The 57,671-nt window shown below is 70.4% G+C and carries 54 protein-coding genes (2 of these 54 running past the window's edge); 30 read left to right on the forward strand and 24 right to left on the reverse strand.

Annotation, left to right across the window (positions count from 1 at the left end; all coding sequences use genetic code 11):
* The 7 genes from ACQB60_RS38005 to ACQB60_RS38035 form a co-directional block, all read left to right on the forward strand.
* Nucleotides 1-497, forward strand: the 3' portion of a protein-coding gene (locus ACQB60_RS38005) for an SCO family protein (protein ID WP_496930655.1). 196 nt of this gene lie to the left of the window's left edge; the window shows 497 of its 693 coding nt (coding positions 197-693); its start codon lies beyond the left edge, outside the window; it ends in the stop codon at nt 495-497.
* Nucleotides 494-1,018, forward strand: a complete 525-nt coding sequence (locus ACQB60_RS38010) for a copper chaperone PCu(A)C (RefSeq protein WP_496930656.1) — start codon at nt 494-496, stop codon at nt 1,016-1,018. Before ACQB60_RS38005 ends, ACQB60_RS38010 begins: the two co-directional genes overlap by 4 nt.
* Before the next feature lie 13 nt (nt 1,019-1,031).
* Entirely contained in the window at nt 1,032-3,137 is a 2,106-nt protein-coding gene (locus ACQB60_RS38015; RefSeq protein ID WP_496930657.1) for a copper resistance CopC/CopD family protein, read from the forward strand.
* 6 nt (nt 3,138-3,143) lie between these two features.
* Nucleotides 3,144-4,478, forward strand: coding sequence for an iron uptake transporter deferrochelatase/peroxidase subunit (efeB, locus tag ACQB60_RS38020; RefSeq protein ID WP_496930658.1), 1,335 nt, complete (start codon nt 3,144-3,146; stop codon nt 4,476-4,478).
* Nucleotides 4,479-4,644: 166 nt separating this feature from the next.
* Nucleotides 4,645-5,580, forward strand: coding sequence for a prephenate dehydratase (gene pheA, locus ACQB60_RS38025; RefSeq protein WP_496930659.1), 936 nt, complete (start codon nt 4,645-4,647; stop codon nt 5,578-5,580).
* 749 nt (nt 5,581-6,329) lie between these two features.
* Nucleotides 6,330-7,607, forward strand: a complete 1,278-nt coding sequence (gene serS, locus ACQB60_RS38030) for a serine--tRNA ligase (RefSeq protein WP_496930660.1) — start codon at nt 6,330-6,332, stop codon at nt 7,605-7,607.
* Nucleotides 7,604-8,428: an HAD family hydrolase gene (locus ACQB60_RS38035; RefSeq protein WP_496930661.1), complete on the forward strand. Its 825-nt coding sequence runs from the start codon at nt 7,604-7,606 to the stop codon at nt 8,426-8,428. Before serS ends, ACQB60_RS38035 begins: the two co-directional genes overlap by 4 nt.
* 382 nt (nt 8,429-8,810) lie before the next feature.
* Here ACQB60_RS38035 and ACQB60_RS38040 read toward each other — a convergent pair whose 3' ends face one another.
* The 6 genes from ACQB60_RS38040 to ACQB60_RS38065 all read right to left on the reverse strand — a co-directional run bounded on the left by ACQB60_RS38040 (nt 8,811) and on the right by ACQB60_RS38065 (nt 13,200).
* Nucleotides 8,811-9,089 (reverse strand): SGM_3592 family protein, encoded by a 279-nt coding sequence (locus ACQB60_RS38040; RefSeq protein WP_496930662.1) that lies wholly within the window; start codon nt 9,087-9,089, stop codon nt 8,811-8,813.
* An 86-nt stretch (nt 9,090-9,175) separates the two neighbouring features.
* Complete coding sequence (locus ACQB60_RS38045) at nt 9,176-9,895, reverse strand: ABC transporter permease subunit (protein ID WP_384829078.1); 720 nt, start codon at nt 9,893-9,895, stop codon at nt 9,176-9,178.
* Nucleotides 9,896-9,913: 18 nt separating this feature from the next.
* Nucleotides 9,914-10,825, reverse strand: coding sequence for an ABC transporter ATP-binding protein (locus tag ACQB60_RS38050; protein ID WP_496930663.1), 912 nt, complete (start codon nt 10,823-10,825; stop codon nt 9,914-9,916).
* Nucleotides 10,822-11,703: an ABC transporter permease gene (locus ACQB60_RS38055; RefSeq protein ID WP_496930664.1), complete on the reverse strand. Its 882-nt coding sequence runs from the start codon at nt 11,701-11,703 to the stop codon at nt 10,822-10,824. Before ACQB60_RS38055 ends, ACQB60_RS38050 begins: the two co-directional genes overlap by 4 nt.
* Nucleotides 11,693-12,727, reverse strand: coding sequence for an ABC transporter ATP-binding protein (locus tag ACQB60_RS38060; protein WP_496930733.1), 1,035 nt, complete (start codon nt 12,725-12,727; stop codon nt 11,693-11,695). Before ACQB60_RS38060 ends, ACQB60_RS38055 begins: the two co-directional genes overlap by 11 nt.
* A gap of 173 nt (nt 12,728-12,900) precedes the next feature.
* Nucleotides 12,901-13,200 carry a hypothetical protein gene (locus ACQB60_RS38065; RefSeq protein WP_496930665.1) on the reverse strand — a complete coding sequence of 100 codons (300 nt, stop codon included), beginning with the start codon at nt 13,198-13,200 and terminating at the stop codon, nt 12,901-12,903.
* A 377-nt stretch (nt 13,201-13,577) separates the two neighbouring features.
* Between ACQB60_RS38065 and ACQB60_RS38070 the strand changes: the two genes are divergently transcribed.
* From ACQB60_RS38070 to ACQB60_RS38105, 8 genes are all read left to right on the forward strand, one after another.
* Nucleotides 13,578-14,429 (forward strand): M24 family metallopeptidase, encoded by an 852-nt coding sequence (locus ACQB60_RS38070; protein WP_496930666.1) that lies wholly within the window; start codon nt 13,578-13,580, stop codon nt 14,427-14,429.
* Nucleotides 14,426-16,222, forward strand: coding sequence for an SDR family oxidoreductase (locus ACQB60_RS38075; RefSeq protein WP_496930667.1), 1,797 nt, complete (start codon nt 14,426-14,428; stop codon nt 16,220-16,222). The genes ACQB60_RS38070 and ACQB60_RS38075 overlap by 4 nt, the downstream gene beginning before the upstream one ends.
* The gene (locus ACQB60_RS38080) at nt 16,219-17,124 is read left to right on the forward strand and encodes a metal-dependent hydrolase (protein WP_496930668.1); all 906 of its coding nucleotides are present in this window, start codon (nt 16,219-16,221) and stop codon (nt 17,122-17,124) included. The genes ACQB60_RS38075 and ACQB60_RS38080 overlap by 4 nt, the downstream gene beginning before the upstream one ends.
* Before the next feature lie 40 nt (nt 17,125-17,164).
* Nucleotides 17,165-18,130: a MerR family transcriptional regulator gene (locus ACQB60_RS38085; RefSeq protein ID WP_496930669.1), complete on the forward strand. Its 966-nt coding sequence runs from the start codon at nt 17,165-17,167 to the stop codon at nt 18,128-18,130.
* Nucleotides 18,131-18,382: 252 nt separating this feature from the next.
* Entirely contained in the window at nt 18,383-18,964 is a 582-nt protein-coding gene (locus ACQB60_RS38090; protein ID WP_496930670.1) for an RNA 2'-phosphotransferase, read from the forward strand.
* A 42-nt stretch (nt 18,965-19,006) separates the two neighbouring features.
* Entirely contained in the window at nt 19,007-19,456 is a 450-nt protein-coding gene (locus ACQB60_RS38095) for a hypothetical protein (RefSeq protein WP_496930671.1), read from the forward strand.
* Nucleotides 19,457-19,571: 115 nt separating this feature from the next.
* Nucleotides 19,572-20,489, forward strand: coding sequence for an LLM class flavin-dependent oxidoreductase (locus ACQB60_RS38100; RefSeq protein ID WP_496930672.1), 918 nt, complete (start codon nt 19,572-19,574; stop codon nt 20,487-20,489).
* 255 nt (nt 20,490-20,744) lie between these two features.
* On the forward strand, nt 20,745-21,623 hold the full coding sequence (locus tag ACQB60_RS38105) for a Cof-type HAD-IIB family hydrolase (protein ID WP_496930673.1): 879 nt from the start codon (nt 20,745-20,747) through the stop codon (nt 21,621-21,623).
* Nucleotides 21,624-21,653: 30 nt separating this feature from the next.
* Here ACQB60_RS38105 and ACQB60_RS38110 read toward each other — a convergent pair whose 3' ends face one another.
* The 5 genes from ACQB60_RS38110 to ACQB60_RS38130 form a co-directional block, all read right to left on the reverse strand.
* Nucleotides 21,654-22,727, reverse strand: coding sequence for a murein hydrolase activator EnvC family protein (locus ACQB60_RS38110; RefSeq protein WP_496930674.1), 1,074 nt, complete (start codon nt 22,725-22,727; stop codon nt 21,654-21,656).
* Between the two features lie 223 nt (nt 22,728-22,950).
* Entirely contained in the window at nt 22,951-24,687 is a 1,737-nt protein-coding gene (locus tag ACQB60_RS38115; protein ID WP_496930675.1) for a sensor histidine kinase, read from the reverse strand.
* A gap of 208 nt (nt 24,688-24,895) precedes the next feature.
* Entirely contained in the window at nt 24,896-28,585 is a 3,690-nt protein-coding gene (cydD, locus tag ACQB60_RS38120) for a thiol reductant ABC exporter subunit CydD (RefSeq protein ID WP_496930676.1), read from the reverse strand.
* Between the two features lie 94 nt (nt 28,586-28,679).
* A complete protein-coding gene (gene cydB / locus ACQB60_RS38125; RefSeq protein WP_496930677.1) occupies nt 28,680-29,687 on the reverse strand; it encodes a cytochrome d ubiquinol oxidase subunit II in 1,008 nt (335 codons plus the stop codon).
* 21 nt (nt 29,688-29,708) lie between these two features.
* The gene (locus ACQB60_RS38130) at nt 29,709-31,244 is read right to left on the reverse strand and encodes a cytochrome ubiquinol oxidase subunit I (protein WP_496930678.1); all 1,536 of its coding nucleotides are present in this window, start codon (nt 31,242-31,244) and stop codon (nt 29,709-29,711) included.
* Between the two features lie 210 nt (nt 31,245-31,454).
* On the opposite strand from ACQB60_RS38130, the gene ACQB60_RS38135 reads away from it, so the two are divergent.
* Nucleotides 31,455-31,826: a cyclophilin-like fold protein gene (locus ACQB60_RS38135; protein WP_496930679.1), complete on the forward strand. Its 372-nt coding sequence runs from the start codon at nt 31,455-31,457 to the stop codon at nt 31,824-31,826.
* A gap of 71 nt (nt 31,827-31,897) precedes the next feature.
* Here ACQB60_RS38135 and hisC read toward each other — a convergent pair whose 3' ends face one another.
* On the reverse strand, nt 31,898-32,980 hold the full coding sequence (hisC, locus tag ACQB60_RS38140; RefSeq protein ID WP_496930680.1) for a histidinol-phosphate transaminase: 1,083 nt from the start codon (nt 32,978-32,980) through the stop codon (nt 31,898-31,900).
* Nucleotides 32,981-33,417: 437 nt separating this feature from the next.
* On the opposite strand from hisC, the gene ACQB60_RS38145 reads away from it, so the two are divergent.
* From ACQB60_RS38145 to ACQB60_RS38155, 3 genes are all read left to right on the forward strand, one after another.
* Nucleotides 33,418-34,539, forward strand: coding sequence for a LacI family DNA-binding transcriptional regulator (locus ACQB60_RS38145; RefSeq protein WP_384829115.1), 1,122 nt, complete (start codon nt 33,418-33,420; stop codon nt 34,537-34,539).
* A gap of 219 nt (nt 34,540-34,758) precedes the next feature.
* Complete coding sequence (locus tag ACQB60_RS38150) at nt 34,759-35,823, forward strand: metallophosphoesterase (protein ID WP_496930681.1); 1,065 nt, start codon at nt 34,759-34,761, stop codon at nt 35,821-35,823.
* Between the two features lie 183 nt (nt 35,824-36,006).
* Nucleotides 36,007-36,882, forward strand: coding sequence for a hypothetical protein (locus ACQB60_RS38155; RefSeq protein ID WP_496930682.1), 876 nt, complete (start codon nt 36,007-36,009; stop codon nt 36,880-36,882).
* A gap of 35 nt (nt 36,883-36,917) precedes the next feature.
* Here ACQB60_RS38155 and ACQB60_RS38160 read toward each other — a convergent pair whose 3' ends face one another.
* The 3 genes from ACQB60_RS38160 to thiC all read right to left on the reverse strand — a co-directional run bounded on the left by ACQB60_RS38160 (nt 36,918) and on the right by thiC (nt 40,766).
* Nucleotides 36,918-38,012, reverse strand: a complete 1,095-nt coding sequence (locus tag ACQB60_RS38160) for a hypothetical protein (protein WP_496930683.1) — start codon at nt 38,010-38,012, stop codon at nt 36,918-36,920.
* Between the two features lie 86 nt (nt 38,013-38,098).
* A complete protein-coding gene (locus tag ACQB60_RS38165) occupies nt 38,099-38,803 on the reverse strand; it encodes a hypothetical protein (protein ID WP_496930684.1) in 705 nt (234 codons plus the stop codon).
* A gap of 166 nt (nt 38,804-38,969) precedes the next feature.
* Nucleotides 38,970-40,766: a phosphomethylpyrimidine synthase ThiC gene (gene thiC / locus ACQB60_RS38170; protein ID WP_496930685.1), complete on the reverse strand. Its 1,797-nt coding sequence runs from the start codon at nt 40,764-40,766 to the stop codon at nt 38,970-38,972.
* Nucleotides 40,767-40,976: 210 nt separating this feature from the next.
* On the opposite strand from thiC, the gene ACQB60_RS38175 reads away from it, so the two are divergent.
* Nucleotides 40,977-42,371: a YibE/F family protein gene (locus ACQB60_RS38175; RefSeq protein WP_496930686.1), complete on the forward strand. Its 1,395-nt coding sequence runs from the start codon at nt 40,977-40,979 to the stop codon at nt 42,369-42,371.
* 77 nt (nt 42,372-42,448) lie between these two features.
* On the opposite strand, the gene ACQB60_RS38180 is transcribed toward ACQB60_RS38175, so the two are convergent.
* The 4 genes from ACQB60_RS38180 to ACQB60_RS38195 all read right to left on the reverse strand — a co-directional run bounded on the left by ACQB60_RS38180 (nt 42,449) and on the right by ACQB60_RS38195 (nt 44,747).
* Complete coding sequence (locus tag ACQB60_RS38180; protein WP_384829129.1) at nt 42,449-42,883, reverse strand: SsgA family sporulation/cell division regulator; 435 nt, start codon at nt 42,881-42,883, stop codon at nt 42,449-42,451.
* A gap of 98 nt (nt 42,884-42,981) precedes the next feature.
* A complete protein-coding gene (locus ACQB60_RS38185) occupies nt 42,982-43,707 on the reverse strand; it encodes an IclR family transcriptional regulator (RefSeq protein ID WP_496930734.1) in 726 nt (241 codons plus the stop codon).
* A 289-nt stretch (nt 43,708-43,996) separates the two neighbouring features.
* Nucleotides 43,997-44,212: a DUF5326 family protein gene (locus ACQB60_RS38190; RefSeq protein ID WP_496930735.1), complete on the reverse strand. Its 216-nt coding sequence runs from the start codon at nt 44,210-44,212 to the stop codon at nt 43,997-43,999.
* Between the two features lie 217 nt (nt 44,213-44,429).
* A complete protein-coding gene (locus tag ACQB60_RS38195) occupies nt 44,430-44,747 on the reverse strand; it encodes a cupin domain-containing protein (protein WP_496930687.1) in 318 nt (105 codons plus the stop codon).
* 72 nt (nt 44,748-44,819) lie between these two features.
* Here ACQB60_RS38195 and ACQB60_RS38200 point away from each other — a divergent pair, with 72 nt between their 5' ends.
* The 5 genes from ACQB60_RS38200 (at nt 44,820) to ACQB60_RS38220 (ending at nt 48,618) form a co-directional block, all read left to right on the forward strand.
* Nucleotides 44,820-45,200, forward strand: a complete 381-nt coding sequence (locus ACQB60_RS38200) for a phage holin family protein (RefSeq protein WP_496930688.1) — start codon at nt 44,820-44,822, stop codon at nt 45,198-45,200.
* 6 nt (nt 45,201-45,206) lie between these two features.
* Nucleotides 45,207-45,710, forward strand: coding sequence for a low molecular weight protein-tyrosine-phosphatase (locus ACQB60_RS38205; RefSeq protein ID WP_496930689.1), 504 nt, complete (start codon nt 45,207-45,209; stop codon nt 45,708-45,710).
* Nucleotides 45,707-46,921 (forward strand): cystathionine gamma-lyase, encoded by a 1,215-nt coding sequence (locus ACQB60_RS38210; protein ID WP_496930690.1) that lies wholly within the window; start codon nt 45,707-45,709, stop codon nt 46,919-46,921. Before ACQB60_RS38205 ends, ACQB60_RS38210 begins: the two co-directional genes overlap by 4 nt.
* A gap of 250 nt (nt 46,922-47,171) precedes the next feature.
* Nucleotides 47,172-48,077, forward strand: a complete 906-nt coding sequence (locus tag ACQB60_RS38215; RefSeq protein ID WP_496930691.1) for a LysR family transcriptional regulator — start codon at nt 47,172-47,174, stop codon at nt 48,075-48,077.
* A 58-nt stretch (nt 48,078-48,135) separates the two neighbouring features.
* Entirely contained in the window at nt 48,136-48,618 is a 483-nt protein-coding gene (locus ACQB60_RS38220) for an NUDIX domain-containing protein (RefSeq protein WP_496930692.1), read from the forward strand.
* A gap of 33 nt (nt 48,619-48,651) precedes the next feature.
* On the opposite strand, the gene ACQB60_RS38225 is transcribed toward ACQB60_RS38220, so the two are convergent.
* Both ACQB60_RS38225 and ACQB60_RS38230 read right to left on the reverse strand, forming a co-directional pair.
* Entirely contained in the window at nt 48,652-50,175 is a 1,524-nt protein-coding gene (locus tag ACQB60_RS38225; protein WP_496930693.1) for a globin domain-containing protein, read from the reverse strand.
* 379 nt (nt 50,176-50,554) lie between these two features.
* A complete protein-coding gene (locus ACQB60_RS38230; protein WP_496930694.1) occupies nt 50,555-51,199 on the reverse strand; it encodes an HAD family hydrolase in 645 nt (214 codons plus the stop codon).
* Between the two features lie 76 nt (nt 51,200-51,275).
* Between ACQB60_RS38230 and ACQB60_RS38235 the strand changes: the two genes are divergently transcribed.
* Nucleotides 51,276-51,812: a DUF2269 domain-containing protein gene (locus tag ACQB60_RS38235; RefSeq protein WP_496930736.1), complete on the forward strand. Its 537-nt coding sequence runs from the start codon at nt 51,276-51,278 to the stop codon at nt 51,810-51,812.
* Between the two features lie 5 nt (nt 51,813-51,817).
* On the forward strand, nt 51,818-52,684 hold the full coding sequence (locus ACQB60_RS38240) for a GNAT family N-acetyltransferase (protein WP_496930695.1): 867 nt from the start codon (nt 51,818-51,820) through the stop codon (nt 52,682-52,684).
* Between the two features lie 112 nt (nt 52,685-52,796).
* Here the strand turns inward: ACQB60_RS38240 and ACQB60_RS38245 are convergent, their stop codons facing one another.
* The gene (locus ACQB60_RS38245; protein WP_496930696.1) at nt 52,797-54,008 is read right to left on the reverse strand and encodes an MFS transporter; all 1,212 of its coding nucleotides are present in this window, start codon (nt 54,006-54,008) and stop codon (nt 52,797-52,799) included.
* A gap of 141 nt (nt 54,009-54,149) precedes the next feature.
* On the opposite strand from ACQB60_RS38245, the gene ACQB60_RS38250 reads away from it, so the two are divergent.
* Nucleotides 54,150-54,608, forward strand: coding sequence for a MarR family winged helix-turn-helix transcriptional regulator (locus ACQB60_RS38250; protein ID WP_496930697.1), 459 nt, complete (start codon nt 54,150-54,152; stop codon nt 54,606-54,608).
* Nucleotides 54,609-54,636: 28 nt separating this feature from the next.
* A complete protein-coding gene (locus ACQB60_RS38255; RefSeq protein WP_496930698.1) occupies nt 54,637-55,089 on the forward strand; it encodes a GNAT family N-acetyltransferase in 453 nt (150 codons plus the stop codon).
* A gap of 58 nt (nt 55,090-55,147) precedes the next feature.
* Here the strand turns inward: ACQB60_RS38255 and ACQB60_RS38260 are convergent, their stop codons facing one another.
* Nucleotides 55,148-56,527, reverse strand: a complete 1,380-nt coding sequence (locus ACQB60_RS38260) for a serine hydrolase domain-containing protein (RefSeq protein ID WP_496930699.1) — start codon at nt 56,525-56,527, stop codon at nt 55,148-55,150.
* A gap of 66 nt (nt 56,528-56,593) precedes the next feature.
* A complete protein-coding gene (locus tag ACQB60_RS38265; protein ID WP_496930700.1) occupies nt 56,594-57,172 on the reverse strand; it encodes an ArsR family transcriptional regulator in 579 nt (192 codons plus the stop codon).
* A gap of 70 nt (nt 57,173-57,242) precedes the next feature.
* Between ACQB60_RS38265 and def the strand changes: the two genes are divergently transcribed.
* A protein-coding gene (gene def / locus ACQB60_RS38270; protein WP_496930701.1) for a peptide deformylase crosses the window boundary here: on the forward strand, nt 57,243-57,671 show its 5' portion. It continues 234 nt past the right edge of the window; 429 of the gene's 663 nt are visible here — the first part of the coding sequence; the start codon lies at nt 57,243-57,245; the stop codon falls past the right edge of the window.

Below are 57,671 nucleotides of genomic sequence, written 5' to 3' on the forward strand. Positions count from 1 at the left end.
ACGGCAAGAAGTACGACCTGCGCGAGCAGACCAAGGGCAAGCCGACGCTCCTGTACTTCGGCTACACCAACTGCCCGGACGTCTGCCCCCTGACGATGAGCAACATCGCCGTCGCCAAGAAGCAGCTCGCCACGAAGCTGCCGAAGTCCGAGCTCGACAAGCTCCAGGTCGTCTTCGTCACCACCGACCCCAAGCGCGACACCCCCGAGGTGCTCGGCAAGTGGCTCAAGGCCCAGGACCCGGACTTCATCGGCCTCACCGGTGACTTCGCCACCATCCAGGCCAGCGCCCGCACGGTCGGCATCAGCATCGAGCCCTCGAAGGTCGAGAAGGGCAAGGACGGCAAGAAGGACAAGGTCGTCTCGATGCATGGCACCCAGGTCATCGCGTTCTCCCCGAAGAACGACGCCGGTTACGTGGTCTACAACGGCCAGGACACCCGCGTCGAGGAGTACGAGAAGGACCTCCCCAAGATTCTCAAGGGACAGAACCCGTGAAGCACCACCCGTACCACCGCACGAACCGCCGCGCCCTCGCCTGCGGCGCCATAGCCCTGACGGGCGCGCTCGCCCTCACCGGCTGCTCGGACTCCGACTCCGGCTCCAAGGACACGAAGACGAAGGCGGCCGAGAAGGCCGGCGCGAAGCCTGCCATCAAGGTCAGCGACGCCTTCATGCCCGCGCCCTCGATGCCGTCGATGGCTTCCGGCTTCTTCACCCTGAAGAACACCGGCGGCGCCGACAAGCTCACCTCGGTCACCAGCGACATCGCGGCCGCCGTGACGCTGCACAGCACCAAGAACAACGCGATGAAGGAGGAGAAGTCCTTCGACGTCCCGGCGGGCGGTGAGCTCGACTTCGCCCGCGGCGGCAACCACCTCATGTTCGAAAAGCTGAAGCACAAGCCGAAGCAGGGCGACAAGGTCGAGGTGACGCTGCACTTCCAGAAGTCGGACCCGATCACCGTCACGGTCCCGGTGAAGGAAGCCACGTACAACCCGAAGCCCCACCAGCACTGAGGGATTGACGTAGATGCAGACCATTGCTCCCCGCTTCGGAAGGTCCCGGTCCGGAGCACCCCGCTGCGCGGCGCCCGGCCTCGGCCGGCTGCTGTTGCTCGCCACCGTGCTCATCGGCGCCCTGTTCGCCACCGCGGCGCCCGCCTCGGCGCACGCCGCGCTGACCGGGAGCGACCCCAAGCAGGGAGCGGTGGTCGACAAGGCACCCGAGCGGGTGTCGCTCACCTTCTCCGAGAAGGTCGCCATGTCGGACGGGTCGGTGCGCGTGCTCGACCCGGCCGGCAAGCGCGCCGACACCGGCAAGACCAGTGACCTCGGCAACCACACCTACGGCGTGACGCTCAAGCCGGGGCTGCCCGACGGCACCTTCACCGTCGCCTACCAGGTCGTCTCCGCCGACAGCCACCCCGTCGCCGGGGCCTTCACCTTCTCCATCGGCGCCCCGTCGAAGACCAAGGCCACCCTGCCCGACCAGGAGGTCGGCGGCGGACTCGTCGGCGCGCTCTATGACACCGCGCGCTACATCTCGTACGCCGGATTCGTCCTCGTCGTCGGCGGTGCCGCCTTCGTCCTCGCCTGCTGGCAGCGCGGCGCGGGCGCCCGGCCCGTGCAGCGGCTCATCACCTCCGGCTGGATCGCGCTCACCGCCGCCACCCTCGCGCTGCTCCTGCTGCGCGCGCCCTACACCGGCTCCGGAAAGCTCGGGGACGCCTTCGACATGGGCGAGCTCGGCCAGGTCCTGCAGTCCAAGTCGGGCGCGGCCCTGGTCTCCCGGCTGCTGCTGCTCGCGGCGGCCGCCCTGTTCATCGCGGTGCTCTTCGGGGCGTACGTGAAGCGGGACGAGGAGAGCACCGCCACCGGCGGGGACGGCTCCGACGGGGACGACTCCGACGGGGCCGCGGCCAAGACGGCAGAAGCCGCGGCGGCCGCGGCTGCCTCCAAGAAGGACCTCACCTTCGGCCTCGCCATCGGCGGCACCGTCGTCGCCATCGGCCTCGCCGCGACCTGGGCGATGGCCGAGCACGCCTCGACCGGCATCCAGGCGGGGCTCGCGATGCCCGTGGACGTGCTGCACCTGCTGGCCGTCGCCGCCTGGCTCGGCGGTCTCGCCACGCTCCTCGTCGCGCTCTACCGCACGCCCGACATCGAGGCCGCCGCCGTCAGCCGCTTCTCCCGCCTCGCCTTCGGCAGCGTCATCGCCCTGGTCGCCACCGGGCTCTACCAGTCCTGGCGCCAGGTCGGCTCGTGGTCGGCGCTCACCGGCACGTCGTACGGGCAGCTGCTCCTCGTCAAGGTCGGCCTGGTCGTCGTCCTGGTCGGCATCGCGTGGATCTCGCGCCGCTGGACGGGCCGGATCCTGGGCTCGGCCGGGGGCATGGCGCCCGAGGCGGCGGCCGCGACGGTGGTCGAGCAGCGCACCCGCGCCGAGGAGCCGGTGACGGTCCCGGCCTCCGCCGACACCGAGGCCGACACCGGCCGGGGCAAGGAAGGCACCGGCCAGGGCAAGGAAGGCGGCAAGGAAGGCACCGGCAAGCCCGCCGACACCCGGCGCGCCGCCCAACTCGCCCGCCAGCAGGCCGCCATGGCCACCGCCCGCGAGAAGCGCATCCGCGACGCCGACCCGCACCGCACGGGCCTGCGCCGCTCGGTCCTCGCCGAGGCGGGCGTCGCCGTCGTCCTGCTCGCCGTCACGACGATCCTCACCACCACGGAACCGGGGCGCACCGAGGAGGAGGCCGCGCAGTCGGGCGCCGCAGCCTCCGCCCCCAAGGAGGCCGGACCCCTCACCCTCAAGGTCCCCTTCGACACCGGCGGCAGCGACGGCAAGGGCACCGTCCAGCTCGACCTGGACCCGGGCCGCACCGGCAGCAACGACCTGCACGTCTATGTGAAGCGCCCGAACGGCAGCGCCTTCGACATCCCCGAGGTCAAGGTCTCCTTCACCCTCAAGGAGAAGGACGTCGGCCCGCTGCCCGTCTCGCCCGACCACATCACCACGGGACACTGGAGCGCGAGCGGCGTGCAGATCCCGATGGCAGGCAAGTGGAAGGTCGCGGTGACCGTGCGCACCTCCGACATCGACCAAGTGACCGTGAACAAGTACGCGCAGATCGGCTGAACCACCATGGCGGACAACGGGACGGGACGAGCGGGCAGCGGGACGGGACGCCCCGAGACGGTCTCCCGGACGGACTCCCCGGCCACCGACACGGCCAACTCCCGGACGGACCGCACCATTTCGCGGCGGCGCCTCCTCGGCACCGCGGGTGCGACCGGCCTCGCCCTCGGCGCGGCGGGCGGCGCCGTCGGCTACGCGGCGGCGCCCTCGGACCCCGCCGACGCCAAGGGCTCCCACGCCCCGCTGACCTCGCTCGGCGCCGACACCGTCATGTTTCACGGGAAACATCAGCCCGGCATCACCACCCCGATGCAGGCCAACGGTCACCTGATCGCCTTCGACCTGGCGGCGGGCGCGGGCCGCAAGGAGGCGGCGGCCCTGCTGCGCCGCTGGTCCTCGACCGCCGCCCGCCTCATGTCCGGTGAGCCGGTCAGCGGCGACACCGACATCGCCCGGGACGCGGGTCCGTCGTCCCTCACCGTCACCTTCGGCTTCGGGCACAGCTTCTTCGCCCGCACCGGCCTGGAGAAGCAGCGTCCCGTCGCCCTCGACCCGCTGCCCGACTTCTCCTCCGACCACCTCGACAAGGCGCGCAGCAACGGCGACCTGTGGGTCCAGATCGGCGCCAACGACTCCCTCGTCGCCTTCCATGCCCTGCGCACCCTCCAGCAGGACGCGGGCAAGGCGGCGAGGATCCGCTGGCAGATGAGTGGCTTCAACCGCTCCCCCGGAGCCACCGCCCACCCCATGACCACCCGCAACCTCATGGGCCAGATCGACGGCACCAACAACCCGAAGCCCGCCGACAAGGACTTCGACCAGCGCATCTTCGTCCCGGCGAAGAGCGACCCGACCTGGATGGCGGGCGGCTCCTATGCCGTCGTACGCCGCATCCGCATGCTCCTCGACGACTGGGAGAAGCTCGCCCCGCGCGACCAGGAGAACGTCATCGGCCGCCACAAGTCCGACGGCTCCCCGCTGACCGGCGGCACCGAGACGACCGAGCCGGACCTGCAGAAGGCCGGCAAGGACGGCCAGTACGTCATCCCGCTCAACGCCCACGCCCGCATCACCCGGCCCGACCAGAACGGCGGCGCCGCGATGCTGCGCCGCCCCTTCTCCTTCCACGACGGCTTCGACGCCCATGGAGCCCCGGACGCGGGCCTGCTCTTCATCTGCTGGCAGGCCGACCCACTGCGCGGCTTCGTCCCGGTGCAGCGCAAGCTCGACCGGGGCGACGCCCTCTCGGAGTTCATCCGCCACGAGGCGAGCGGCCTCTTCGCGGTGCCGGGCGGCGCGGCCGAGGGCGGCTACGTGGGCCAGGCGCTCCTGGAGGGCTAGAGCCTGGCCTGGCCTGGTGTGGTGTGGTGTGGTGTGGTCTGGCCTGTGGATCAGGTCCTGGGGTGCTCTCCGGCCCGGAGAACGGGGGCCCGGCGGGCTCGTCGGGCCCCGGGTCGCTCTCTGAGACGCGTGAGCCGGGCCACGTCCGGCCCATTAGGGTGACCGTATGTCGGCGACGCGCTACACCTATCTCGGCCCCGAGGGCACCTTCACCGAGGCCGCTCTCCGCACGCTCCCCGAAGCCGCCACCCGGGAGCTCGTCCCCATGGTGTCCGTGCCGGCCGCCCTGGACGCGGTGCGGGGCGGAGAGGCCGCGGCGGCGCTGGTGCCGATCGAGAACTCCGTCGAGGGCGGCGTCACCACGACCGTCGACGAGCTCGCCAAGGGCCAGCCGCTGATGATCTACCGCGAGGTGCTCCTGCCGATCGCCTTCGCGCTCCTCGTGCGCCCCGGCACCCAGCTCAAGGACATCAAGACGGTCACCGGGCACCCGGTGGCCCAGCCCCAGGTGCGCAACTGGCTCGCCGCGCACCTCCCGGACGCCCTGTGGGAGTCGGCGGCGTCCAACGCCGACGGCGCCCGCCTGGTACAGGAGGGCCGCTTCGACGCCGCGTTCGCGGGCGAGTTCGCCGCGGCGACGTACGGCCTGGAGCCGCTGGTCACCGACATCCACGACGCCGCGAACGCCGCGACCCGCTTCGTCCTGGTCGGCCGCCCGGCCCGCCCGGCCGCCCCGACCGGCGCCGACAAGACCTCCCTCGTCGTCTGGCAGCGCGACGACCACCCGGGCGCCCTGCTCGAGCTCCTCCAGGAGTTCGCGGTGCGCGGGGTCAACCTGATGCTGCTCCAGTCCCGGCCCACCGGCGAGGGCATCGGCAACTACTGCTTCGCCATCGACGCCGAGGGCCATGTCGCCGACCGGCGCGTGGGGGAGGCCCTGATGGGGCTCAAGCGGATCTGCCCCCAGGTGCGCTTCCTCGGCTCGTACCCGCGTGCGGGCGTCAGCCCCGCCGACGTACGGGAGCCGCGGATCGGGACCTCCGACACCGAGTTCCTGGCCGCCTCGGACTGGCTGGTGCGCTGCCAGGACGGCCGGTTCTAACGGCTGGTTCTCGCCGTTTGGGCCCCGTCGTGACGGGGCCGACCACCATTCCTACCTGCAGATTTGCGTCATCCACAGAAGTTATCCACAGGTCCCCAACTCGACCTGGGGACAAGTCGACAACGAACCACGACATGGTCGACAAATCGGCCTACAGGCCCCAAGTCCATCCACAGCCCCGCACGTCACCCGTCGTCCACCCTTTTCCATTGATCAACTCTTTGGAGCGAAGCATTTCCACTCGAAAGTGGGTGTGAGGGTGGTTTGACCCGGGAATCCTCAGCCGGGCATGCGGCTTTCGGAACGATCTCTTCCGGCATCCACAGATCTTTCGCACACCCTGTGGATAACTCATCCGCAACGCACATTCCTGTGGACAACCGCGGGCCCACAGAGTCCCAAGTCCCGTTCTCCACAAGGAGATCCGGTCAATCTCGAACCCCGCGATCTGCCCCATTTCGGGGAAAGAGCTCCTTTTCCCTTGACGTGATCCACCGTCGAGAAACGGCCGGGGAGGGCGCGACGCGGCCCTGGGGAAGCGCGCCGAGGAGAGTGGCGGGAAGGGTCAAGAAGTGCCGGGAAGGGACGGCAAGAGATCGGGAAAGGACGGCAAGAGATAAGGAGAGATAAGGAAGGGATAGGGGAGGAGACGGGATCAAGGATCTATTCCGACCCCTCAAAACGGACAAAGCACCACACAATGCAATATCGAGTCGTGGGCCGGAACCGCACACCGGTAGCCTGGTGGGGTGATTGACCTTCGCCTGCTTCGTGAGGACCCCGACCGTGTGCGCGCCTCTCAGCGCGCCCGTGGAGAGGACGTCGCGCTCGTCGACGCCCTGCTCTCCGCCGACGAGCGACGCAGGTCGTCCGGGGTCCGGTTCGACGAGCTGCGCTCCGAGCAGAAGGCGCTCGGCAAGCTCATCCCCAAGGCTTCCGGAGACGAGAAGGCCGAGCTCCTGAAGAAGGCGGGCGAGCTCTCCGCCGCGGTCAAGGCCGCCGACGCCGCACAGGACGAGGCCGACGAGGAGACCAAGCGCCTCCTCCTCCAGCTCGGCAACATCGTCCACGAGGACGTCCCGGTCGGCGGCGAGGAGGACTTCGTCGTCCTCGACACCATCGGCACCCCGCGCGACTTCGCCGCCGAGGGCTTCGAGCCCAAGGACCACCTGGAGCTCGGCGAGGCGCTCGGCGCCATCGACATGGAGCGCGGGGCGAAGGTCTCGGGCTCGCGCTTCTACTACCTGACGGGCGTCGGCGCCCTGCTCGAGCTGGCGCTGGTCAACGCGGCCATCGCGCGCGCCACCGAGGCCGGGTTCACGCCGATGCTGACGCCGGCCCTGGTCCGCCCGCGCGCCATGGAGGGCACCGGCTTCCTCGGCCAGGCCGCGGAGAACGTGTACCACCTGGAGAAGGACGACTACTACCTGGTCGGCACCTCCGAGGTCCCGCTCGCCGCGTACCACATGGACGAGATCATCGACGCCGACAAGCTCCCCCTGCGGTACGCGGGCTTCTCGCCCTGCTACCGCCGCGAGGCGGGCACGTACGGCAAGGACACCCGCGGCATCTTCCGGGTCCACCAGTTCGACAAGGTCGAGATGTTCTCGTACGTCGACCCGGCCGACGCGGAGAACGAGCACAAGCGCCTCCTGGAGTGGGAGAAGGAGTGGCTCACCGCCCTCGAACTCCCCTTCCAGGTCATCGACGTGGCGACGGGCGACCTGGGCGCCTCGGCCTCCCGCAAGTACGACTGCGAGGCGTGGATCCCCACCCAGGGCAAGTACCGCGAGCTGACCTCGGCGTCGAACTGCGACGGCTTCCAGGCCCGCCGCCTCTCGATCCGCATGCGCGACGGGAAGAAGGTCCAGCCGCTCGCCACGCTGAACGGCACGCTGTGCGCCGTTCCGCGCACGATCGTGGCCATCCTGGAGAACCACCAGCTGGCCGACGGCTCGGTGCGTGTGCCCGAGATCCTGCGCCCGTACCTCGGCGGCCGAGAGATCTTGGAGCCCATCACCAAGTGAGCCACCCTGCTCCCGTCACCCCCTCCTTCCCGTACAAGCTGGTCGCCACCGACCTCGACGGGACGCTGCTGCGCTCGGACGACACGGTCTCGGCGCGCACGCGCGAGGCACTCACCGCGATCACCGCGGCGGGCGCCGCGCACATCATCGTGACCGGCCGCGCGGTGCCCTGGACCCGGCACATCCTCGACGACCTCGGCTACGAGGGCCTCGCGGCGTGCGGCCAGGGCGCGCAGGTCTACCACGCGGGCGAGCACCGCCTGCTGACCTCGGTGACCCTGGACCGTCAGCTCGCGGGCCTCGCCCTCTCCAAGATCGAGGCCGAGATCGGCCCGCTGGCGCTCGCCGCGAGCCGCGACGGCATCGACGGCGAGGTCCTGGTGGGACCGGGCTACCGCGTCCAGGAGGGCCCGCTCCCCGCGACGCCCCTGACGGACGTCTCCCAGCTCTGGGCGGCCCCGCTCAACAAGGTGTACGTCCAGCATCCGGGGCTCAGCGACGACGCCCTGGCCGCGGTGGCCAAGAAGGTCGCGGGCGACCTCGTCGGCGTCACGATGGCGGGCGAGGGCATCGTCGAGATCCTCCCCCTCGGCCTCTCCAAGGCCACGGGCCTCTCGCTGGCGGCCCGCCGCCTGGGCGCGAAGGCGTCGGAGACCATCGCCTTCGGCGACATGCCGAACGACATCCCCATGTTCGCCTGGTCCGCCCACGGCGTGGCCATGTCCAACGCCCACGAGGACCTCAAGTCGGTGGCGGACGAGGTGACGGCGTCGAACGAGGAGGATGGCATCGCGGTGGTCCTGGAGCGCTTGCTCGGCTGAGACTCCGCCCGCTGCCCGCTGCTTGCGGGCAGCGGCCAAGCCAAAAACGCAGGGCGCCCTGAAGATTTCAGGGCGCCCTGCGACGTTGGGTGGGCGGCCCGCGCAACAATCGTGCGCGCTCGAAGCGGCCGCCCCGGGCAACTCCCCCGTGAGCGGGGCTCGACGGAGTCAGTGACTCTCCGGAGCCTGCCGCGGGTTGCCCTGTCGGGAGCTCGACGAACTGCTGATGAACATGCCGAGCTCCTCTCCCCGTAGATGGCGCCCCTCCGGCGCTGACACAATTACTGTGCCCCGCGCGCCAGTTGGCCGCCACCGAATTATTCGGAGCCCGACGCCGTACGGACGTACCCGAACCGTAGGGACTCGCCCGGCGCCCCATGACCTACCGGCGCCGCCACCGGCGCCGCCGCACCCGGCTGAAGAACCACCCCGCGGGCGGCTCGTCCGAGCGCCACGGCTGTGGATCGGGCGCCCCCTCCGCCTGCCACCGGGCACTCAGCATCCGCGCGCGGGCGGACGGCTCAGCGGCCTCCGCGGACCGTACGAAACTCTCGTCCAGGACGACGTCGTCCCACTCACCGGGACCACCGGAGCCACCGGGGCCGTCCGGGCCGCTGGGGCCGTCCGGGCCACCGGGGCTCTCTCCCTGCTGCGATGCCACACCGACACCTCCTTGCCACTGCACCCCCTCCGTCCAGTGTCCACACCGGAGGGTGAAGCCCCCGTCAAGGCCGGGCACGGCCCCTCTCACTCCTCCCCTGCGAGCGTCAGCGTCCGCAGCTTCCGCCCCGCGTACCAGGTGGCGAGCACCGTGACGGCGACCAGCAGCACCGTCGCCGCGGGCAGCCCCACGTCCGAGGAGACCAGGTCGCCGTGGGCGACCTTCTGGGCGACGGCGAGCGACCACTGCTGCACGCTGAGCGTCTTCGCCCCGGAGACCAGGGAGCCGAAGAGGGCCTCCCACACGAGGGCGTACACGAGGCCGAAGACCACCGCGTGCCGGGTGATCGTGCCGAGGAGCAGGAAGACCGCGGCGTACGCGATGGAGGCGACCAGGGCGGCGATCGTGTAGGCGACGGCGATCTGCTGCCCGTTCCCGTTCAGGATCAGGCCCGCGATGAGCGTGGGGACCGCGGAGAAGGCCATGGTCACGCCGATCGCGACGATCAGCTTGGTGAAGATGATCGTCGGCCGTTTCACCGGCTTCGACAGGAGGTAGACCACGGAGCCGTCGTCGATCTCGGGTCCGATCGCGCCCGTCCCGGCGATGACGCCGATGATCGGCACCATCGTGGCGAGCGCGAAGCCCTGAAGGAGGTCCTTGGCGACCTGGTCGTCGGCGCCGCTGAACGAGCGGACCGCCGCGGCGATCACGATGAGCAGGACGGGCAGGGCGAGCAGGATCAGTGCCCGGCGGCGGCCGAGCAGGGCCCGGTAGGTGAGCCGGGCGACAGTGGGGTCGTACATGAGACTCCAGGGCTCCCTTCAGGCCGCGACGAGGTAGGAGAAGACCGATTCCAGGGACTCGTCCGAGGGCGAGACCGTGAGGAGCCGGATGTCGTGTTCGCGGGCGAGGCGTGGCAACAGGGCGGTGAAGCGGCCGAAGTCGACGGCCTGGATGCGCAACGCGCCTTCCTTGAGGTCGACTTCGATGCCGGCCGTCGACGGATCGGCGATCAGCGCGGCCGCGAGGGCGCGGTCGTCGCTAGAGCGCACCAGGTAGCGGTGCGGCCGGTCGGTCATCAGGCGGCGGATCCGGCGGAAGTCGCCGCTGGCCGCGTGCCGCCCGGCGACGATCACCTCGATGTGCGAGGCGAGTTGCTCGACCTCTTCGAGGATGTGCGAGGAGAACAGGACGGTGCGGCCCGCGTCCCCCATGTCGCGCAGAAGGTCCATCAGCTGCATGCGCTGGCGCGGGTCCATGCCGTTGAACGGCTCGTCGAGCAGCAGCACCGAGGGGTCGTGGACCAGCGCGGAGGCCATCTTCACGCGCTGGCGCATGCCCTTGGAGTACGTGGAGATCTTGCGGTCCTGGGCGTACTCCATCTCGACCGTGGCGAGGGCCTTCTGGGCGGCCCGCTCGTCCAGGCCGTGCAACTCGGCGTTGGCGACGACGAATTCGCGGCCCGTGAGGAAGTCGTACATCGCCTCGCGCTCGGGGACGATGCCGATCTCCTTGTAGATCTGTTCGTTGCGCCAGATCGGCTGGGCGTCCAGCGTCACCGAGCCGTGCGAGGGGGCGAGGAAGCCGCCCATCATGTTGATGAGGGTGGACTTCCCCGCGCCGTTCGGCCCGAGGAGGCCGGTGACACCGGGGCCGACGTTCATGGTGATGTCGTTGACCGCCACCACGTTGCCGAACCAGCGAGAGACGTGGTCAATGTTGATCGTGGTCACAGTCCGACCTTCCGGTAGCGGCGCATCAGGAGGCCGTAGCAGCCCGCGATGAGCCCGAGGACGACGAGCAGATAGACCACTCCTTGTGCGGAGGAAGGTCCTTCGGCTCCGGGGAAGGCGGAGGTCGCGCCGAGGAAGGCGGACTGCACGCCGTCGATGAGCGTGATCGGCGAGAAGAGTCCGATCCAGGCGACCGCGTTCGCGTTCCCCTGGACGTCGGCGATCGACTGGACCGTGGACACCGCCCCGTACGAGATGGTCAGGACGGCGATGACGGCGGCGATGCCGAAGCCGCGCCGCGGCGTGACCGCGGAGACCACCAGCGAGATGCCCGCGAAGAGCAGCGAGAGCAGCGCCACGGAGACGAGGCCCTGGCCGAAGCCCTTGGTCTGGTCCGCGAAGTCGAGCTTGGCGAGCAGCGCGCCCACGTAGAGGACGACCAGGGGAGCGGCGGTGAGGATGAAGAGGGCCGAGGCCATCGCGGCGAACTTCGCCACCACGTAGTCGACGCGCTCGATGGGGCGCGAGAAGTACAGGGGGATCGTCTTGAACCGCAGGTCGCGGGAGACGGCCTGGGGGGCCTGCGACGCCACGTAGAGGCCGATCACGGCCTGGAGGAGGATCGCGTAGCGCGTGTACGCGACGGGCATGTCGTTCGCCTTCGTGGCGACGGCGACCGCGACGATGATCAGCGCCGGGACGCACATCACGGCGAAGAGCAGCATCGGCAGCACCTTCGACTTGGCCGCACGGCCGAGGCCGTAGGAGCCGCGCAGGCTCTGCGAGAAGAGCGAGCGGCGGGCGTAGGCGCGGCCGAGGCGCGGGCCGTCGTAGTGGCGGTAGCCGATGTTGTGGATCTGGGTGGACTCAGCGCTCATCGCGGCGGCCTCCTGTCTGTTCGGCGGCCTGTCGTTCCGCTGTGGTGGCTGCCCAGGCAGCCGCGCGCGCGGAGACCGGTTCCTGCCGCGCGTCGTCGTGGTCCTTGAAGACCTCCGCGATGTGGTGCCTGCGCTGCTCCATGCGTACGAGGCCCAGGCCGAGGTCGGCGACGAGGTCGCGCACGAGGTCGTAGGTCTCCTCGCTCTCGGCCTCCAGGAGCACCGTGTGGCCGGCGCCGGGCAGGCCGCGACCGTCGTCGTGGGTGGCGATGCCGCGGTCCTTCAGGGCCCGGCGCAACGCGCTTGTCCCGTCCGGGTGTTCGTCCGTGTCCGTGACCTCGACGGCGAGCGTCGTGGTGGTCTGGGTGAAGTCCGTGGTGGAGCTGGAGCGCAGCAGCTTGCCGCCGTCGATGACGACGACGTGGTCGCAGGTGCGCTCGAGTTCGCCCAGGAGGTGCGAGGTGACCAGGACCGAGATGCCGAAGTCGGTGTGGACGCGGCGGATCAGGCCGAGCATCTCGTCCCTGCCGACCGGGTCCAGGCCGTTGGTCGGCTCGTCGAGGAAGACCAACTGCGGGTCGTGGACGAGCGCTTGGGCGAGCTTCACGCGCTGCTTCATGCCCGTCGAGTAGCCGCCGATGGGGCGGTAGCGCTCCTCGTAGAGCCCGACGTGCCGCAGGGTGTCCGCGGTGCGCTCGCGGGCCGCGGACGGCGGCAGGCCCGACATGCGCGCCATGTGGACGACGAACTCGGTGGCCGAGACGTCCGGCGGCAGGCAGTCGTGCTCCGGCATGTAGCCGACGCGCTCGCGGATCTCACCGCCGCTGGTGGCGACGTCCAGGCCGAGCACGGCGGCGCGGCCCTCCGTGGCGGGCGACAGACCCAGGAGGATCTTGATCAGGGTGGACTTGCCGGCTCCGTTGGCTCCGACGAGTCCGGTCACACCGGGCCCGATATCCATGGAGAGCCGGTCAAGCGCGGTCACCTTCGGGAACCGCTTGCTCAGGCTTTCGGTCGCGATCACAGTCACGATTCGAAGGTAGTGGCGCGGGCCACACCGGTCGTCAGACCACAGGCTCTACCTGGCCTCACTCTGGAGTATTACGGGCCCGTAGGGGTCGTCCGGAAGTCGACCCCGAGGTAGCCGAAAGTTCGGCGCCCCGGGTGTTCCGGGGCGCCGAGGTACTGCGGGGTGGATCAGCGGGTGGCCGAGGCCGAGGCGCCCGCCTTGGTGCCGCCCGCCGACGCGCTGCCGAGGGCCTTGGTCTTCGAGGCGAGGTCGTTGTCCGTCTTCAGCTTGCCCGCAGCCCTGGTGACCGCGTCCGCGATCACCTTGAGGTTGATGTTGTCGAGCGGGTTCTTGACCTCGTTCTTGGAGACCGTGCTGCTGTCCACCAGGTTCTCGTCGTTCGGCGACGGGGCGGCCATGGCGGGAGAAGCGGCTCCCAGAGCCATCGCGACACCGACGACGCCCGCAGCAGCCTTGGCGATCTTCACGTTCGTATCCCTTCTCGGCAGAACGCTCTTTGAGGCACGACGGTCGTGCCACGGAAGTGCAGTTGACGCCCGCGGCGCCCTGCCGCCTTCCGTAACGCGGACCTCTCCGGGCAGGTACCGAGCATTCACCGCTTCAGCGCAGCGCCCCGCGTGCACGCCCTCGCGCCCCCGACCTTTCCCGGAGGGCCGTGCAGACCTATTGACGTAGCCGCTGAGCATTGTCACATTCATCAGTGTCAACTAGGTCTGCGCCCGCGCAGCGGGCTCGTTGAGGGGCGGGGGGCCGGGAGACGGGTGGGAGAGCGCGTACGGCGATGGGCCGGACACGCGGCGGACGCGGGACGGCACAGACATCCGGACACGGGACGGACGGTGGCATGACCTCAGCAGTGGCAGGCGAACTCTCCGCGGAACTGCGGGGGTTCAGGGAAGTGCAGACCCTCGCGTATCAATGCGCGGAGGCGGTCGCGGCGCAGCTCAAGCCGGGCGTGACGGAGCGCGAGGCGGCACGGATGCAGCGCGCGTGGCTGCGCGAGCGCGGTGTGCAGGACTGGTTCCACCTGCCCTTCGCCTGGTTCGGGGACCGCACGGCGTTCGTGAACTTCCGGATACCGCTGCAGTTCTTCCCCACCAACCGCAGGCTGGAGCCGGGGATGCCCTTCATCCTCGACATGGCCCCGGTCTACAAGGGCTACACGGCCGACATCGGCTACTCCGGCTGCCTCGGCCTCAACCCCGTGCACGACAAGCTCCTCGCCGACCTGGAGGCACACCGCGAGCTGATCCTGCGCGAGGTGCGCGAGCGCCGCCCCCTGCGCGAGATCTACGAGTCCGTGGACCGGCTCATGGTCCGCCAGGGCTATGCGAACCGCCACCGCGCGTACCCCTTCGGTGTGATCGCGCACAAGGTCGACCGGGTCAAGGAGCGCCGGATCAACCCGAACCTGTTCGGGTTCGGCACCCAGTCCCTGAAGGGCCTGGCGAGCGACGCGATCCACGGCCACCGGGACGGCTGGTCGCCGCTGTGGTCCCCGTACAAATTCTCCGACCACCCGCCCCGCAAGGGGCTCTGGGCGGTCGAGCCGCACCTCGGATTCCGGGGTACGGGCGCGAAGTTCGAGGAGATCCTGGTCGTGACCGACTCCAAGGACCCCGAAGAGAGCGCGTTCTGGCTGGACGACGACCTGCCGCACGTGCGGCGCTGGGCTGAGGAGAGGGCGGCCGCATGACGAGCGGGGGCAGCAAGGAGCTGGGCACGGTGAACGGCCTTCGGGGTGCCCGCGAGCGCTGGGTGCGCACGGGCGGGGTGGAGCTGTGCGTCGCCGAGCTCGGCGACAGCGACCGGCCCACGGTGGTCCTGGTGCACGGCTATCCGGACTCGAAGGAGGTCTGGTCCGAGGTGGCGGCCCGCCTGGCCGACCGCTTTCACGTGGTGCTCTACGACGTCCGCGGCTGCGGCCGGTCGACGGCGCCGACCCCGCTGCGCGGCGGCTTCACCCTGGAGAAGCTGACCGACGACTTCGTGGCGGTCATCGACGCGGTCAGCCCGGACCGTCCGGTGCACGTGGTGGGGCACGACTGGGGCTCGGTGCAGTCCTGGGAGTTCGTCACGGTCAAGCGCACGGAGGGCCGGATCGCGTCCTTCACCTCGATGTCGGGCCCCTCGCTCGACCACTTCGGGCACTGGATCAAGAAGCGCATGACCCGTCCGACCCCGCGCAAGGTCGGCCAACTCCTCGGCCAGGGTGCCAAGTCCTGGTACGTGTACATGCTGCACACCCCCGTGCTCCCCGAACTCGCCTGGCGCGGCCCGCTCGGCAAGCGCTGGCCGAAGATCCTGGAGCGCGTGGAGAAGGTCCCCGGCGGCGACTACCCGACGTCGTCGCTGCCCTCGGACGCCGCACACGGCGCCTGGCTCTACCGGGACAACGTCCGCGCGCGCCTGCGCAGGCCCCGCCCCGACGCCTACGCCCACGCGCCCGTGCAGCTCGTCCTGCCCCTCGGCGACATCTTCCTGTCCCCCCAGCTCTACGACGAACTGGAGCTGTGGGCGCCCCAGTTGGTCCGCCGCACCCTCCCGGCCAAGCACTGGGTCCCGCGCACCCGGCCGGACCAACTGGCCGCATGGATCTCGGAATTCGTCACGACCAACGAGGACGGCATGCCCGCGAACGACAGCCTCCCCTCCGGCAAGCACGCCGACCGCTTCGCCGGCCAGCTCGTCCTGGTCACGGGCGCGGGCAGCGGCATCGGGCGGGCCACGGCCTTCGCGTTCGCCGAGGCGGGCGCGCGCGTCGTCGCCGTCGACCGGGACGCGGAAGGGGCGGCCAGGACGGCGGAGATGTCCCGCCTCATCGGCGCCCCCGAAGCCTGGGGCGAGACCGTGGACGTCACGGACGAGCAGGCCATGGAGAAGCTCGCCGAGAAGGTCGCCACGGAGTACGGCATCGTGGACGTCCTGGTGAACAACGCGGGGATCGGCCTCTCCGGCGCCTTCCTCGACACCAGCGCCGAGGACTGGAAGAAGGTCCTCGACGTGAACCTGTGGGGCGTCATCCACGGCTGCCGGCTCTTCGGCAAGCAGATGGCGGAGCGCGGCCAGGGCGGCCACATCGTCAACACCGCCTCGGCGGCGGCCTATCAGCCCTCGAAGGCGCTGCCCGCGTACAGCACCTCCAAGGCGGCGGTCCTGATGCTCAGCGAGTGTCTGCGCGCGGAGCTCGCGGGCCAGGGCATCGGGGTCTCCGCGATCTGCCCGGGCTTCGTGAACACGAACATCACGGCGACCTCCCGCTTCGTCGGCGTCGACGCCTCCGAGGAGAAGCGCCGCCAGAAGAAGTCCAGCCGCCTCTACGGCCTGCGCAACTACCCGCCGGAGAAGGTCGCGGACGCGGTCCTGCGCGCCGTCGTGAAGAACCAGGCGGTGGTCCCCGTCACCCCCGAGGCCCGCGGCGCCCACCTCATGTCCCGCTTCACCCCCAAGGCCCTGCGTGCGATAGCCCGATTGGAGCCACCGCTGTGAGCGACGACCACTACGCGATCGTCCCGCGCCGCGTGTCGTTCGACTGGGACGAGACGCCGCTGCACTGGATCCCGGACGAGCCCACCGCCACCCATGTCATCAACGTCCTGCATCTGCTCCTTCCCGCCGGCGAGCGCTGGTTCGTGAAGGTCTTCAAGGAGGGCCTGCCGCTGGTCACCGACCCGGTGCTCCTCAAGGACGTGAAGGGATTCATGGGCCAGGAGGCCACGCACAGCGTGCAACACTCCTACGTCCTGGACCACTTGGCGGCCCAGCAGCTGGAGACGGCCGACTTCACCAAGTACGTCGACTTCCTCTTCGAGAAACTCCTCGGCGAGAAGCCTCCGTTGGGCGCCCCCATCGCCGCGCAGGAGTGGCTGCGCTTCCGCCTCTCGGTGATCGCCGCGATCGAGCAGTTCACCGCGGTCCTGGGCAACTGGGTGCTGCACGCCGAGGGCCTCGACCGCGCCGGCTCCGACCCGGTCATGCTGGACCTGCTGCGCTGGCACGGCGCGGAGGAGGTCGAGCACCGCTCGGTCGCCTTCGACATGTACCAGCACTGCGGCGGCGAGGGCCTGTCCCGCTACGCCCGCCGCATCGCGGGCATGGCGGTCACCGCACCGGTGATGCTCTACCTCTGGCTCTGGGGCACGGCCTATCTGATGCGCCACGACCCCCAGCTCGCCGGCCGGCTGCGCTATTCGCTCCCGGCCCACAACAGGGCGGTCAGGAAGGGGCTGCTGCCCACCTGGCGGGAGCTGGGCACGGCCATACCCCGCTATCTGCGGCGGTCGTACCATCCCTCGCAGGAGGGATCGCTGCGCAAGGCCGTCACGTACCTGGCCGAGTCCCCCGCGGCCCGGGCGGCGGCCGCGGCGGTCGGCCGGGCGGCGATCGCCTAGCTCCTTCTCCAGCACGGGGTGTCAGGAAGGGCGGGAGCACGTGGACGGACAGGGGCGGCCGGAGCCGCGGGGCGAACTGCGGGTGGAGTACCGCATCGAGGACCTGGCCCACCACAGCGGCGCCACGGTCCGCACGATCCGGGCCTACCAGGACCGCGGCCTGCTCCCCCGGCCCGAGCGACGCGGCCGGTCCAATGTGTACGGTGACACGCACCTGGCCCGGCTGCGCCAGATCGCGGACCTGCTGGACCGCGGCTACACCCTCGCCTCCATCAAGGAGCTCCTCGAGGCATGGGACGCGGGCCGGGGCCTCGGCGGCGTCCTCGGCCTGGTCGCGGAGGTCGACGGCCCGTGGACGGACGAGAAGGCCGACCGGATCACCCGCGCGGAGCTCGACGCGGCCTTCGGCGGCAGCCCGGACGACGAGGCGGTGGCGGACGCGGTGGCCCTCGGTGTCCTGGAGCCACTGCCGGGCCGTGACGACGAGTTCCTGGTGCCGAGCCCCCAAGAGCTCGCTGTGGCAGCGGAGTTGCACGCGGCGGGCGTACCACTCTCCGCGATCTCCGGTCATTTGCGGGAGTTGAGGGGACAGGTGGAGCACATCGCCGCCCGTTTCCTGGAGTTCACGACCGAACATGTCTTCGCCCGCTACCTCGGCCCGCAACCGCCGACGGACGCCGAAGCGACCGAGGCGGCCTCCCTCGTACGCAGGCTCCGCCCCCTCGCCCAGCAGACCGTCGACGCCGAACTCGCCCGCGCCATGCGTCTGTTCGCCACCCGCCACCTCCGCCGCCACCTCGACGCGGACCACCCCGCCCAGGACACCCTCGAGGCCCAGTCCGTGGCTCTTCCGTCCCCCACAATCCGTGCCGTGGAGGCCCTGGTTGGCCAGGAGAACGCCGCAGCGTTCATCACAGCGGCCACCGAACGCGAGGTACAGGCACGCACGTTGGACTCTCTCACCACAACTCGCCGCAATCCCGACATAGTTCGCCAAACCCCTTGAATTGCCTGTGAGTTGTCCACAGAATCGCCAATTCCCCTGTGGATAACTGCACTTACTTGTGGACCAAACCTGTGGACCGAAATTCACCGGTGAAGAGTCGATGGCTTCCGGACGGCCAAAAACCGAGTGCGAGAGAAACAAGCCACCGGGCACTCTGAGGCGATGAGCAAGGAACGACAAGAAGCAGCAAAAGGCGCCGAAGGAGGGACGACAGGAGCGCAAACCGGGCGGGAAACTGGGCCGGACGAGTGGTTGGACGAGGACCTCACGACCGACCGCAGCACGACGCCCGACGAGCGGCGCACGGTGAAGATCTCCAAGTACCTCTCGAAACACCTCCGCCACCAGCCCGAACGCATCGGCCTCCACCTCGACGAGGCCGGCTGGACCGCCATCGACGCCCTCATCGACGCGGCCCGACGCCACGGCTTCCGCTTCACCCGGGCCGAACTGGACCACGTGGTCGCCGTGAACGACAAGCAGCGCTTCGCCGTCGCCGACGACCGGATCCGCGCCAGCCAGGGCCACTCCGTCGACGTCGACCTCGGACTACCCCCGGCCACCCCGCCCGCGTACCTCTACCACGGCACCGTCGCCCGCCACCTCGACGCGATCCGCGCGGAGGGCCTGCGCCCCATGAACCGGCACGCCGTGCACCTCTCGCCCGACCGTGAGACCGCCACCCGCGTGGGCGCCCGACGCGGCCGCCCCGTCGTGCTCTCCGTCGACGCGGGCGCGATGCACCGGGACGGCCACCTCTTCCACGTGAGCGCCAACGGAGTCTGGCTCACCGCCGCGGTACCCCGGGCCTACCTGCGGCTTCCTCAGCGCTGACGGGTGTGCACACCCGGGATCCCGCAGGCATGATCAGGGACCATGGAGCAGTTCCGCAGCACCGAAGCCGTCCTGACCGCGATACGTGAACTGGCCCGGGCCCACGGCCGGGACATCGAGGTCAGCCATGACATCGGCGCCGACCAGACCTCCCGGCGCAGCGCGACCGGCGTCGGCGTGACGACCGACCCCGACGGGTCGCTGCCGCACGAGGCATACGTGGACTTCACCGAGGGATCGCCCCGGATCTCCGTCCACCTCTACCCGGACGACGACGCGCTGATCACCATCGAGACCGTCGACTGCCCCGATGTCGCGCGCGACGACGTGCCCGCTTTCCTCCGCTCGGTCCTCGGCGGCCTCGCGTACGTCAAGGGCAGGCGCTTCCCGCCCGGCTACCGCTTCATCGTGCCCCTCCCCGGAGACCGCACGCACAAGGAATACATGCCCATGATCACTCTCACCCCCTGGCTGAGCTCAAAGGTCCGCTGACCCGGCTGCCGTCGCCACGGCCCTTCGCCGACGTCGTCACCGCGCCCCTCTGCCCATAAAGAGTCCACGGGTGCCGCAAAGCGTTGCCCCTGCGACGCCGCTTACGCTCGGGGACATGAGTCTGCGTCTGAGCACTGTGATCCTGCCCGTCCGCCGCTGGCACGAGGGGGGCCGTCGACGCTGGCAGCGCGCCGAGGAACTGGGCTTCCACACCGCCTACACCTACGACCACCTGTCGTGGCGGACGTTCCGGGACGGCCCCTGGTTCGGTGCCGTGCCGACGCTGACCGCCGCGGCCGCCGCGACCGACCACATCCGCCTGGGCACGCTCGTGACCTCGCCGAACTTCCGGCACCCGGTCACGCTCGCCAAGGACCTGATCACTCTGGACGACGTCTCGAACGGCCGGATCACGCTCGGCATCGGCGCGGGCGGCAACGGCTTCGACGCGACGTCGCTGCTGCGCGAGGGCGAGGAGCCCTGGACGCCGCGCGAGCGCGCCGATCACTTCGGCGAGTTCCTGCCGCTGCTCGACCGGCTCCTGTCCGAGGACGTGGTCTCGTACAAGGGGAAGTTCTACTCCGCGAACGAGGTGCGGAACATCCCGGGCTGTGTGCAGCGGCCGCGGCTGCCCTTCGCGGTGGCCGCCACCGGTCCCCGTGGCCTCAAGCTGGCCGCGCGGCACGGCCAGGCGTGGGTGACGACGGGCGACCCGAAGCTCTTCGAGACGGGGACGCCCAAGGAGTCCCTCGCGGCCCTGCGCGGACAGATCGAGCGCCTCGGCACGGCGTGCGAGGAGATCGGCCGCGACGTCGCCGAGCTCGACAAGGTCCTGCTCACCGGCTTCACCCCGGACCGCGATCCGGCGCCCCTGGACTCCTTCGACGCCTTCGTCGACTTCGCGGGCAACCACGCCGCCCTCGGCTTCGACGAGATCGTGATCCACTGGCCGCTGCCCGGCACGGACTTCGCGGCGGACGAGAAGGTCTTCGAGCGGATCGCCACGGAGGCACTGGCGCAGCTGGACGGCTGAGCACCCGCACACCCCCCGAGCCCGTGCGCACCACGAGCCCGTGCACACCGCGAGCTCGTGGGCCCCGCAGGGCCCGCCCGGCCGTGCAGCACCGCGAACCCGTACGCCCCGCACGCCCCGTGCGCCCCAGCACCCGGGAGCGCGCGGGGCCGTGGGCGGGAGCCCTGCGCACAAAGAGGGCGCCTGAGCGGGCAGCGCACTCAGATGTGCGCCCCACCGCACGCCCGTGCAGGCATATGCGGGACAATCGGAGGCGTGACCTCAGCTACCTCGCGGCCCCAGACTCCGGCCTCCTCCGCCCCGACCCGGCTGATCGCCACCGACCTGGACGGCACGCTGCTGCGCGACGACAAGTCCGTCTCGGAGCGCACGGTCGCCGCGCTCGCCGCCGCCGAGGCCGCCGGCATCGAGGTCTTCTTCGTCACGGGGCGCCCGGCCCGCTGGATGAACGTGGTCAGCGATCACGTGCACGGTCACGGCCTCGCCATCTGCGGCAACGGCGCGGCGGTCGTCGACCTGCACGGCGGCCCGGGCAGCCACCGCTTCATCAAGGTGCGGGAGCTGCCGCGCACGGCCGCCCTCAACGTGGTCACGGTCCTGCGCGCCGCGGCGCCCGGTACGTCCTTCGCGATCGAGCGCACCGGCGGGCTGCACCACGAACCGGCCTATCCGCCACTGCACTTGGAGCCCGGCGAGAGCGTCGCCCCCGCCGAGAAGCTTCTGGCCGAGGACTCCTATGTGGTGGACCAGCCCGTCCTGAAGGTCCTGGCACACCACCCCGACCTCGTCCCCGACGCGTTCCTGACCCTGGCCCGCGAAGCGGTGGGCGACCGCGCCATGATCACCCGCTCCAGCCCGAGCGCGCTCCTGGAGATCAGCGGCCCCGGCGTCTCCAAGGCGAGCACCCTGGAGCTGTGCTGCGCCGAGCGCGGCATCACTCCGGACGAGGTCGTCGCCTTCGGAGACATGCCGAACGACATCGAGATGCTCTCCTGGGCGGGCACGTCGTACGCGATGGGCAACGCCCACCCGGACGTGGTCGCGGCCGCGTCGGGTCGCACGGTCGCCAACAACGACGACGGCGTGGCGGTCGTCATCGAGCGGATCCTGGAGCGGCAGGGCGGCGCGAACTGACGCCCCCACGAAGGGGGTGGCCCGCGCGGGTCAGATCCTGACGCCCCGCTCCGCCAGCCACGCCTTCGGGTCGACCCCCGAGCCCAGATACGGCGTGAGCCTCGCCTCGAAGTGCAGGTGCGGACCGGTCGAGTTGCCGGTCGTGCCCGCCTGGCCGATCCACTGCCCGGGGCGCACCCGGTCGCCCTGGTCGACGGTGACGGCCGCCAGGTGCGCGTACTGCGTGAAGTAGCCGCCCGGGTGCCGGATCACGACCTCGATGCCGAAGCCGCCGCCGCACGACACGCTCTCCACCCGGCCCGCGCCCACGGCCCGTACGGGTGCGCCGATGCCGACCGCGAAGTCCTGTCCGGTGTGCCGGTGCGCCCACCGCTCGCCCGCGCTGTCGAAGCCCGCCGAGAGTTCGTACGTCTCCACGGGGGTCACCCACGCGCGCGTGGAGCGGGTTTCGGGCTGGTCGAGGCGGACGGCGCCCCGGCACGCGCCCGCGGCGACCGAGCGGTCGGCCTGGCCCTGGAGGGTCCACTGGGCGGTCTCGAGTTTCTTCTCGATGCCTTGCTTGAGCCGGGCGAGGCGGGCGGTGCGCCGGTCGAGCGAGCGCCGTGCCGCCTCCGCCCTCTTCTTGGCGCCGGTGAGCCTGCCGACGGCCTGCTGGGTCCTGCTGACGGCGCTGTTCACGGCGAGGTCGGCCTGGGCGAGGGCGTGCCGTCCCCGGAGCAGTTCGTCGGGGCTGTCGGCGAGCAGCAACTGCGCGGTGTAGGAGAGGCCGCCGCCGGTGCGGTACTGGGCGCTGGCCATGCGGCCGAGGTCACCGTGGAGGACGTCGACCTCGTGCCGCTCCTTGGAGAGGAGCCCGTCCAGTTTCCGGACCTTCGCGCGCTGCACTTCGGCGGCCTGGCGGCCCTCTTCGTAGCGCTGCGTCGCCGCGGCGGCCTCTTCGTAGAGGCGTGCCACCTCGGTGCTGACGCCGGGATCGCCGGCGTCCGGGTCACTGGCGCCGGGGAGCTGGGACGCGGCGGCCGGGGGGCAGCCGAGGGCGAGCAGCGCGCACAGCAGGAGGGACACGAGGTGCGGGCGGCGACGGCTCGGGCGACTCGGACACATGTCACGGATCGTTGCCCCGCCGTCGACTCCGGGACCTGCCCCACGCGTGCACCTGGGGGAGCGAGTGCCTCGTACGGCGCAGCCGCGTACCGCCGAACAGGGGCACGCTGGGCGCCGGTTCGCCGGCGGGCCCCCAGGGATCGGCCGCCCAGGGCTCTGCCAAGGCCAAGTACGGAGCTCAGGACGGAGCTCAGGACGGATCCGTAGGGAGTCCGTAGGGAGCTCAGTACGGGGCCTGCCACACCACCGTCGTACCGGCGCCGTCGTCGCCGATGCCGGGGCCGTACCAGCTGTCGCCGCCGAGCGACTCGGCGCGCCTCTTGAGGTTCTTCAGGCCGCTGCGCCGGCCGCCCTCGGGGATGCCCACGCCGTCGTCCGCGACCGTGAGGCGCACGCCCTGCTGGCCGTCGGGGAGGAGCACCGTCGAGTCCACGACGACGTCGATGCGGGCGGCCTCCGCGTGCCGGAAGGCGTTGGACAGGGCCTCCCGCAGGGCCGCGATCAGGTTCTTTCCGGTGAGCTCGCCGACCACGGTGTCGACGGGCCCCACGAAGTGGTGCGTGGGCTTGAAGCCGAGCGGCACGGCCGCCATGTTGATCTCGCGCAGGACCCGGGTGCGCAGCCCCGACGGCGCCTCCGCGGGCCCCTGTTGGAGCGCGAAGATCGCCGTGCGGATCTCCTGGATCGTCACGTCCAGCTCGTCGACGGCCTTGCCGACGCCTTCCTGGACCTCGGGCACGACGGACCTGCGCTGGGCGCCCTCCAGCATCATCCCGGTGGCGAACAGCCGCTGGATGACGAGGTCGTGGAGGTCGCGCGCGATGCGGTCGCGGTCCTCGTACACCGCGAGGCGCTCCCGGTCGCGCTGGGCCTCGGCCATCATCAGGGCGAGCGCGGCCTGCGAGGCGAACTGGGCGGCCAGGGTCCGCTCGGCCTCGGAGAAGGGACGTGCTCCCCGCGCGCGGGGCGTGACGAGGGTCCCCAGGACGCGGCCGTCGCTCTGCAGCGGCAGCATCATGACGGGCCCGTAGCCCCGTGCGAGATCGGTGAGGACGCGCGGGTCGCTGCCCGCGTCGTCGATGAACACGGCCTCTCCACTGAGGAGATCGGCGACGATGCGGCTCTCCGGAGGCACCACGACGCCCATCGCCGTGGTCGGCTCCTCCGAGGAGACGGCGACGATCTCCATGCCGCCCTCCTCGTCGGGCAGCAGCACGATCCCCGCGGCGGAGTCGGCGAGGTGGCGGGCCTGTTCGGCGACGACGGCGAGCGCGTCGTCCGCGTCACTGCCCGACAGGAGGGCGGTGGTGACGGCCACGGAGCCGTCGATCCAGCGCTCCCGCTGCTTGGCGGCCTCGTACAGGCGCGCGTTGCCGATGGCGATGCCCGCCTCCGTGGCGAGCACGCGCACCATGTGCACGTCGTAGTCGTTGAATTCGCCGCCGTCGCGCTTCTCGGTCAGGTAGAGGTTCCCGAAGATCTCGCCCTGGACGCGGATGGGGACGCCGAGGAAGGTGTGCATCGGCGGGTGGTGCGGCGGGAAGCCGCAGGAGCGCGGATCGGCGGAGAGGTCGGCGAGACGCAGTGTCTGCGGGTGGTGGATGAGGGCGCCGAGCAGCCCACGGTGCCCGTCGGGCAGCCGGCCGATGCGCTCGGCGGTCTTCTCGTCGATGCCGTGGTAGACGAAGTCGGAGAGACCGTCGCCCTCTTCGGAGACGACGCCGATGGCCGCGTAGCGGGCGTCCGCGAGCTCGGCGGCGGTCTCGCAGATGCGGTCGAGCGTGGTGTGCAGTTCGAGGCCGGTGCCCACGGAGCGCATGGCCTCCAGGAGCTGTGGCACGCGCGCGGTCAGCTCGGTCGACAGCCCTTGGAGGCTGCGGGTCGCCTGCGCCGCCGCCTCCGCCGAGTCCGGGGAGCTGTCGGGGGGCGGGGCGGCGGAGGAGGCCGAGGGTACTGACATGCTTTGAGCCTAGTTAGTCCCATTTCATGGGGAAAGTCGAGGTCGGGTGCCGCCTCGCGGGACCACCTCCCGAAGCCGTCGGCCTCGCCCCAGGACAGCCCCGGCCCGGCCCAGGACGGCGGCCCCGTCCTCCGCCCGGACCCCGTCGTCCCCCCTCCAGACCCCGTCTCCCGCCCAGGCCCGTCGCCCGTTCAAGCTCCGCCCCCGTTCACGCCGCGGCCACCGCCAGCAGGTCCGCGTCCCGCTCCCGCTCCCGCATGCGCCGCAGCGGCCCGTCCACGGTGACCAGGTCCTCGTACGCCCCCCGCTGCACCACCCGCCCGGCATCGAGCACGACGACTTCGTCCACCGCGTCGAGCCCGGCGAGGCGGTGCGTGATCAGCAGCGTCGTGCGGCCCCGCGTCGCGGCCAGCAGGTCGGCGGTGAGGGCGTCGGCGGTCGGCAGGTCCAGGTGTTCGGCGGGCTCGTCCAGGACGAGGACGGGGAAGTCCGCGAGCAGCGCCCGGGCCAGGGCGAGCCGCTGCCGCTGGCCGCCCGAGAGCCGTGCCCCGTGCTCTCCTACGAGGGTGTCGAGCCCCTCCGGAAGCCCGTTCACCCACGCGTCGAGCCGGGCCTGTACGAGCGCGTCCCGCAGCTCACCGTCCGTGGCGTCCTTGCGGGCGAGCAGCAGGTTCTCGCGCAGCGAGCTGTCGAAGATGTGCGCGTCCTGGGCGCACAGGCCGACCAGGGAACGCACCGCGTCCCCGTCGAGCGCGGCCGCGTCCGTCCCGCCCAGCGTGTACGTCCCCGCGCGCACCCCGACGAAGCGGAGCAGCACCTGGGCGAGCGTCGTCTTGCCCGACCCGGAGGCGCCCACCACGGCGATCCGCCGCCAGCGCTCCACCGTCAGGTCCACCTCCGCGAGCGCGTCCCGCTCCTGGCCCTCGTGGCGGGCGCACAGCCCCGTCAGACGCACCGGGAAGGGGTCCTGCGGCGGCTGTGCGGGGACGGCGGGGTCCGGTACGGGTTCGGGGGAGTCGAGGACCTCGTGGACGCGCTCGGCGCTCTTCAGGACGCGCTGCCGGTACTGGACGGCCAGCGGCAGCCCCATGACGGCCTCGAACGCGGCGAGCGGCGTCAGGACCACCACCGCGAGCGCCACCCCGTCGAGCCGCCCGTCCGCCACGGCCCGCACCCCGAAGAGCGCGGCGGCGGCCACGGTGAGCCCGGAGACCAGTGCCCCGAGGCCGTCGCCCAGCGCGGTGGCGGTGGCGCCCCGCGAGGCGATGCGGGTGAGCGCGGCGTCGGCGTCCCTGGCCGCGGCGGTGCGCCGGGGCAGCGCGCCCGCGACGGTCAGCTCGGCCGTCCCGGTCAGCAGGTCGGCGACCCGGGTGGCGAGCACCCCGCGCGCGGGAGCCAGCCTTCGCTCCGCCCGGCGCGCGACGGCACCGCTGACCAGCGGCACTCCCACACCTGCGGCGAGCAGCCCGGCCGCGAGCACGGCACCCGCCTCGGGCAGCAGCCACGCGGTGAACCCCACGGCCGACGCACTCACCAGGGCGGCGGCCCCGGCCGGCAGCAGCCAACGCAGCCAGTAGTCCTGAAGGGCGTCGACGTCCGCGACGAGCCGGGAGAGCAGATCGCCCCGGCGGGCACCGCGCAGACCCGCGGGCGCGAGCCGCTCGAGGCGCCGGTAGACGGCGACCCTGGTGTCGGCGAGCATGCGCAGGACCGCGTCGTGCGAGACCAGCCGCTCGGTGTACCGGAAGACGGCGCGGCCGATCCCGAAGGCGCGGGTCGCCGTCACGGCGATCATCAGGTACATCACGGGCGGCTGCTGCGCGGCCCGGGAGATCAGCCACCCGGAGGTGGCCATGAGCCCGACGGCGCTGCCGAGGGCCAGCGCACCCAGGAGCAGGGCGAGCGCGAGCTTGCCCTTCCGCTGAGCCGCCTCCTTGCGTACGCGGGTCAGGGCTCCACCGGCCCTTACGCGGGTCGAGGCTCCACCGGCCCGTACGCGAGTCAGGACTCCGCCGCCCCGTACGCGGGCCGCTCCCCCTCCAGTTGCACGGGACTCCTCCGCGCGGTCCACCCGACCGACCGGCCCCGTCACCTCACCCGGCTCGTCCGAAGACCTCGAACTCACCACAACAGCCGCCCCGTTGGGCCCCCTGTCCACGGGCGCTTCCGGCACCACGGGCTCATCCAGCTCCATGGGCGCTCCGGGCTCCACGAACCCGTCCAGCCCCGCAGCCCCCAGCCGCACCACCCGGTCCGCGACCGACAACAACGCGGGCCGGTGCACCACCATCAGCACCGTCCGCCCCACCGCGAGGCGCCGCACCGCCTCGACGATGCCCGCCTCGGTCTCCCCGTCGAGCGCGGCCGTCGGCTCGTCGAGCAGCACCACGGGCCGGTCGGCCAGGAACGCCCGGGCCAGCGCGAGCCGTTGCCGCTGTCCGGCCGAGAGCCCCGTGCCGTCCTCGCCGAGCACGGTCTCGAGCCCGGCGGGCAGCGCCTCCACGAACGACAGCGCCCCGGCCTCTCCCAGCGCCCGCCGCACCGCCGCCTCGTCCGCGTCCGGCCGCGCCAGGCGCACGTTCTCCGCGACCGTCCCGGCGAACAGGTGCGGCCGCTGCGGCACCCACGCGACCCGCTCCCGCCACCGCTCCGGGGAGACCTCCGCCAGGTCGATGCCGTCGACGCGCACCCGGCCCGCCGAGGGCGCCACGAACCCCAACACCACGTTCACGAGCGTCGACTTGCCCGCACCGCTGGGCCCGACGAGGGCCACGGTCTCACCGGGCTCCACCGTGAACGACGCCCCGCAGACCGCGTCCGCCGACCGCCCGGGATAGCGGACCGTGACGCCCTCCACGCTCAGCGCGCCGCCCTCGGGCGCCGCTCCGGATCCCGCCTGTGGAACGGGGGTCTCCAGGACCTCGAAGATCTCCTCCGCCGCCGCGAGCCCCTCGGCCGCCGCGTGGTACTGCGCACCGACCTGGCGCAGCGGCAGATAAGCCTCCGGCGCGAGCACGAGGATGACCAGACCCACGTACAGGTCCATGTCGCCGTGGACGAGCCGCATGCCGATGGTCACGGCGACCAGTGCCACCGAGACCGTCGCGAGCAGCTCCAGGGCGAAGGACGACAGGAACGCGATGCGCAGCGTCCGCATCGTCGCCCGCCGGTACTCGCCCGTGATCTTCCGGATCGACTCGGCCTGCGCCTTGGCCCGGCCGAACACCTTCAGGGTGGGCAGTCCCGCGACCACATCGAGGAAGTGCCCCGACAGCCGGGACAGCAGCCGCCACTGACGGTCCATCCGGGACTGCGTCGCCCAGCCGATGAGGATCATGAAGACGGGGATCAGCGGCAGCGTCACGACGATGATCGCGGCGGACACCCAGTCCTCGGTGACGATGCGCGCGAGCACCGCCACGGGCACCACCACCGCGAGCCCCAACTGCGGCAGATAGCGCGAGAAGTAGTCGTCGAGCGCGTCTACGCCGCGCGTGGCCAGATTGATCAGCGAGCCCGTCCGCTGCGATTCCCCGAGCTCTCGGCTTCGCTCGAGCAGGGGAGACCCCATCTGCCACCCCGGCCCCAGCTCCCCCGCCCGCTCCAGGAGCCGCCCCCGCAGCTCGGACTTGACCGCCGCGCTCGCCCGGTGCGCGGCGAGTTCGGTGAGCCAGGAGACCAGCCCCCGGCCCACCGCGACCACGGCGAGCAACACCAGTGGGGTCACCAAGTCACCGGCGGAGAGCCCTCGTTGGAAGGCCCCCACGACGACCTCGGCGATGAGCATGGCCTGGGCGACGACGAGGCCCGCCCCGGCGGCGCCGAGTGCCACCACCGCGACCAGGAAGAGTCGCGTGGCACGGGCGTACCGGAACAGGCGCGGGTCGATCGGTTTCACGTGAAACACACCCTCCCAATGACCATGAACAGACGGTCAGTTGGAGGGTGGGCGGCGGTCACCGCCCACCCCTCATTCCTCAATGAGTCATTCCTCAATGAGCCGGATCCGGCGCGATGTTCTTCGTGCCGATCCGCTTGCGGAACACCCAGTACGTCCACGACTGGTAGAGCAGCACGACCGGCGTTGCGATGCCGGCGCACCACGTCATGATCTTCAACGTCAGGTGCGACGACGAGGCGTTGGTGACCGTGAGGTTCCAGTCGGCGTTCAGCGAGGACGGCATGACGTTCGGGAAGAGCGCCAGGAAGAGCATCGCGACGGCCGCCGCGATGGTGATCCCCGACAGCGCGAACGACCAGCCCTCGCGCCCCAGTTTGATGGCCCCGATGGCGCCGACCAGGGCCACCACGGCGACGATCATCGCCACCAGGCTCTTGCCGTCGCCCTTGTCCGCCTGGGTCCAGATCAGGAACCCGAGCGCGAGAACGGCGGTCAGCAGCCCGAGCCCGAGCGCCAGCTTCCGCGCCCGCACCCGGATGTCGCCCAGCGTCTTGAGGGCCGCGAACACCGCACCGTGGAAGGTGAAGAGCGTCAGCGTGACGAGCCCGCCCAGGATCGAGTACGGGTTGAGCAGGTCCCAGAAGTTGCCCACGTACTCCTTGTGGGCATCGATCTTCACGCCGCGCACGATGTTGGCGAAGGCGACTCCCCACAGCACGGCGGGGATCAGGGAGGTCCAGAAGATGGCCTCCTCCCAGTTGCGCTGCCAGCGCTCCTCGGGCCGCTTCGCCCGGTACTCGAAGGCCACGCCGCGCACGATCAGGCAGAGCAGGATGATCAGCAGCGGCAGATAGAAGCCCGAGAACAGCGTCGCGTACCACTCGGGGAAGGCGGCGAAGGTGGCGCCGCCCGCGGTGAGCAGCCACACCTCGTTACCGTCCCACACCGGCCCGATGGTGTTGATCAGGACCCGCTTCTCGGGCCGGTCGCGGGCGAGCAGCTTGGTGAGGATGCCGATCCCGAAGTCGAAGCCTTCGAGGAAGAAGTAGCCGATCCACAGGACGGCGATGAGCACGAACCAGACGTCATGGAGTTGCATAACCGTGTCTCTCCTTCCTACCTAGTACGAGAAGGCCATGGGCCGGTCGGCATCGGCGTCGTCATCGTCCTTGCCGGAGCCCGGACCGCCGATCTTGGTGGGCGGGTTGAGGTCCGCCTCGGTCAGCTCGGGCGGGCCCTGCTTGACGTACTTGACCATGAGCTTGACCTCGATGACGGCGAGGATCGCGTAGATCAGCGTGAAGACGATCAGCGAGGTGAGCACCTCGCCCTGCGAGACCCCGGGCGAGACCGCGTCCTTGGTGCGCAGCACCCCGTAGACGACCCAGGGCTGCCGCCCCGTCTCGGTGAAGATCCAGCCCCAGGAGATGCCGATGAGGGGGAAGATCAGCGTCCACTGCGAGAGCTTCCACCACCAGGTGCCGAGCTTCGGCGCCAGCTCCTTGTTCTTGGTGAGCATGAGCTTCGGGACGTCTTCCTCGCCCGTGTGGTGCTCCGGCGCGAGCCAGAACTTCCTTCTGGTGAGCCAGAGTCCGACGGTGCACAGGAACATCGAGACCCCGCCGAAGCCGATCATCCAGCGGTAGGACCAGTACGCGGTGGGGATGTTGGGCCGGTAGTCGCCGGGCCCGAACTTCTCCTGCTCGGCCTTGTTGATGTCGTTGATGCCGGGGATCTCGGCGCTGAAGTTGTTCTTGGCGAGGAACGACAGTATCCCCGGGACCTCGATGGCGACGTCGTTGTGGCCCTTGGAGACATCGCCGTACGCGAAGAGCGAGAACGGCGCGGGCTTCTCGGAGTCCCACAGCGCCTCGGCCGCCGACATCTTCATCGGCTGCTGGTCGTACATGACCTTGCCGAGGGTGTCGGCACTGACGACGGTGAGGATCGTGCCGACGAGCGCCGTGACCAGGCCGAGCCGCAGCGACATCCGCATGGTCTTGATGTGCTGCTTCTTGCGCAGGTGGAAGATGGCGATGCCGGTCATGAAGGCGCCGCCGACCAGGATGGACGCGCTGATGACATGCCAGAAGTTGACGAGCGTCGTCTCCTGGAACAGCACCTTCGCGAAGTCGGTGAGCTCGGCGCGCTTGGTGCCGTCCCGCTCCACGATCTTGTAGCCGACCGGGTGCTGCATGAAGGAGTTGGCGGCCATGATGAAGTACGCCGACAGGATCGTGCCGATCGAGACGGCCCAGATCGTCGCGCAGTGCAGCTTCTTCGGGAGCTTGTCCCAGCCGAAGATCCACAGGCCGATGAACGTCGACTCGAAGAAGAAGGCGATGAGCGCCTCGAAGGCGAGCGGCGCCCCGAAGATGTCACCGACGAATCGCGAGTAGTCGGACCAGTTCATACCGAACTGGAACTCCTGGACGATGCCGGTGACGACACCCATGGCGATGTTGATCAGGAACAGCTTTCCCCAGAACTTCGTCGCCCGGAGGTAGTGCTCCTTACCCGTACGCACCCAAGCGGTCTCCAGGATGGCCGTGAGCGCGGCCAAGGAGATCGTCAGGGGAACAAAGAGGAAGTGGTAGACGGTGGTGATACCGAACTGCCATCGCGCCAGGGTCTCCGGCGCTAGAGCCAGGTCCACGTCAACTTCTCCTTACGTGCCGTGGTCATAGCGGCAGTGTGCCCCTTATGTCACAGACAACTCAGGAGCAACTAGGACACGCTTGTGAACGCGTTCACATTCACAAGCATTATGTCGTACGGGCTGTCGGCATCCGAAAGCGGGGTCCCCTTACCGGGAGGAACCGCGAAGGGGTTCCCAAGAACTTCAACATATTGTTGAATCCGCGGCATGCAGATACGGATCTCCTGGCCCGCAGGGCACACCACCGCGACCCTCGAGGACACTCCGACCGCCCAGGCCCTGGGCAAGGTCCTGCCGCTCTCCTCCACCGCCAACACCTGGGGCGAGGAGGTCTACTTCGACACGGGCGTCAGCGTCCCCGTCGAGGACGGCGCCCAGCAGGTCGTCGACCCGGGCACGGTCGCCTTCTGGACAGACGGCGACGCGCTCGCCCTGCCGTACGGGCCGACGCCGATCTCGCGAGGCGACGAATGCCGCCTCGCGAGCCCCTGCAACCTGCTCGGCAGCCTCGACGGCGACGCCCGCGTCCTGGCCACCGTGCGCAGCGGTGACCCGATCCGCGTCGAGCTGGTCGGCTGAAGACCGATGGCGGGCCGTTCCACGTGAAACAGCCCGCCAGTTGACTCGGTCGCCGGTCAACTACCCAGCGGCTAAAGCTCCTTGCGGAACGCCTCTGCCGTCTGCAGGAACAGATCATTGGCCTCGGTCTCGCCGATCGTGGCCCGCATCCCCTCACCCGGGAACGGGCGCACGACCACGCCGGCCCGCTCGCACGCCGCCGCGAAGTCGGCCGTGCGGTCGTCGAGCCGCAGCCACACGAAGTTCGCCTGCGTCTCGGGCACGGTCCAGCCCTGCCCGCGCAGCGCCTCCACCACGCGCGTGCGCTCGGCCACCAACGAGCCGACGCGGCCCATCAGTTCGTCCTCGGAGCGCAGCGAGGCAACGGCCGCGTCCTGCGCCAGCTGGCTCACGCCGAACGGCACCGCCGTCTTGCGCAGCGCCGCGGCCACCGGCTCATGGGCCACCGCGAAACCGACGCGCAGGCCCGCGAGGCCGTACGCCTTGGAGAAGGTGCGCAGGACGGCGACGTTCGGCCGGTCCCGGTAGATCTCGATGCCGTCCGGGACCTCGGGGTCGCGGATGAACTCGCGGTACGCCTCGTCGAGCACCACGAGGACGTCGCTCGGCACCCGGTCGAGGAACCGCTCCAGCTCGGCCCTGCGGACCACCGTGCCGGTGGGGTTGTTGGGGTTGCAGACGAAGATCATCCGGGTGCGGTCCGTGATGGCGGCGGCCATCGCGTCGAGGTCGTGCACCTCTCCCGGAGTGAGCGGGACCTTCACCGAGGTCGCGCCGCTCACCTGGGTGATGATCGGGTACGCCTCGAAGGACCGCCACGCGTAGATCACCTCGTCGCCCGGCCCCGAGGTGGCCTGCAGCAGCTGCTGGGCCACACCGACCGAGCCGGTGCCCGTGGCGAGGTGCGACAGGGGCACCCCGAACCGCTCGGACAGCTCGCTCATCAGGCCCGTGCACGCCATGTCGGGGTAGCGGTTGAAGGTCCCGGCCGCGGTGATCGCGCTCTCCATGACGCCGGGGAGCGGTGGATACGGGTTCTCGTTCGAGGACAGCTTGTACGCCACCGGTCCGTCCGCTGTCGCGGCGGGCTTTCCGGGCTTGTACGTGGGGATACCCTCCAGCTCGGCGCGCAGCTTCGGGCTCGTCTCGCTCACCGCAGTCCTCCTCAGAGCCGGATCACTCGGGGTCCGGGGCCTCGTGGCCGGTATGGCCGGATCGAATACTGCTCACCCTATGAGGATTCCGCCTCCCTGCGAATGGGCCGGAGAGATCCGCTTGCCGGAGGCGCACCGGTCCCCGGCCCGTCGCCCGGCATCGGCGTACGAGACGGGGGGAGCGCCCCATGCGCCCCCGTGCGCCGGTGGCTCGCTCCGTGGCGCGCATCACCCGTGAAGGTGAGTTGAGACCTCTTCGAGACCTCGCGCATTCACCAGGCCGGTGCGCGACGATCAGGCGCCGTCACCTCTCCACCCTCTCAACTCCCTTGCATTCCAAGGTCATTGCGGGAGTAACACCATGCAGAAACGTGCCTGTCAACGCGTGCATATGCGCCCCTGCTACCCACGCTCATGAGCCCTACTATCGGCTCGCCATGACAGCAGCAGGGAAGCACCAGGTGAGCCGAGCGGAGACCTCCCGCCGGGGCAACCGGCAGAGTCGAGCAGGCATCAGAGACGTCGCCGCCGCCGCCGGTGTCTCCATTACGACTGTCTCCGACGCACTCAACGGCAAGGGCCGGCTCCCGGACGCCACCCGACGCCATGTCCGCGAGGTCGCCGACCGGTTGGGCTATCGCCCCTCCGCGGCGGCCCGCACGCTCCGTACGGGAAAGTCGGGCCTCATCGGCCTGACCGTCACGACATACGGGGATGAACCGTTCACCTTCACCGAGTTCGCGTACTTCGCGGAGATGGCCAGAGCCGCCACCTCCGCGGCGCTCGCCCGGGGCTACGCCCTGGTCATCCTTCCGGCCACCTCACGCCGCAGCCCCGTGGACGTGTGGTCGAACGTGGCCCTGGACGGCACGGTCGTGATCGACCCGTCCGACCACGACCCGGTCGTCAGCGAACTGGTGCGCCAGGGACTGCCGGTCGTCTCGGACGGCCGCCCCGCGGGCTCGCTCCCGGTCACGGCCTGGGTCGACAACGACCACGAGGCCGCGGTCCTGGAGATCCTCGACCACCTCGCCGACGCCGGCGCCCGCCGCATCGGCCTGCTCACCGGCACCACCACGGACACCTACACGCACCTGTCCACCACCGCGTACCTGCGCTGGTGCAAGCGCGTGGGCCAGGACCCGGTGTACGAGTCCTACCCCGCCCACGACCCGTGCGCCGGGGCCGTCGCCGCCGACCGGCTGCTCGCCCGCCCCGACCGCCCGGACGCCGTCTACGGCCTCTTCGACCCGAACGGGACGGATCTGCTCGCCGCCGCCCGCCGCTACGGCCTCAGGGTCCCCGAGGACCTCCTCCTGGTGTGCTGCAGCGAGTCGACGGTGTACGCGACGACCGAGCCGCCCATCACCACGCTCTCCCTCAAGCCGCGGCGCATCGGCACCGCGGTCGTCCAGCTCCTCATCGACGCGATCGAGGGGCTCGACTCGGGCCACCCGGTCGAGCAGGTGATACCGACCGAACTGATCGTGCGCACCTCGTCCGAGCGACGTCCGCCCCGCACCACGGTCAGCCCACCACGCTCTCCCGAACCCGGCTGAGGCCGTCCGACCTCGAACTACCTGGGGCGACCTGCGGGGAAAGCTCGGCCCAATTCGGGAGAAAACCTCGGTGAACTGGTGCTCCGCGCCGATTCACCACCCCTGGTGCACCACACAGCGCGAGCCGCATTCCTATGATGGGCGGACGACACCGCGGGCCGCTGCGACCAGGCAGTCCGATCCCGGTGCAGATGCGGCGCAATGGTGGTGGAGGGGTCGATGACTCAGGGGGCCGGTCAGGGACCCGATGTGCGGACGGCGACGCTGCGCGACTTCCGCGTACCGGCGTACGTCCATGAGGCCGTGCCCGATCGTCCCGGACCCGGCGCCGCGGAGGGTCCGGGCGAGCCGGAGGGCTACACCCCCACGCAGCGCGACCTGCCCGTCATCAACCGCGGTGACACGGTTCAGGTCCAGGTGCAGCCCATGCCGGAGCCCCCGGCCGCGCCCGCGGGCGACGAGCTCGGCCCGCTCTACGTGGTCGGCGACGTCCACGGCTATCTGAGCGAGCTGGTCGCCGCCCTCCAGGAGCGGGGCCTCGTCGACGCGGACGGCGCCTGGTCGGCGGGGAACGCCCGGCTGTGGTTCCTCGGCGACTTCACCGACCGCGGGCCCGACGGCATCGGCGTCATCGACCTCGTGATGCGCCTGTCCGCCGAGGCCGCGGCCGCCGGCGGCTACTGCAAGGCGCTCATGGGCAACCACGAGCTGCTGCTGCTCGGCGCGAAGCGGTTCGGGGACACCCCGGTCAACTCGGGCGCGGGCACCGCCACGTTCCAGGCCGCCTGGCTGCTCAACGGCGGGCAGAAGACCGACATGGAGCGCCTGGAGGACCACCATCTGCAGTGGATGGCCCGCCTGGACGCGATGGAGGAGGCGGACGGCCACCTCCTGGTGCACTCGGACACGACCGCCTATCTGGATTACGGCGACTCCATCGAGGCGGTCAACGACACCGTCCGCGAGACCCTCACGCGCAACGACGCGGACGAGTGCTGGGACCTCTTCCGCAAGTTCACCAAGCGCTTCGCCTTCCGCGACGAGGAGGCGGGCCCCGCGGCCGTACGCGAACTGCTCGATGTGTACGGCGGCAGCCGCATCGTCCACGGTCACAGCCCCATCCCGTATCTCCTCGGCGACGTCGGCTCGGAGGACGAGGAGGACGGCGGCGGCCCCGTCATCGAGGGACCGCACGTCTACGCGGGCGGTCTGGCCGTGGCCATGGACGGTGGCGTGACCATGGCCGGAAAGCTGCTGGTCCAGCAACTCCCCCTGGATAGCTGAGCGTTCACCGGGCAGGCGCTCCACTACAGGATCACGCTGGCCAGCGGGCCAATTTCCGGAAACCCCCTGTCACCGCGTGCCGTCACGGCTCTACCATCGGCTTATCCGTAGCAGGCTCCCCTCCGTTTCTGCCCGACGGCTCGTAGCCATGCGCGAGCCCCAAGCCCTACGGAGCATCGGGGGATGCACATGAACAGCGCGCCACACCTGCTCAATGAGGACCGCCCCGAGTACGAGCGGATCCTCGATGAGGCGCTGCGCACCGCACCGCACCGTCCGGAACTCTCCGCGGTGGGCCAGCGGCTCAACCCCGAGCAGCTGCGCACCATGGCGCTCAACGCCACCGCGCTGATCACCGCGGCCGCGGCGACTGAGTACCACCACTATGTGAAGGTCCGGGCAGAGCTGCGCGATCCCGGCCCTCCCGTCTCCTCTTCGATACGTGAAGGAGGTGGACCGAGTTCCTCGGAGCCCACAGCGGGCGCGGTCGGGCTCGCCACCATGGGTGAGGTCGCCGAGACCGCGGGCGCAGGAGCCGTCGCGGTCGTCGCCGTGCTCGCTCCCGTGCTGGCCGGTACGGCCGCAGCGATCTTCCTGCTCGTCGGGTACATCCTGAAGATGCTCAACCCCGAACCCGCCTTTGCCGACACGCTGCTCACGGCCGGCTGGCTCTTCGGGGCGCTCACCGCAGCGGCGATCCTCGTCGCCGCGATCGGCCTGCTCCTGACGGCCCTGCGCAACGGATCGACGTCACTGCAGGCCAGCACGCACGGCGAGCGGAACGCGGAGGTGGCACGGGCCAGGGAAGCCTGGGGCCAAGCCCTTCTGGAGCGGGGCATTCTGCCGTTCCTGAAGGAGGCCCTGGTGGACCCGGGAGGCCCGGCCGCGGCCCGTACCGGCTCGGCCGAGCGCAACAACCGGATGCCCCAACTCGGCTATCACCGCCCGGGCTTCAGCAGCCCGGACGGGGGCGCCGGCGGGGTGGGGCCGCGACCGAGCTTCAGCAGCCCGGACTTCTCGAGTCCGGACTTCGGCGGTCCCGACCACAAGCCCGAGTAGTCGAACGCGTCAACACCTTTACAGGTCAACACCTTTCAACACCTGGGGTGAGGAGGCTGCGCGCCGCCGGCGGACGGCGGCGCGAACTCCAGGCGTACGGAGTCGGAGCGCGGGATCAGCACGGCCACTCCGTCCACCGGGGTCCACCGCTCGGGCACGAAGACGTACTGATTGCCCGACTGCAGCACGAGCTTGAGCCCGTCGTAGCGGAAGCGGTAGGCGGCCTTGGCGTCGTGGCACCGGGTCTCCCGCACACCCGGGGCGCTCAGGCTGAGGCTGTCCGCGCTGTAGAGGATGGCGTACGGATCGGTGGGCAGGCCCGCCACGAAGCGGCGTGCCCGGGTCTCGCCTGCCGCCGCGGCGTAGTTGGTGGCCGCCCAGAAGAGGCTGAGGGCGATGAGGGAGAACACGATGGCCCACTCGGCGAGGGTGGCCCATTCGGGGCGGGTGGGGGGTGGGGGTGGTGTTGTGGTGGGGGCCGGTGATGCGGGTGGGTTGTCAGCGTCTTCTGGGTCGACTGGGGCGATTGGGTCTTCCGAGTCGCCTGGGTCGGCTGGGCCGGCGGTGTCTTCTGGCTCCTGTGAACTGTCGTCCTGCCAGCGGTAGTTGAGCACTACCCTCCACAGGTGCAGCGTGTAGGAGAGCAGGGCCACGCCGAGCCCGAGGCTGAGCGGGGCGAGGACGAGGGCCCGGTTGAGGAAGAAGGCCGGGGAGACGACGGCCCAGAAGCCGCCGAGGGCGAGCAGCGCGCCGGTGCCTGCCATGACGGGTACCAGGATCCGCAGCACCCGTGGCTCGGCCCCCCGCGCCAGGCGTCGCCGCAGCAGATCGTGCCCCCAGAAGGCGAGCAGCCCCGCGCCCGCGGTCACCGTCATCGGGATGAACAGGGCGTCGAGGGAGCGCATCAGATAGTCGATCGTGCTGAAGCCGAGCACGGTCGAGCTGACCCCGAAGTAGTTGAAGAACCACCACGCGTGGTTCCAGCCGAAGTAGTAGAGCAGGGCCGTGACCAGGGTCGTCGGCGCGACGACGGTGCCGAGAAGGGTCCACAGCCTGCCTAGGCCGGGCGAGTTCGGTGCGGCGGGTGTTGCCGGTGTAGAGGGTGCTGTCGGCGTGGAGGGTGTGGTCACTACGCCGGGTGTGGCCAGTACGCCAGATGCGGCCGGTGCGGGTGGTGTAGCCGGTGCGGGTGGCGCGGCCGGGTCGTCGGGCGAGGTCATGACCCGCCGTTGGAGGGCGAGTTCCCGATCACGGGAGGTGTGCTGCCTCCGGGCGGCGTGCTGTCGGGCGGCGTGCTGTCACCCGGCGAGCCGGAACCGCCTTCAACGGTCTCCTCCGGAGGGGGAGTTCCGCCCGCGCACGGGCCCTCGCCCACGATGTAGACGACGGTGCCGGGACCGGGCGTGACCTCGACGTCCTTGGACGGATCCGTCTTCACGAACCCGCACTCCGTCGCCTCCGGGATGTCCACGGGGTCATACCTGCGCTCGAGGTGGACGCAGACCGTGTGGTCCTTGCACCTGTCGCGGAAGGCGCCCTCGATGATGTCCCAGGTCTGCTGGCCCCCGTCGGTCACGGCGTCGAAGTAGCGGCCCCTGACCTGGATGTCCGGGATCTTGAGCGGTGAGACGGGGACCTTGGGGTGACCGCCGCCGTTTCCCCCGCCGTTGCCGCTGCCCCCGCCTACGACACCGCCGTTCCCACCGTTCCCACCGGACTCACTGCCCCCGCTGGCGCTGCCGGACCCATTGGCACCGCTGGCACCGCCGACACCGCTGACCCCGGCGGACTCGCTGCCACCTCCGGACACTCCATCCCCACCGGAAGCGGCAACTCCCCCTCCGGACGCGTCCGTCGACCCCCCGCCCGCCTTCTCGTCATCGCCCCCGCCGCCCCCGCAGCCGAGAACCATGACTCCCATCGACAACACCACAGCGGCCAGCCGTAAGGCCCCCCGTGATGCCCACAGCGATGTCCCCATATCGCACCACCTATGCACCTGATACGCGGCGTCTCAGGAGAATGGCACGCGGCGCGGGCCTCGTCGAGGCCCGCGCCCCATAGAGCATATGTACGCCGTTGCGCCACTACTCCGCGATCGGCAGGTACACGCGGTTGCCGGCGGCCGCGAACTCCTTCGACTTCTGCTCCATCCCGGCCTCGATCTCCTCCGAGGACGTCGGCGCGAGGTCGCCGCCGTGCTCGCGCCGGATGTCCTGCGAGATCTTCATCGAGCAGAACTTCGGCCCGCACATCGAGCAGAAGTGCGCCGTCTTCGCGGGCTCGGCGGGCAGCGTCTCGTCGTGGAACTCCCGTGCCGTGTCCGGGTCCAGGGCCAGGTTGAACTGGTCCTCCCACCGGAACTCGAAGCGGGCGTCCGACAGTGCGTCGTCCCAGTCCTGCGCGCCGGGGTGCCCCTTGGCGAGGTCGGCGGCGTGCGCGGCGATCTTGTACGTGATGACACCGGTCTTCACGTCGTCGCGGTTGGGCAGGCCCAGGTGCTCCTTCGGCGTCACGTAGCAGAGCATCGCCGTGCCCCACCAGCCGATCATCGCGGCGCCGATGCCGGAGGTGATGTGGTCGTAGGCGGGCGCGATGTCCGTGGTCAGCGGGCCGAGCGTGTAGAACGGCGCCTCCTCGCAGATCTCCTGCTGAAGGTCGATGTTCTCCTTGATCTTGTGCATCGGGACGTGGCCCGGGCCCTCGATCATCGTCTGCACGTTGTGCCGCTTGGCGATGGTGTTGAGCTCGCCGAGCGTCCGCAGCTCCGCGAACTGCGCCTCGTCGTTGGCGTCCGCGATCGAGCCGGGCCGCAGGCCGTCGCCGAGCGAGTACGTCACGTCGTACGCGGCGAGGATCTCGCAGAGCTCCTCGAAGTTCTCGTAGAGGAAGCTCTCCTTGTGGTGCGCGAGGCACCAGGCCGCCATGATCGAGCCGCCGCGGGAGACGATGCCGGTCTTGCGGCGCGCGGTGAGCGGGACGTACGGAAGGCGCACGCCCGCGTGCACCGTCATGTAGTCCACACCCTGCTCGGCCTGCTCGATGACCGTGTCCTTGTAGATCTCCCAGGTCAGCTCCTCGGCGCGGCCGTCGACCTTCTCCAGGGCCTGGTAGAGCGGCACGGTGCCGATCGGCACGGGGGAGTTGCGCAGGACCCACTCGCGGGTGGTGTGGATGTTGCGGCCGGTGGAGAGGTCCATGACCGTGTCGGCGCCCCACTTGGTGGCCCAGGTCATCTTGTCCACCTCCTCCTCGATGGAGGAGGTGACCGCGGAGTTGCCGATGTTGGCGTTCACCTTCACCAGGAACTTCTTGCCGATGATCATCGGCTCGATCTCCGGGTGGTTGACGTTGGCCGGGATCACCGCGCGACCGGCGGCGACCTCGTCGCGCACGACCTCCGGGTGGACGTTCTCGCGGATCGCGATGAACTCCATCTCCGGCGTGATCTCCCCGCGCCGCGCGTACGCGAGCTGCGTCACGGCCTTGCCGTCCCGGCCCCGGCGGGGCTGGCGCGGACGGCCGGGGAAGACCGCGTCGAGGTTCTTCAGGCCGCCGCGGGGCGAGGTGTGCTTGATCCCGTCGTCCTCGGGGCGGGGCGGGCGTCCCACGTACTCCTCGGTGTCGCCCCGGGCGATGATCCAGTTCTCGCGCAGCGGCGTGAGGCCCCTGCGCACGTCGGTGTCGGCGGCCGGGTCGGTGTACGGGCCCGAAGTGTCGTACAGCGTCACGGCCTTGCCGTTGGTGAGGTGCACCTGCCGGACCGGCACCCGCAGATCGGGGCGCGAGCCCTCGATGTACGCCTTGTGCCAGCCGATGGACTTCCCGGCCTCGTCGTTCTGCTGCTGCGTCGAGGCAGGCGTGCGTGCGTCCGATGTGGTCATGAGACCTACTCCCTACGCCGGCATTACCCGGTAACAGGTTCGGCGGTCGACGCAGCGGATTCCGTACCGGCTCGTGCCGATGTCGTACGGAGTTCAGCGCCCTCTCAGCCCGGTGCTCCGAGCTCCCGCGATTGCAAAGGTGCCCCCACGCTAGCGTCATACCGGGCGCGCTGAACAGAGGGCCCCCACCGTTCTTGCGATGATCGGGCCGTGACCAGTACCCAGCCACCGCCCCCGGGGCCCCCGTCCGGCCCGCCGTCCGGCCCGCCGACCAGGCCACCGGCCGAGGACGCGCACGGGCACGGCCACTCCCACAGCCACGGCCCCGCCGCCCCCGTCTCGCGCCATCTGCGCAAGGTCATCGCCGCCGTCCTGATCCCCTTCGCGACGGCGGTGGTCGTGGGCCTCGCGGTGCTGTGGCCCGGCGGCACGCCCGCCCATGAGCGGACCGGGGTCGGCTTCGACCGGCAGACGCAGTCCGCGACGGTGACCGACGTCGAGAAGGTCTCCTGCAAGGACGTGAACGCCTCCCAGACCCCACCCAACGGCGACACCTCCACCGCCGAGGGCCGGACCGCTCAGCAACGGGCGGACGGGACCTGCGAGAAGGCCACGATCAAGGTCACCAGCGGCAAGGACAAGGGCCGCACCTTCACGGAGATCGTCCAGCCGGACTCGCCCCGGAAGCTGCACCAGGGCCAGGGCGTGGTGGTCGCCTACGAGCCGAAGGCACCCAAGAACCTGCAGTACTCGGTCACCGACGTGAACCGCAAGGTCCCCATGGCGCTGCTCGCCGGGATCTTCGCCCTCGCCGTCATCGTGGTGGGCCGGATGCGGGGTCTCATGGCCCTGATCGCCCTCGCGGTGAGCTTCCTGATCCTGACCTTCTTCATCCTGCCCGCGATCCTGCAGGGCTCGAACCCACTGGTCGTCGCGGTGGTCGGGGCGAGCGCCATCATGCTGATCGCGCTCTATATGTGCCACGGGCTCACGGCCCGCACCTCCGTCGCGGTCATCGGCACCCTCATCTCCCTCCTGCTGATCGGACTCCTCGGCTCCGTCTTCATCGGCTGGGCCGCCCTGACCGGCAACACGGACGACAACACCGGCCTCATCCACGGCCTCTACCCGTCCATCGACATGAGCGGCCTGCTCCTCGCGGGCGTCATCATCGGCTCGCTCGGCGTCCTGGACGATGTGACGGTGACCCAGACCTCCGCCGTCTGGGAGCTCCACCAGGCCAACCCGACGATGGGCTGGCGCGGCCTCTACCGCGCGGGCATCCGCATCGGCCGCGACCACATCGCCTCGGTCGTCAACACCCTCGTCCTGGCGTACGCGGGTGCCGCCCTGCCGCTGCTGCTGCTCTTCTCGGTGGCGCAGAGCAGCGTCGGCACGGTGGCCAACAGCGAGTTGGTCGCCGAGGAGATCGTGCGCACCCTCGTCGGCTCCATCGGCCTGGTCGCGTCGGTGCCGGTGACCACCGCGCTGGCGGCCCTGGTGGTCTCCGCCGACCGCTCGGGCCCCCCGGCCGGGACGGCCCCCGCGACTGCGGGGGGCCGCCCGGGGCGCGGCGGCGGAAGGGGGCGCCGCCGCAAGCGCTGACCGCGGCTTCCGGGCCTTCGCGGGGGCGTCGGCAAAATGCACCGATCTGCCATCCCGCGGGGCCGGTTGAACCAGGGTCAGCCCGCGCTCTGCTCGGCCAGGATCCGGTCGAGCGCCTCGTCGAGGTGGGTGTCGAAGCCGGCGAGGGCCCGCTCCTGGCCCAGTGGCACCAACTTGTCGGTACGGTCGAGGAAGGCGAGCAGCGGCGGGATCCCGGCCCGGAACAGCGCCTGGTCACCGCCCACTTGCAGACGGATCAGGACCTCGTCGAGCAGGTCCGGGTCGGTGGGCGCGATGTGCACGTCCCCGTCCCCGCACGGCCTGCCCACCCCGTCGACCAGCAGCTCCCGGCCGAAGGCCCAGGTAACCGGCGCATCGCCGGGGAGGTGGAAGGTCAGGCGCACGGCATAGGGGTCCCGGGTCTCGTAGCGCAGCTCCACCGGGATGCGGAACGACAGTTCCTCGGAAACGAGGAAGCTCATCATGACCTCTGCCTGGACCGACTCACGCATCGCCTACCCCGTCATTGCCATCACATGGCCAGGAACCAACTCCCTGACACTGCTGGCATCTTGCTTAACGTGCACACCAAATCACAAGGAGTGAGTTTTCAGATGCTGATAGAGAAGGCGAGTGTCCCTAGTAGCTTTCCGATCTCGCTCTGCAACTGCCTGGCTGCGGGGAGTAGTCGATCGGCTTGATAGGACGGAAGGGAAATGGCCATAGTGGCGGCCGTGTTTCCCGCGGTGATGGGGATCGCGGCGCAGACCGTGCCGAGCGCGTACTCCTGTCGTTCCACGACCGGCTGCATCCGCCGCATGCCGTCGAGCCGCCGCACGAAGGTCCGGTGGTCACGGACCGAGTACCGGGTGATGGACTGCACGGGGTAGCGGTCGAGGTGGTCCTGGCGCTCCTCGTCGCCGAGTTGGCCGAGCAGGCACTGGCCGATCGCGTGGGCGTGCCCGGTCTCCCGGAAGTCGGCCCACTCCTCCACGGCCGGATTGGCGGGGGTGTCCGCGACGCCCACGACCTCGATCTCGCCCTCGCGGTAGACGGCGAAGTAGACCGGGACACCGATGGCGTCCCGCCAGTGCTCCAGGGCTTTGCTGATCATGCCGAGACGATGGTGCCGCGCTCCGCTGCTGCTCAGCTGCTCGGACGCTTCGCCGAGCACGAACACACCCTTCTCGCGCCGGAGATAGCCCTCGTGCGTCAGCGTGCGCAGCAGGTGGTACGCCGTGGGGAGGGCGAGCCCGGATTCCCGGGCCAACTGCTTTGCGGGAGCGCCGTACTGGTGCGAGGAGGCGGCTTCCAGGAGCCGCATCGCGCGCTGCACGGAGCCGATGAGAGTGGGGGCCACGGGAGCGGGTGGCGCCCCCAACTGCCGTTCGTCGAGGGGCCGTGCGTCGTCGGCCGGAAGGGCAGCGGACGTGGTGTCAACCGTGGCCAAGGTTCACTCCCGAAGCGCGTGGGGGGTTCCGCCCGTGCCCGGGAAACACGGGAGAGGGTGGTGCGCCCGCCGGCGGGGCTCAGCCCGCGTCGGTTTTCGGACTCTAACCCTTGGCCACCGCTCCCCGGCGCGCTGCCGGGAAACTTCCCCCGCCTGAGCGAACCGTTGCCGGACGTCACCAATCGCTGCGCGACGAGGACGATCCGGATATGAACTTCCGTACGACATAGATGAGTCCGCCGACCAGGGCGACGAAGATGAGCACCTTGAAGAGCAGGCCGATCACGAATCCGACGATGCTCGCTATCAGGCCGCCGAACACCACCAGGGCGATGACCGGCACCGCGATCCACTTCACCCACCACGGCATGCCCGCGAAGATCTCCCGCATTGCCATCGTCCTTACCTCTCTCCTCTGCATCGCTGCATCCACGCGCTCCGCGCTGTCGCTTCCGGGCGCTTCTCCGACTTTCTGCATTCGATGCTAGGGCGGGAAAGGGCGCCGCGGGGCCCTCGGGTCCCTTGTCCTCCCCTGATGCTTCCCCTAGGGAACCCCGAGGTCGAAGCCCTGAGAACGTCGGCCGAGAGGCGGAGGGGCGCGGGAGGGATCAGGCTTCGGGCGGCGAGAAGACGACGAGGACCCGCAGGTCCTCGGTGATGTGGTGGAACTTGTGCGCCACCCCGGCAGGCACGTACACGACGCTGCCCCGGGCCACCTGCGTCGTCTCCATGCCGACCGTGATCGAGGCGCGGCCGCTCACGATCATGTACACCTCGTCCTGCCGGTGCGGCTGTTGGGGGTCCGTCGTCCCTGCGTCGAGTGCGTACAGGCCGACCGACATGTTCTGCTCCCGCAGGAACTGCAGGTACGCCCCGTCGTTGGCGGCGCGCTCCGCCTCCAGCTCGTCCAGTCGGAATGCCTTCATCGCCCTCGTACGCCCCTCGTGCTGATCGGTGAGCCCCGCCGCTCGTCCCCTGCGTCTGCCACGATCAGACACATGAAGAATTTCCTAGTCAAGACGATCGCCAACGCCGCGGCACTCGCCGTGGCCGTATGGCTCCTCGACAAGATCACGCTGACCGGCGACAACACCGGCAAGAAGGTGGTCACGCTCCTTGTCGTGGCCCTGCTCTTCGGTCTGGTCAACTTTCTTGTCAAGCCCGTCGTGAAGGTGCTCACCTTCCCGCTGTTCATCCTGACCCTCGGCCTGATCACGCTGGTGGTCAATGCCCTGATGCTGCTGCTCACCTCGTGGCTGGCCGGCAAGTTCGACCTCAACTTCCATGTGGAGGGCTTCTGGACCGCCGTACTGGGTGGCTTGATCATCTCTATCGTGTCCTGGGCGATGAACGTCGTCCTGCCCGACGACGAGGACTGAGGCCGCGTGCATCCGACGCCCTACCGCGTGTGCTTCGTCTGCACCGGCAACATCTGCCGCTCGCCGATGGCCGAGTCCGTCTTCCGCGCGCGGGTGGCGGAGACCGGACTCGACGGCCTGGTGGAGGTCGACAGCGCGGGCACCGGAGGCTGGCACGAGGGCGACGGCGCGGACCCGCGCACCGTCTCCGTCCTGGCCGGGAACGGCTATGAGACCGAGCACACCGCCCGCCAGTTCCAGTCCTCCTGGTTCGCCCGCCTCGACCTGGTGATCGCGCTGGACGGCGGCCATCTGCGGGCCCTGCGCCACCTCGCGCCGACCCCGGCCGACGCGGCGAAGGTCCAGCTCCTGCGCTCGTACGACCCGGCCGCGACCCCCGACGACCTCGATGTCCCGGACCCCTACTACGGCGGCCTCGACGGCTTCGAGGAGTGCCTCACCATGGTGGAGGCGGCGAGCGACGGACTGCTCGACGCGGTACGTGACGCAGTGGAAGGGCGGGCGGCATGACGGGCACCCCGGCGGGAGCCGGCGCGACGGGCGACGGCACGAGGGCGGTACGGGCGGGTCTGCCGGACCCCGTGAAGCACGAACCGACGCTCCCCGGGCCCGTGTTCGCGGCCCACTTCCACCTGCCGGGCGACCCCACGGGCGGATACGCGTACGGGCGGGACGAGAACCCGACCTGGACGCACCTGGAGCGGGCCATCGGCGAGCTGGAGGCGCCGGGCGGGGTGCCCGGCGCGGACGGGTCGGTGGCGGGCGCGGACGGGTCGGTGGCGGGCGCGGACGGGTCGGTGGCGGGTGTGGAGACGCTGGTCTTCGCCTCCGGGATGGCCGCCATCTCCGCGGTCCTGTTCTCGCAGCTGCGCGCCGGTGACGTGGCCGTGCTGCCGGACGACGGCTACCAAGTGCTGCCCCTGGTCCGCGAGCAGCTCACCGCGTACGGGATCGAGGTGCGCACCGCCCCGACCGGCGGCGACGCCCAGCTCGATGTCCTCGACGGCGCACGGCTGCTGTGGATCGAGACGCCCTCGAACCCCGGCCTCGACGTCTGCGACGTGCGCAGGCTCGCCGACGCGGCCCACGCGCGCGGGGCCCTGGTCGCCGTCGACAACACCCTGGCCACCCCGCTCGGTCAGCGCCCGCTCGAACTCGGCGCCGACTTCTCCGTGGCCAGCGGCACCAAGCAGCTCACCGGGCACGGCGACATCCTTCTCGGCTACGTCGCCTGCCGTGATGCCGCCCTGGCGACGTCCGTACGGCGCTGGCGCAAGATCGTCGGTGCGATTCCGGGGCCCATGGAGGCGTGGCTCGCCCATCGCTCGCTCGCCACGCTCCAGCTGCGCGCCGAGCGGCAGAACGCCAATGCCCTGGCCGTCGCCGAGGCCCTGCGCTCCCGGCCCGAGGTGACCGGGCTCCGCTATCCCGGGCTGACCGACGACCCCTCACACAAGACCGCGGCCCGGCAGATGCGCCGCTTCGGCTGCGTGGTCTCGTTCACGCTGCCCACGCGCGCGCGTGCCGAGCGTTTCCTCGACGCGCTGCACCTCGTGGACGACGCGACGAGCTTCGGCGGCGTCCGGTCGACGGCCGAGCGCCGGGGCCGCTGGGGCGGCGACGCGGTCCCGGAGGGCTTCGTCCGCCTCTCCGCGGGCGCCGAGGACGCGGAGGACCTGGTGGCCGATGTGCTGCGCGCGCTCGACGAGTCGGCCGACTGACCGGTTTCCGCTGCTGACCTGGGCCGGTCCGGTGGATCGCGCCTAGTACCGGGCTACGCACAACGGACGTCCCGAGCCTCCCCCCTCGTGGCTCGGGACGTCTTCGGTTCTGCGCGCGAAGAACCGCGCGAACAAGGCTAGTTGACTCTGTGTCAGTGTCCAATCACGGTAGCGACAGAAACCTATCGACATATTTATAGTTGGGCGCGCATCCGACAGGGCAGGGGCCTTGGAAGGGGAGGGCGTCGACATGGATCTGGCCCTGCTGCGCACGTTCGTGACCGTGCACCGGGCCGGTTCCTTCACCCGCGCCGCCGCCCTGCTCGGCCTGTCGCAACCCGCCGTGACCTCCCAGATCCGCACCTTGGAGCGGCAGTTGGGGCGTCCGCTCTTCTTCCGCCAGGCGCGCGGAGTGACGCCGACGAGCATCGGGGACGAGCTGGCGCACAAGGCCGCGCCTCATCTGGACGCCCTGGTGGAGATCGCCGAGACCGGCCTCGACGAGGAGTCGTCGGTCCGCACGCTGCACCTCGCCGGGCCCCCCGAGTTCATCGCGGAACGCGCCCTGCCCGCGCTCACCGCCCCGGACCGCCACGACAGCCAGAGCCTCACGCTCCGCGCCTCGTTCGGGAACGCCGACGAGGTCCTGGAAGGGCTCGCCGCCGGCCACCACGACCTGGCCATCTCGACGGCCCGCCCCCGAGGCGCCCTGCTCACCGCGACCCCGCTCTGCGACGAGGAGCACGTCCTCGTCGCGGGGGAGCACTGGGCCGCCCGCATCGGACCCGGCAAGCTGCGCCGCAAGGGGGCCCTTGTCCTGGAGAATCTGCCGGTGGTCGAGGTGCACGAATCTCTGCCGTTCGTCGCCCGCTACTGGGCCGCGGTCTTCGACTCCCGGCCCGCCGCATCCGGATCGGTCATCGTGCCCGACCTGCGGGCCGTTCTCGCCTGTACGGCCAAGGGCGCCGGGCTCGCCGTCCTGCCCCGCTATCTGTGCGCACCCGCCCTGGAGCGCGGGGAGATCGTCGCCCTCCTCGACCCCGCGGTGCCACCGCTGCGCACCTACTTCCTTGCGACGCGCACTGGCACCCTCGCGATGCCGCACATCGCACGGGCACACGAGTGGCTGCTGCGCGCCGCCGTCGACTGGGCCTGACCCGGCGATTGCCGGACCGGGATGTTTCACGTGGAACGGACCGGGCCACATTTCTCCCATGACCGTCCGACCCGTGGTCAAGCGCACCGCACGCGCCGTCCTGCTGGACGGCGACGACTTCATCCTGATCAAGCGGACCAAGCCCGGCGTCGACCCGTACTGGGTCACGCCGGGTGGCGGCGTGGAGCCCGAGGACGCCACCGTCGTCGAGGCGCTCCATCGCGAAGTGGACGAGGAGCTCGGCGCGAAGATCACCGATGTCGTGCCCTGCTTCGTGGACACCGTGGAGCACATCGGCGAGGACGGCGGCGCCACCGGCGTGAAGGTCCAGCACTTCTTCGTCTGCCGCCTCGCATCCATGGACACGGGACAGCGGCACGGGCCCGAAGTCGAAGAACCCTGCGGGGAGTACGAGATCGTACGGGTGCCCTTCACCCGGGTGGGGATCGCCTCGGTCCACCTCGTACCGCTGTCGCTGCGGCACTATCTGGACGGCAACATCGAGGGCGTCCGCGCGATGCACGCCCCCGACCTGGGCTAGGGCCCGATCACGGCAAGGTCTGCCGGGCAGGCCCTAGTCGCCTGCGGTCACCAGCTCTTCGACCGAGTCATGGCGGATCCGCCCGACCGGTATGCCGATGTCCCGTAGGGCATCCACACCGCTGCGGATCATGCCGGGCGGGCCCGAGAGATACGCGTCGTACTCGTTCCAGGGGCCGTACTCCCGGACAGCGTCGGGCAGTTGGGCCTGCTGGTCCACGACCGGGCGGACGGCCAGCCAGGGGTGGGTCTGCTGGAGCCGCAGCATCGTGTCGATGTCGTACAGGTCGTGGTCCGTGCGCGCACCGTAGAAGACCTCGACCGGGCGCCTCCTGCCGTGCTCGGCGACGTCCTCGACGAGCGCCTTGATGGGCGCGATGCCGGTGCCGCCGCCGAGGCAGAGCAGCCCGCTGTCGGTGGTGTGGTCGACGGTCATGGAGCCGGTGGGCGGGCCGAGCCGCAGCACGTCGCCGGGACGGGCGCGGTGCACCAGAGCGTTGGAGACCCAGCCCGCCGGAACCGCCTTCACGTGGAAGGAGAGCAGCCCGTCCGGGCGGGGCGCCGAGGCGAACGAGTAGTGCCGCCAGATACGCGGCCACCACGGCGTCTCCAGGCTGGTGTACTGACCCGCGAGGAAGGGATACGGCTGGTCGGTGCGGACCGTGACGACCGCGATGTCGGGGGTCCTGAGGTCGTGCGAGACGACCTCCGCGTACCACCACGCGGGGGCTCGCAGCTCGTCCTCGGCCGCCGAGTCGATCATGATCTGGGAGATCGCCGTGTAGGTCCGCACCCAGGCGGCCTCGGTCTCCTCGTCCCAGATCGCACTCGCGTACCGGCTCAGGGAGCCGATCAGACACTCACCGACAGCCGGGTAGTGCTCGGGCCGGGTGCCGTACTTGCGGTGCCCCCGGCCGAGGCCCTCCAGATACGAGACGAGCACCTCGGTGTTGTCGATGTGCTCGGCCGCCGTCAGCAGCGCCTTGAGCAGCCGGTCCCTCTGGGTGTCCATCGCGGCGGGGAACAGTGATCTGAGTTCGGGGTGCCGGGTGAAGAGCAGGGCGTAGAAGTACGAGGTCACCTTGTCGGCGACGGGGCCCACCTCGGCCATGGTGCGCTGCACCAGGACCGCGTCGGGGGAGGCATCGTCCCGTACGGGCGCGGAGGTGACAGGCGTGGGGGACGCAGGCTCGGGGGTGGCGGACTCGGGCGCGGGCCGCGGGGTGACGGGCTCGGTCGGCTCGGGGGCGGACGAGGCGGCAGGTTCCGGCGCGGCGGTCGATATTCGGGCCTCCGTCGCTACGGCCTCCGTCGCCACCGGCTCGTCGCTCTCCACGGGGCCATGACTCTCCACCGCGGCGGCGTCGCCTGCCTCCGTGGGGGCAGTACCGGGCCTGCCGAACGGACGCATGGGTGCGGCGCGGCGTCCCTCGGGCGCCTCGGGCTCCGCCGCGTCCGTACGCACCGGCGGCTTGCGCGGGGTGAACCAGCCGCCCCCGCCGCTGTCGCCCCCGCCGGAAGCCTCGTTGTCGGCCGACTTGGTGGTCGGAGCGTCCATCGTGTGCCTCGCCTCGAACATCTCTCAGTCGGTCTGCGCACTTCCCCAGCGGAAGCTGCTTGTTTTCCCCGCTCTGCCTCGGCAGCCAATGTGGCCACATTGAACCCCGGATTACCGGACCCTACGGACAAGTAGCCCAGAATGTGACATTGGACGCAGTCATCTCACCGCAGCATCCCATCCACTCGTGTCGCGTCGGCCGGATAACGAGAAGTCCGGGTCTTCGATCTCTTTGCCCCGTTAGGCTGCGTTGACCTGCGCTCATGCCCCGCGAGGTGCGCAGACGCCCACTGGGCGTGAACCGGACTCGACCATACCGGCAGCCTCTCGACACACAAGTCCCCCCGTCCTTCATGCGGAATTCAGCACGTGACACCGGTCAATTGCCGCAATTAACGGACCCCCGCACCAATTTGTAAGCCTTGCGCAGATCCCGCCCCACATAAGAGTGCGTGGCCAGACTTACGAGGCGTTCGTCCGCATTGACCGCGACGGACACCGGCACCGCGCCGAACAGATCCAGGTCCGAGACCGAGTCTCCATAAGCGACGCAGTCCCCGCGCCGCACGCCGAACTCTTCACAGAGCCGGTCCATGATCTTCACCTTGGCCACCGGGGAGAGAATGCCCTCCGGATTTACCGCCTCAGTGAACGGCACAGCCGGAAATCGCGACCCATATGCGGCATGAACACCCCAATCGAGGAGCCGCTCCACGAAGAATGACGGCGAGAGCGAGACAACGGCGGCGTAATCGCCCCTCTCCCTGATCTCAGCCCAGGTTTCGGGAATTCCGGACAGCCAGGGCGCATCCTCGAACGCGGCCGCCACCTGCGCCTCCGTGAGCTCCGCCCACAAGGCATGCACCCGGACCGCGTACTCCAGCGAGTCGATGCGGCGCGTCACGAACAGCCACTCAAGCTCCACGATCTCGGCCTCCAGGCCAAGTTGGCGAGAGATTTCTACCGGGGCGGCCGTGCCGTGCAGCAGCGTTCCATCGAGGTCGAAGAGATGAAGGCGAGCCATGTACGCCGAGGCTAGTACCCGCGGTTACTCCCGCTGTCAGACGCCCTCACCGCACGCGCTCGGCATCGTGTTTCACGTGAAACTTCGCCGCCCCGCCCGTCGGGCCATCCTGGTCGTTCATGTAGCCGTCTCTGTCAGCTGGGCCGGTATCACCCTGGGCCTGCTCGCACTCGCCGTCACCGCGGCCACCACCGGATCCCCGGCCGCCGCGGAGGCTTCGTACCGCTCGATGAAGCTGTTCGCGGACTGGCTCATCGTTCCGGTCGCGCTGCTCACGTTGGTGAGCGGGCTGGTTCTCTCGCTGGGCACGCCCTGGGGCCTGGCCTGGCACCGCTGGGTCTACGCGAAATTCTGGCTGACGCTCATCACCACCGGTCTGTCGGTCTTCCTCCTGCTCCCCGGCATCAACGAATCGACAGAACAAGCCATCGCAGGGCAGCCGTTGGAAGGAACGTGGAAGCTCGCCATCGGCCCGTGCGTCTCCTTGAGCGCCTACCTCTTCATGACCGCGATCTCCGTGCTCAAGCCCTGGGGACTGACCCGTCGTGGCCGAAAGCAGCGGGCCTCTCTCCACAAACAGGTGGACGCAAGGGACATGCGTCAGACAGCCTGACCCGCGTGTCGACACCTTCCCTCTCCGCCCTCCCCATCCGCCGCCTGACTCCCCAAGACGTCTCCGCCTGCGCCGACTTGTCCGAGAACCGGGGCTGGCCCCGCGAGGACCACAAGTGGAGCCTGCTGCTGTCCGCGGGCACCGGCTACGGCATCGACGACCCGGAAGGCGGCCTCGTCGCCGCCTGCGTAGTGACCGAGTACGGCCTTCCGGGACAGCCCGGCCTCGCGGCCATCGGCATGGTCCTGGTCGCCGAGCGGCACGCCCGCCAGGGTGTTGGCCTCCGGCTGATGCACCACGTGATCGAGGAGGCCGGCACGACGCCACTCACCCTGCACGCGACGCCCTACGGCCAGCCCCTCTATGAGCAGCTCGGCTTCAAGACGACCGGCCGCGCCGAGATGGTCCGCGGTCGGTTCACCTCCGGCGGCCAGGAGCCCCAGGTGCCCACCCGGCCCGCCACGGCCGAGGACCTGCCCGCGATCCTTCGGCTCGACACTGAGGTCTTCGGCCTCGACCGCACACACATGCTCACGCGCCTCCCGGCCTTCTCCGACCTGTTCCGGGTCGCGGAGCTGGACGGTGAGATCGTCGGCTACGCGAGCGCCTGGCCGAACATGGAGACCCATGTCGTCGGCCCGCTGATCGCCCGCGACACGGAAACGGCCAAGTCGCTCATCGCCTCGCTCGGCACCCGGTCCGACCGGCCGCTGCGCACCGACATCGACGTGCGCCATGAGGAGCTCCTGTCTTGGGTGAAGGAGCGCGGCCTCGCACCCGTCTCCTTCAACGCCGTGATGACGTGTGGCATCTCGGGGCTGCCCGGCGACTGGACCCGCCGCTTCGCACCGCTGACGGTGGCCGCGGGCTAGGGGCCCCGGGCTGAGGAGCCCACCCCACACCGAGGCCCGCCCTCAAGTACCCGATGGTGAGGGGTACTTGAGGGCGGGCGTTGTGCGATGTGCGCGCGGGGCGTGGTGGACGTCAGTGGTGTACGGGCTGCGGCTGCTCGACGGCTGCCGCACCGGTGACGACCAGGCTCGGCCCGGAGGCGGAGCGGCGCTCCAAACCGGCCGACACGACCGCGAGGACGAGAGCCGAGCCCGCGAGGACGGCACCGACCCAGTTCGGCGCGGTGTAGCCGAGGCCCGCGGCGATGACGAGGCCGCCGAGCCACGCCGAGAGCGCGTTGCCGAGGTTGAAGGCACCGATGTTCACGGCCGAGGCCAGCGTGGGTGCACCAGATGCCTGGTCGAGCACTCGCTTCTGCAGCGGGGGCACCGTCGCGAAGCCCAGCGCACCGATCAGCATGACCGTCACGGCAGCAGCGATCTTGTTGTGAGCGGTGAGGGTGAAGAGGCCGAGCACAAGGGCCAGGCCGCCCAGCGAGACGTACAGGAGCGGCATCAGCGCGCGGTCGGCGAGCTTCCCGCCGATCAGGTTCCCGGCCACCATGCCGAGCCCGAAGAGGACGAGCAGCCAGGTCACGGAGGAGTCCGCGTAGCCCGCGACGTCCGTCATCATCGGCGCCAGGTAGGTGATGGCGGCGAAGACCCCGCCGAAGCCGAGGACGGTCATCGCCATGGCGAGCAGCACCTGGACGTTCCGGAACGCCGCCAGCTCGTGCCGCAGCCGCACACCCTCGGGCCGGGGCAGGTCGGGGACGAGCTTGGCGATGCCCACGAGGCCGATGACGCCGAGGGCGGCGACGATGGCGAAGGTCATGCGCCAGCCGAGGGTCTGCCCGACGAAGGTGCCGAGGGGCACGCCGACCACATTGGCCACCGTCAGACCGGTGAACATCATGGCGATCGCTCCGGCCTTCTTCTCCGGGGCGACCAGTTCGGCCGCGACGACCGAGCCGATGCCGAAGAAGGCGCCGTGGGCGAGCGAGGCGACGACACGGCCGGCCAGCATCACACCGAAGGCCGGGGCCACGGCGGAGAGCAGGTTGCCTGCGATGAACAGCCCCAACAGCAGCATCAGCATCCGCTTACGGGGGATCTTGGTGCCGAGGACAGTCATGAGGGGCGCGCCCAGCACGACACCGAGGGCATAGCCGGTCACCAGGAAACCGGCCGTCGGGATGGAGACACCGAAGTCACCCGCGACCTCGGGCAGGAGCCCCATGATCACGAACTCTGTGGTTCCGATTCCGAAGGCCCCGATCGCGAGGGCCAGAAGCGCGAGAGGCATGGGATCTACCTTCCAGACGGTTGCAGGTGCGCTTAACGTGAGTCCACAATAATTGCAGACGCGCTCTAATTGCAAGCGCCGGATATTGCAGCCATCGACTACCCTTGGGAGCACACGCTCCGGGACGGAGGAAGAAGAGCCATGACAGCGACAGACCCGGCACTCACCGCCCTCGCACAGGGCTGGTGCGCGCTCTCCCTGCTCCACGGCAGGATCGAGGCCCACATCGAGCGCGCCCTGCAGGCCAGGCACGACCTGAGCGTGCGCGAGTACTCGCTGCTCGACGTCCTCAGCCGCCAGCACGACGGAGAGGGCGGCCATCTGCAGATGAAGCAGGTCGCCGACGCCGTGGTGCTGAGCCAGAGCGCCACCACGCGCCTGGTCACCCGTCTCGAGGACCGCAGGCTGCTCTCGCGCTATCTCTGCCCCACCGACCGCCGCGGCATCTACACCAACGTCTCCGAGGCCGGGCTCAAGCTCCTGGAAGAGGCCCGCCCCACCAACGAGACCGCCCTGCGCGAAGCCCTCGACGAGGCGGCGCAGAACCCCGAACTGGCACCCCTGGTCCGAGCCGTCGAAACCGTACGAGCGACTGTCTGAGGCGCGGCCCTCCGCTTAGGCTGCAGCCATGGGAGATCTTGAGATACGCCCGGCGGCAGCGGAGGACCTGCCCGCCATCGTCGCGATGCTCGCCGACGACCCGCTCGGCGCCGAACGCGAGTCCCCGGACGACCTGACGCCGTACCGCACCGCGTACGAGCGTCTGGCCGCCGACCCCCATCAGCACGTGGTCGTCGCCGTGCGCGAGGGACGCGTCGTCGGCACGCTCCAGCTCACGATCATCCCGGGCCTGTCCCGGAAGGGTGCCACCCGCTCGATCATCGAGGGCGTGCGCGTGCACGCGGACGAACGAGGCAGCGGGCTCGGCACCCGGTTCATCGAGTGGGCCGTCGATGAATCCCGGCGCCAGGACTGCCAGTTGGTGCAGCTGACCTCCGACGCCACCCGCGTCGATGCCCACCGCTTCTACGAGCGGCTCGGTTTCACGGCATCGCACGTGGGCTTCAAGCTCCAGCTCTGACAGCGCTGGTGGGGCTGTTTCACGTGAAACAGCCCCACCATCCCACCTGCTCGACCGGCTACGGCAGCCCTCGCCACCCCTCCGGGTCCACCCCGCCCGGCACCGGTGCCCCTGCCTCGTACGGCTCACGCGTAAAGACGAACGACCCCAGGTCGAGATGGCTCACCGAACCGTCCGCCCGCCGTACCGCGCGCAACTGCTCCCCCGCGTAGTAACCGTCCAGGCCCGTCCACGTACCGTCCCCGTTCGCCCGGAACCGCGCCTGGCGCCCGCCACCGCCCGCGAGCGGCCCCAGCACCACCGCACCCTGACCCGTCGAGCGCAGCCCGACGGCCTGCGTACCGAAGTACCAGGAGCCGAGCAACTCCATGACGGAGGAGTCGACTTCGGTCGCCGGGCGCCACGGCTCGGGGATGCGCGGCTCAGCCTCGGCCACCAGGAGCACCAGCTCCGCGGTCAGGGCACCGATGGCGGGCCCAGAGGTGCAGTTGACCAGGGCCACGGCCGCGAGCCCCTCCTCCTCGCTCACCAGGAGGCCCGCCAGATAGCCGGGTAGCGATCCCAAGTGACCGAAGAGGGTGCGCCCTCCGACCCGCAGCAGCTGCGTCCCCAGGCCGTAGGTCGCGTCCCAGTTCTCCGCCGCCAGCGGCGCCGACGGCGTCCGCATCTCCCGCACCGACTCAGCGCTGAGCACCCGGTCGTCCCCAGCGAGCAGGAAGGCCGCGAAGCGCCCCAGGTCCGCCGTCGTCGACCAGAGCTGGCCGGCCGGGGCCATGAGACCCACGTCCTCGACCTGTTCGGGCATCATCACGTCCGCCCAGGGGTGCACGGCCCAGCCCCCGGCGTGCGGGTCCTGCGGCTGCGCACTCGTGCGGTCCAGGCCGAGCGGCTCCAGCACCTCGCGGCGCAGCGCCTCCTCCCAGGAGACACCGCGCAGCTTCTCCACCAGCGAACCGAGCAGCGTATAGCCGGGGTTGGAGTAGTGATGGAGGCGTCCGATGGGGTGCTTGAACGGCTCCTCACCCAGCACGTCCGAGAGCTCGGGACGCAGCGAGGCGGAGCTCCGCTCCCACCAGGGGCCCGGCGATTCGGCCGCCAGACCGCTGGTGTGCGCGAGGAGTTCGACGATGGTGACGTCGCCGGCGCCCGTACCCGGCAGATGCTTCTCCAGCGGGTCCGAGAGATCGAGCAGTCCCTCGTCCCGCAGTCGCATCACGAGGACGGCGGTGAAGGTCTTGGTGATCGAACCGATGCGGTACTGGACGTTCTCGTCCGGGGCGTGCCCGTCCACAGAGGTGCGCGCCCCGGTCCACACCAACTCCCCGTCTCTGATGACCGAAGCGACCAGCGAGGGGGCACGCCCCTGGGACTGGGCGGTGGCGACGCGATGCAGGAGGGCTCGGCGGGTGGTGGGCAGCAGCTCTTCACGAGATGTCATGGCACCAGTCCACCTTGAGCGATGCTCTTCGTCGACTGCTTTTGTCAGACCTGCTTCAGACCTGCGTCAGAGCTGATCCGGCTCATCGGCTGCCTCGGGCAGCAACGGGAAGAGGCGGGTGATGAGAGCCACCGGCCGGGCACCATCGGGCCGAGCCAGGGGGCGCTGTTCACGGTCCTGGTAGGGGGCGAGCGCCCGGCGGACGGTCTCCGCGACGCGGCTCATCTCCTCGGGCGTCAGATAGGCGACCGCGCTGAACGCCTCGTCGTGGCGCCACTCGGACGGAGCCTCATTCCGTCGGCTCAGCCATCGCTGCCAGCTCTCGTCCTCGAGTCCGCGTGCCAGATCGCCGAACTGCCCCTCTGCCGAAGCCACTTCACTGGGCTCGTGCCTCTTCAGGCGCCACGGGCGTGCGCGGCCCCCATGGTGAGGAGCCTCCTCGATGTATCCGTGACGAGCGAGCTGCCGCAGGTGGAACGAGCAGAGCCCCGAGCTGTAGCCGAGCCGGACGGCCGCTTCGGTCGCCGTGACCGTGCCGACCTCGGCCAGCAGGTCCAGCAGGGCCGTGCGGACCTCGTGCTCACGCAGTTCGTCGCCTGCGCTCCGGGCCGAGGGGGCCTGTGGGCGGAGATCGTCTTCAGTCACTTTGCAAAGTCTGCTACTTTGCAAAGCGCTTGGCAAGCGGCTCTCGCTTGCCCGAAGGGGGGAGACAGCCTTGTCCGTGCACCACGATCAGCCCCGCCCCGTGGACCGGCGCGTCCGTGTGCAGGGTCGGCCCGTCGACGCGTATCCCGCTCTGCCGCCGGAGGCCGGACGTGGTGCGGTGCGGCGGGTCACTGTGGTGGGCGAGGAGATCCTGAGCCGCCCGTGCCAAGAGGTTGTCGAGTTCGGCACCCCGGAGCTCTCGGCGTTGATCGACGACATGTTCCTGACGATGTACGTGGCCGACGGCGCGGGCCTCGCCGCCAACCAAGTGGACGTCGATCTGCGGCTCTTCGTCTATGACTGCCCGGACGACCACGGCATCCGGCACGTGGGCCACATCGTCAACCCGGTGCTCGAACTGCCCGACCCGGGCGACCGCCGACTCGTGGACGAAGGAGAGGGCTGCCTCTCCGTGCCCGGAGCCACCATGGAGGTCCCC

The sequence above is a fragment of the Streptomyces odontotermitis genome, from assembly GCF_050510915.1.
Taxonomy (GTDB): domain Bacteria; phylum Actinomycetota; class Actinomycetes; order Streptomycetales; family Streptomycetaceae; genus Streptomyces.

Coding starts and splice junctions, on each gene's coding strand:
- ACQB60_RS38015 (WP_496930657.1), top strand. CDS start 1,032: ATGCAGACCATTGCTCCCCGCTTCGGAAGGTCCCGGTCCGGAGCACCC.
- efeB (WP_496930658.1), top strand. CDS start 3,144: ATGGCGGACAACGGGACGGGACGAGCGGGCAGCGGGACGGGACGCCCC.
- pheA (WP_496930659.1), top strand. CDS start 4,645: ATGTCGGCGACGCGCTACACCTATCTCGGCCCCGAGGGCACCTTCACC.
- ACQB60_RS38045 (WP_384829078.1), bottom strand. CDS start 9,895: ATGTACGACCCCACTGTCGCCCGGCTCACCTACCGGGCCCTGCTCGGC.
- ACQB60_RS38055 (WP_496930664.1), bottom strand. CDS start 11,703: ATGAGCGCTGAGTCCACCCAGATCCACAACATCGGCTACCGCCACTAC.
- ACQB60_RS38070 (WP_496930666.1), top strand. CDS start 13,578: ATGACCTCAGCAGTGGCAGGCGAACTCTCCGCGGAACTGCGGGGGTTC.
- ACQB60_RS38075 (WP_496930667.1), top strand. CDS start 14,426: ATGACGAGCGGGGGCAGCAAGGAGCTGGGCACGGTGAACGGCCTTCGG.
- ACQB60_RS38095 (WP_496930671.1), top strand. CDS start 19,007: ATGGAGCAGTTCCGCAGCACCGAAGCCGTCCTGACCGCGATACGTGAA.
- ACQB60_RS38100 (WP_496930672.1), top strand. CDS start 19,572: ATGAGTCTGCGTCTGAGCACTGTGATCCTGCCCGTCCGCCGCTGGCAC.
- ACQB60_RS38110 (WP_496930674.1), bottom strand. CDS start 22,727: ATGTGTCCGAGTCGCCCGAGCCGTCGCCGCCCGCACCTCGTGTCCCTC.
- ACQB60_RS38115 (WP_496930675.1), bottom strand. CDS start 24,687: ATGTCAGTACCCTCGGCCTCCTCCGCCGCCCCGCCCCCCGACAGCTCC.
- cydB (WP_496930677.1), bottom strand. CDS start 29,687: ATGCAACTCCATGACGTCTGGTTCGTGCTCATCGCCGTCCTGTGGATC.
- ACQB60_RS38135 (WP_496930679.1), top strand. CDS start 31,455: ATGCAGATACGGATCTCCTGGCCCGCAGGGCACACCACCGCGACCCTC.
- ACQB60_RS38145 (WP_384829115.1), top strand. CDS start 33,418: ATGACAGCAGCAGGGAAGCACCAGGTGAGCCGAGCGGAGACCTCCCGC.
- ACQB60_RS38150 (WP_496930681.1), top strand. CDS start 34,759: ATGACTCAGGGGGCCGGTCAGGGACCCGATGTGCGGACGGCGACGCTG.
- ACQB60_RS38155 (WP_496930682.1), top strand. CDS start 36,007: ATGCACATGAACAGCGCGCCACACCTGCTCAATGAGGACCGCCCCGAG.
- ACQB60_RS38165 (WP_496930684.1), bottom strand. CDS start 38,803: ATGGGAGTCATGGTTCTCGGCTGCGGGGGCGGCGGGGGCGATGACGAG.
- thiC (WP_496930685.1), bottom strand. CDS start 40,766: ATGACCACATCGGACGCACGCACGCCTGCCTCGACGCAGCAGCAGAAC.
- ACQB60_RS38180 (WP_384829129.1), bottom strand. CDS start 42,883: ATGCGTGAGTCGGTCCAGGCAGAGGTCATGATGAGCTTCCTCGTTTCC.
- ACQB60_RS38190 (WP_496930735.1), bottom strand. CDS start 44,212: ATGCGGGAGATCTTCGCGGGCATGCCGTGGTGGGTGAAGTGGATCGCG.
- ACQB60_RS38195 (WP_496930687.1), bottom strand. CDS start 44,747: ATGAAGGCATTCCGACTGGACGAGCTGGAGGCGGAGCGCGCCGCCAAC.
- ACQB60_RS38200 (WP_496930688.1), top strand. CDS start 44,820: ATGAAGAATTTCCTAGTCAAGACGATCGCCAACGCCGCGGCACTCGCC.
- ACQB60_RS38210 (WP_496930690.1), top strand. CDS start 45,707: ATGACGGGCACCCCGGCGGGAGCCGGCGCGACGGGCGACGGCACGAGG.
- ACQB60_RS38215 (WP_496930691.1), top strand. CDS start 47,172: ATGGATCTGGCCCTGCTGCGCACGTTCGTGACCGTGCACCGGGCCGGT.
- ACQB60_RS38220 (WP_496930692.1), top strand. CDS start 48,136: ATGACCGTCCGACCCGTGGTCAAGCGCACCGCACGCGCCGTCCTGCTG.
- ACQB60_RS38225 (WP_496930693.1), bottom strand. CDS start 50,175: ATGGACGCTCCGACCACCAAGTCGGCCGACAACGAGGCTTCCGGCGGG.
- ACQB60_RS38230 (WP_496930694.1), bottom strand. CDS start 51,199: ATGGCTCGCCTTCATCTCTTCGACCTCGATGGAACGCTGCTGCACGGC.
- ACQB60_RS38245 (WP_496930696.1), bottom strand. CDS start 54,008: ATGCCTCTCGCGCTTCTGGCCCTCGCGATCGGGGCCTTCGGAATCGGA.
- ACQB60_RS38250 (WP_496930697.1), top strand. CDS start 54,150: ATGACAGCGACAGACCCGGCACTCACCGCCCTCGCACAGGGCTGGTGC.
- ACQB60_RS38255 (WP_496930698.1), top strand. CDS start 54,637: ATGGGAGATCTTGAGATACGCCCGGCGGCAGCGGAGGACCTGCCCGCC.
- ACQB60_RS38260 (WP_496930699.1), bottom strand. CDS start 56,527: ATGACATCTCGTGAAGAGCTGCTGCCCACCACCCGCCGAGCCCTCCTG.